This is a genomic window from Chryseobacterium sp. ON_d1, from assembly GCF_006829085.1.
Classification (GTDB): Bacteria; Bacteroidota; Bacteroidia; order Flavobacteriales; family Weeksellaceae; genus Chryseobacterium.
Map to the genome: position 1 here is coordinate 230685 of NZ_BJTC01000001.1, position 57671 is coordinate 288355.

At 37.9% G+C, this 57671-nt stretch carries 46 protein-coding genes and 1 tRNA gene (1 of these 47 only partly in view); 28 read left to right on the top strand and 19 right to left on the bottom strand.

The window, feature by feature from the left end:
- The 5 genes from CRS_RS00965 to CRS_RS00985 form a co-directional block, all read right to left on the bottom strand.
- On the bottom strand, positions 1 to 982 hold the 5' portion of the coding sequence (locus tag CRS_RS00965; protein ID WP_142722231.1) for a T9SS type A sorting domain-containing protein. 605 nt of this gene lie to the left of the window's left edge; only the first 982 of its 1587 coding nucleotides appear in the window; the start codon lies at positions 980 to 982; its stop codon lies beyond the left edge, outside the window.
- A gap of 525 nt (positions 983 to 1507) precedes the next feature.
- Positions 1508 to 2413, bottom strand: coding sequence for an AraC family transcriptional regulator (locus CRS_RS00970; RefSeq protein WP_142722232.1), 906 nt, complete (start codon positions 2411 to 2413; stop codon positions 1508 to 1510).
- A 99-nt stretch (positions 2414 to 2512) separates the two neighbouring features.
- A complete protein-coding gene (locus CRS_RS00975; protein ID WP_172616971.1) occupies positions 2513 to 3070 on the bottom strand; it encodes a TetR/AcrR family transcriptional regulator in 558 nt (185 codons plus the stop codon).
- A gap of 23 nt (positions 3071 to 3093) precedes the next feature.
- Complete coding sequence (locus CRS_RS00980; protein ID WP_142722234.1) at positions 3094 to 3351, bottom strand: hypothetical protein; 258 nt, start codon at positions 3349 to 3351, stop codon at positions 3094 to 3096.
- A complete protein-coding gene (locus CRS_RS00985) occupies positions 3329 to 3772 on the bottom strand; it encodes a polyketide cyclase (protein WP_142722235.1) in 444 nt (147 codons plus the stop codon). Before CRS_RS00985 ends, CRS_RS00980 begins: the two co-directional genes overlap by 23 nt.
- Positions 3773 to 4277: 505 nt before the next feature.
- Between CRS_RS00985 and CRS_RS00990 the strand changes: the two genes are divergently transcribed.
- The 15 genes from CRS_RS00990 to CRS_RS01060 all read left to right on the top strand — a co-directional run bounded on the left by CRS_RS00990 (position 4278) and on the right by CRS_RS01060 (position 20343).
- Entirely contained in the window at positions 4278 to 5318 is a 1041-nt protein-coding gene (locus tag CRS_RS00990; protein ID WP_142722236.1) for an efflux RND transporter periplasmic adaptor subunit, read from the top strand.
- An 18-nt stretch (positions 5319 to 5336) separates the two neighbouring features.
- Positions 5337 to 8474 (top strand): efflux RND transporter permease subunit, encoded by a 3138-nt coding sequence (locus CRS_RS00995; protein WP_172616972.1) that lies wholly within the window; start codon positions 5337 to 5339, stop codon positions 8472 to 8474.
- Positions 8475 to 8571: 97 nt separating this feature from the next.
- Positions 8572 to 9858 (top strand): TolC family protein, encoded by a 1287-nt coding sequence (locus CRS_RS01000; protein WP_172616973.1) that lies wholly within the window; start codon positions 8572 to 8574, stop codon positions 9856 to 9858.
- A 243-nt stretch (positions 9859 to 10101) separates the two neighbouring features.
- Complete coding sequence (locus CRS_RS01005; protein ID WP_142722238.1) at positions 10102 to 10668, top strand: Crp/Fnr family transcriptional regulator; 567 nt, start codon at positions 10102 to 10104, stop codon at positions 10666 to 10668.
- Between the two features lie 84 nt (positions 10669 to 10752).
- Positions 10753 to 12264 (top strand): FAD-dependent monooxygenase, encoded by a 1512-nt coding sequence (locus CRS_RS01010; RefSeq protein WP_142722239.1) that lies wholly within the window; start codon positions 10753 to 10755, stop codon positions 12262 to 12264.
- Positions 12261 to 12599 carry a hypothetical protein gene (locus tag CRS_RS01015; RefSeq protein ID WP_142722240.1) on the top strand — a complete coding sequence of 113 codons (339 nt, stop codon included), beginning with the start codon at positions 12261 to 12263 and terminating at the stop codon, positions 12597 to 12599. Before CRS_RS01010 ends, CRS_RS01015 begins: the two co-directional genes overlap by 4 nt.
- Complete coding sequence (locus CRS_RS01020; protein ID WP_142722241.1) at positions 12596 to 14503, top strand: acyl-CoA synthetase; 1908 nt, start codon at positions 12596 to 12598, stop codon at positions 14501 to 14503. Before CRS_RS01015 ends, CRS_RS01020 begins: the two co-directional genes overlap by 4 nt.
- Positions 14504 to 15466 carry a fumarylacetoacetate hydrolase family protein gene (locus CRS_RS01025; RefSeq protein WP_142722242.1) on the top strand — a complete coding sequence of 321 codons (963 nt, stop codon included), beginning with the start codon at positions 14504 to 14506 and terminating at the stop codon, positions 15464 to 15466. It begins immediately after the preceding gene.
- Positions 15456 to 15869, top strand: coding sequence for a VOC family protein (locus CRS_RS01030; RefSeq protein WP_142722243.1), 414 nt, complete (start codon positions 15456 to 15458; stop codon positions 15867 to 15869). Before CRS_RS01025 ends, CRS_RS01030 begins: the two co-directional genes overlap by 11 nt.
- A gap of 11 nt (positions 15870 to 15880) precedes the next feature.
- Positions 15881 to 16531 (top strand): VOC family protein, encoded by a 651-nt coding sequence (locus tag CRS_RS01035; protein ID WP_142722244.1) that lies wholly within the window; start codon positions 15881 to 15883, stop codon positions 16529 to 16531.
- A gap of 95 nt (positions 16532 to 16626) precedes the next feature.
- Positions 16627 to 16959: a hypothetical protein gene (locus tag CRS_RS01040; protein WP_142722245.1), complete on the top strand. Its 333-nt coding sequence runs from the start codon at positions 16627 to 16629 to the stop codon at positions 16957 to 16959.
- Between the two features lie 52 nt (positions 16960 to 17011).
- Positions 17012 to 17554, top strand: a complete 543-nt coding sequence (locus tag CRS_RS01045) for a hypothetical protein (protein WP_228451137.1) — start codon at positions 17012 to 17014, stop codon at positions 17552 to 17554.
- 203 nt (positions 17555 to 17757) lie between these two features.
- The gene (locus CRS_RS01050) at positions 17758 to 18321 is read left to right on the top strand and encodes a dihydrofolate reductase family protein (RefSeq protein ID WP_142722247.1); all 564 of its coding nucleotides are present in this window, start codon (positions 17758 to 17760) and stop codon (positions 18319 to 18321) included.
- Between the two features lie 15 nt (positions 18322 to 18336).
- Entirely contained in the window at positions 18337 to 18786 is a 450-nt protein-coding gene (locus tag CRS_RS01055) for a nuclear transport factor 2 family protein (protein WP_142722248.1), read from the top strand.
- 252 nt (positions 18787 to 19038) lie between these two features.
- Positions 19039 to 20343: a Dyp-type peroxidase gene (locus CRS_RS01060; RefSeq protein WP_228451138.1), complete on the top strand. Its 1305-nt coding sequence runs from the start codon at positions 19039 to 19041 to the stop codon at positions 20341 to 20343.
- 94 nt (positions 20344 to 20437) lie between these two features.
- Here the strand turns inward: CRS_RS01060 and CRS_RS01065 are convergent, their stop codons facing one another.
- Positions 20438 to 20884, bottom strand: coding sequence for an SRPBCC domain-containing protein (locus CRS_RS01065; RefSeq protein ID WP_228451139.1), 447 nt, complete (start codon positions 20882 to 20884; stop codon positions 20438 to 20440).
- A gap of 473 nt (positions 20885 to 21357) precedes the next feature.
- Here CRS_RS01065 and CRS_RS01070 point away from each other — a divergent pair.
- From CRS_RS01070 to CRS_RS01080, 3 genes are all read left to right on the top strand, one after another.
- Positions 21358 to 21430, top strand: a tRNA-Lys gene (locus tag CRS_RS01070).
- Between the two features lie 289 nt (positions 21431 to 21719).
- A complete protein-coding gene (locus tag CRS_RS01075; protein ID WP_142722251.1) occupies positions 21720 to 22898 on the top strand; it encodes an alpha/beta hydrolase-fold protein in 1179 nt (392 codons plus the stop codon).
- A gap of 564 nt (positions 22899 to 23462) precedes the next feature.
- Positions 23463 to 23897, top strand: a complete 435-nt coding sequence (locus tag CRS_RS01080) for a hypothetical protein (protein ID WP_142722252.1) — start codon at positions 23463 to 23465, stop codon at positions 23895 to 23897.
- A gap of 208 nt (positions 23898 to 24105) precedes the next feature.
- Here the strand turns inward: CRS_RS01080 and CRS_RS01085 are convergent, their stop codons facing one another.
- From CRS_RS01085 to CRS_RS01105, 5 genes are all read right to left on the bottom strand, one after another.
- Positions 24106 to 24813, bottom strand: a complete 708-nt coding sequence (locus CRS_RS01085; RefSeq protein ID WP_142722253.1) for an IclR family transcriptional regulator — start codon at positions 24811 to 24813, stop codon at positions 24106 to 24108.
- Between the two features lie 33 nt (positions 24814 to 24846).
- Positions 24847 to 25290: a DoxX family protein gene (locus CRS_RS01090; protein WP_142722254.1), complete on the bottom strand. Its 444-nt coding sequence runs from the start codon at positions 25288 to 25290 to the stop codon at positions 24847 to 24849.
- 84 nt (positions 25291 to 25374) lie between these two features.
- Positions 25375 to 26001, bottom strand: a complete 627-nt coding sequence (locus CRS_RS01095) for a type 1 glutamine amidotransferase domain-containing protein (protein ID WP_142722255.1) — start codon at positions 25999 to 26001, stop codon at positions 25375 to 25377.
- A gap of 240 nt (positions 26002 to 26241) precedes the next feature.
- Complete coding sequence (locus tag CRS_RS01100; protein WP_142722256.1) at positions 26242 to 32439, bottom strand: type I polyketide synthase; 6198 nt, start codon at positions 32437 to 32439, stop codon at positions 26242 to 26244.
- Positions 32440 to 32483: 44 nt separating this feature from the next.
- Complete coding sequence (locus CRS_RS01105; protein ID WP_142722257.1) at positions 32484 to 33650, bottom strand: SDR family oxidoreductase; 1167 nt, start codon at positions 33648 to 33650, stop codon at positions 32484 to 32486.
- Between the two features lie 838 nt (positions 33651 to 34488).
- Between CRS_RS01105 and CRS_RS01110 the strand changes: the two genes are divergently transcribed.
- From CRS_RS01110 to CRS_RS01125, 4 genes are all read left to right on the top strand, one after another.
- Positions 34489 to 36264 (top strand): hypothetical protein, encoded by a 1776-nt coding sequence (locus CRS_RS01110; protein ID WP_142722258.1) that lies wholly within the window; start codon positions 34489 to 34491, stop codon positions 36262 to 36264.
- 588 nt (positions 36265 to 36852) lie between these two features.
- Positions 36853 to 38346 carry a tetratricopeptide repeat protein gene (locus tag CRS_RS01115; RefSeq protein WP_142722259.1) on the top strand — a complete coding sequence of 498 codons (1494 nt, stop codon included), beginning with the start codon at positions 36853 to 36855 and terminating at the stop codon, positions 38344 to 38346.
- A gap of 148 nt (positions 38347 to 38494) precedes the next feature.
- On the top strand, positions 38495 to 39916 hold the full coding sequence (locus tag CRS_RS01120) for a hypothetical protein (RefSeq protein ID WP_142722260.1): 1422 nt from the start codon (positions 38495 to 38497) through the stop codon (positions 39914 to 39916).
- Positions 39917 to 40537: 621 nt separating this feature from the next.
- Positions 40538 to 43540, top strand: a complete 3003-nt coding sequence (locus CRS_RS01125) for a reprolysin-like metallopeptidase (RefSeq protein WP_172616974.1) — start codon at positions 40538 to 40540, stop codon at positions 43538 to 43540.
- 104 nt (positions 43541 to 43644) lie between these two features.
- Here CRS_RS01125 and CRS_RS01130 read toward each other — a convergent pair whose 3' ends face one another.
- The gene (locus CRS_RS01130) at positions 43645 to 44799 is read right to left on the bottom strand and encodes an NAD(P)/FAD-dependent oxidoreductase (RefSeq protein WP_142722262.1); all 1155 of its coding nucleotides are present in this window, start codon (positions 44797 to 44799) and stop codon (positions 43645 to 43647) included.
- A gap of 27 nt (positions 44800 to 44826) precedes the next feature.
- Positions 44827 to 45582, bottom strand: a complete 756-nt coding sequence (locus CRS_RS01135) for an AraC family transcriptional regulator (protein ID WP_142722263.1) — start codon at positions 45580 to 45582, stop codon at positions 44827 to 44829.
- Positions 45583 to 45727: 145 nt separating this feature from the next.
- Between CRS_RS01135 and CRS_RS01140 the strand changes: the two genes are divergently transcribed.
- On the top strand, positions 45728 to 46309 hold the full coding sequence (locus tag CRS_RS01140; RefSeq protein WP_142722264.1) for a Crp/Fnr family transcriptional regulator: 582 nt from the start codon (positions 45728 to 45730) through the stop codon (positions 46307 to 46309).
- 64 nt (positions 46310 to 46373) lie between these two features.
- Complete coding sequence (locus CRS_RS01145; RefSeq protein WP_142722265.1) at positions 46374 to 47309, top strand: ketopantoate reductase family protein; 936 nt, start codon at positions 46374 to 46376, stop codon at positions 47307 to 47309.
- 116 nt (positions 47310 to 47425) lie between these two features.
- Here CRS_RS01145 and CRS_RS01150 read toward each other — a convergent pair whose 3' ends face one another.
- From CRS_RS01150 to CRS_RS01170, 5 genes are all read right to left on the bottom strand, one after another.
- Positions 47426 to 48310: an alpha/beta fold hydrolase gene (locus tag CRS_RS01150; RefSeq protein ID WP_142722266.1), complete on the bottom strand. Its 885-nt coding sequence runs from the start codon at positions 48308 to 48310 to the stop codon at positions 47426 to 47428.
- Between the two features lie 91 nt (positions 48311 to 48401).
- On the bottom strand, positions 48402 to 48752 hold the full coding sequence (locus tag CRS_RS01155) for a 4Fe-4S dicluster domain-containing protein (RefSeq protein WP_142722267.1): 351 nt from the start codon (positions 48750 to 48752) through the stop codon (positions 48402 to 48404).
- 191 nt (positions 48753 to 48943) lie between these two features.
- Entirely contained in the window at positions 48944 to 49513 is a 570-nt protein-coding gene (locus tag CRS_RS01160; RefSeq protein WP_142722268.1) for an NADPH-dependent FMN reductase, read from the bottom strand.
- 3 nt (positions 49514 to 49516) lie between these two features.
- Positions 49517 to 50017 carry a DUF2480 family protein gene (locus CRS_RS01165; RefSeq protein ID WP_142722269.1) on the bottom strand — a complete coding sequence of 167 codons (501 nt, stop codon included), beginning with the start codon at positions 50015 to 50017 and terminating at the stop codon, positions 49517 to 49519.
- Between the two features lie 24 nt (positions 50018 to 50041).
- A complete protein-coding gene (locus tag CRS_RS01170; protein WP_142722270.1) occupies positions 50042 to 50668 on the bottom strand; it encodes a superoxide dismutase in 627 nt (208 codons plus the stop codon).
- 195 nt (positions 50669 to 50863) lie between these two features.
- On the opposite strand from CRS_RS01170, the gene CRS_RS01175 reads away from it, so the two are divergent.
- Together CRS_RS01175 and hxpB are read left to right on the top strand one after the other, a co-directional pair.
- Positions 50864 to 51484, top strand: coding sequence for a metalloregulator ArsR/SmtB family transcription factor (locus tag CRS_RS01175; RefSeq protein ID WP_142722271.1), 621 nt, complete (start codon positions 50864 to 50866; stop codon positions 51482 to 51484).
- A 38-nt stretch (positions 51485 to 51522) separates the two neighbouring features.
- On the top strand, positions 51523 to 52173 hold the full coding sequence (gene hxpB, locus CRS_RS01180; RefSeq protein WP_142722272.1) for a hexitol phosphatase HxpB: 651 nt from the start codon (positions 51523 to 51525) through the stop codon (positions 52171 to 52173).
- A gap of 107 nt (positions 52174 to 52280) precedes the next feature.
- Here the strand turns inward: hxpB and CRS_RS01185 are convergent, their stop codons facing one another.
- On the bottom strand, positions 52281 to 52907 hold the full coding sequence (locus CRS_RS01185) for an RNA polymerase sigma factor (protein WP_142722273.1): 627 nt from the start codon (positions 52905 to 52907) through the stop codon (positions 52281 to 52283).
- A 241-nt stretch (positions 52908 to 53148) separates the two neighbouring features.
- Here CRS_RS01185 and CRS_RS01190 point away from each other — a divergent pair, with 241 nt between their 5' ends.
- Both CRS_RS01190 and CRS_RS01195 read left to right on the top strand, forming a co-directional pair.
- Complete coding sequence (locus CRS_RS01190) at positions 53149 to 54108, top strand: FecR family protein (protein WP_228451140.1); 960 nt, start codon at positions 53149 to 53151, stop codon at positions 54106 to 54108.
- Between the two features lie 49 nt (positions 54109 to 54157).
- Complete coding sequence (locus tag CRS_RS01195) at positions 54158 to 57445, top strand: TonB-dependent receptor (RefSeq protein WP_142722274.1); 3288 nt, start codon at positions 54158 to 54160, stop codon at positions 57443 to 57445.
- Positions 57446 to 57671: the final 226 nt, after the last annotated feature.

Sequence of the window (57671 nt, forward strand, 5' to 3'; positions counted from 1 at the left end):
CTCTGTCATTTAAAGAAATTAACCATAGGTCCGTTCCCTCTTCTAATCCTACCGTTTTATTCCCTGATCTTTCTGATCTGGATTCTCCACCGATAATGAATCCGGTTGAGGTTAATGCAAGAGTTCTCAAATGATCATCACCTTTTCCTCCGAAGTTCTTTTCCCATTCCACTTTTCCGTTTTTATCCAGCTTTACGATCCAGTAATCGCCTTCGCCAAAGTTGTCGCTTTGTTTTTGTACCGTTGTCAGATGTCGGGTGTCGGATGTATTTTGAGGACTTTGTACAGCTGAACTTCTTGAATACATTCCTAGTAAAGCTCCTCCGTCTTTTGTTGGAATCATCTTCTCCACCTCATCCAATCCTTTTCCACCTAAAATAAGCTGTGAAAGTTCTTTTCCGTCTTTGTCCAGTTTTGTAATCAAGACATCCTTGGAGCCGTAGCCTTTTGAAGAACCCTGTATATTTCCGGCCACAAAGAATCCTAAATCTGTAGTCTGGATAACCGCTCTGGCTTCTTCATCAGAAGAGCTGCCTAAGGTTTTCTGCCATAATTCATCTCCAAACTCATTGATTCTAATGAGCCAGATATCAGATCCTCCTTTGGAATCCTCTTTTTTATCCAGCCCTTTGCCTGAATAAGAAGTGCCAGCCAAAAGAAATCCGCCATCCTGTGTGGTGACTGTAGCTGATAAATAATCATGATTTTGTCCTGAGAAATATTTTTCCCAGATTTCTTCTCCCTGCTGGTTCAGCTTGACCAGATGAAAATCATAACCGTTGTTCTGCTTACTTCCAGCCTCCAGCTTTCCGCTTCCTGACTGTATAGAACTTCCTGTAATTAGGTATTGCTGATCAATGGTTGTTGTAACCTGGCTCAGGAAATCCTGGGTGGAGGATTTGATGTCTTTCTGCCATACCACTTCCTGAGCAGACATATTAAAGACTATGCATAGAAATGCACTTCCGAAGAGTTTTTGCATGTGTTAGTAGTTTATATTTATCGGGATCGAAAATATTGGAATATTTTGTATTTTGTAATAACAGAATATTACATTAATAATAATAGATCCTTTAGTTGTGATAATTATGATCAAATACAACCACTTTTGAATAATATTTAAAGAAGAGACTTTTATTGAGTTGGAAAAGTGTTCTTTTTCATACATTAATATCTCTCCAAAAAAGCGTGTTTAGATAATTGGCTTATTTATAAATAGATGATTTTGAATGCGATATGCATCTTCAAGAGCACTTGGTTTTCGTAAATCTTGCAATAGCGAGTTCGAGTTTTGTGCCAGTGAGGTCACTAAAGAGGCAACTATAAATAATTGCCTCTTTTTACAGGTATAAAAACCTCTTATCAAATTCTTATAGTCTAATCTGTATTGTTTAATCTGTAAAATATTGGTCTGTTTGAAATAAATAGTGTAAAAATGATTACGTATAGAAAAAAAATATATTTATAAGACAGCTTTAGGAATTTAGATTAATTTCGGTAATGATTATCACTTCATTTTTGCCCTGAACATTTTGGGAGACATTTTCATTTTCTTTTTAAAGAATTTACCAAAGAAAGACTGGTCGCTGAAATTAAGTTCTTCTGCGATCTGGGTGATAGAAAGATTAGAATTCAAGAGGAGATCACGCGCTTCAATAATGACCGAATTGGTAATAATGGTACGGGTAGATTCACCAGAGGCTTCTTTTACGATTCGTGTCAGATAGCTAGGAGTCACAAACAGCTTCTCGGCATAAAACTCAACAGCTCTCTCTTTTTTGGAATGTTCGGAAAGCAGGATAAGAAACTGATTGATAAGATCCTTCTTTCTTGATGTTTTAGAATCAATGGTCCTCGTGTCATTGTAGCGGTATATTATCATCAGTTCAAGGAGCAGCGCATTAAAATAATGATTGATGATATCTTTTGAATAATAATTTTCCTGCTCATCCGCCAGACTGATCTTATCAAGCAGGAACCTTATGGTTTCCCTTTCATTAATGCCGGGATGCAAGATCGGGGTATTTCTTTCGGAAAAGAAGATGACCTCATTAATATAGTGCATATGGCGAATATTTTTTTGAACAAAAGAATCGCTGAAGACAATACCTCTTGCCCTGATGTAAGAATCTTTGTGGGCTGGATGAATAATTGAGTTGGGTGTAAAAATAACAATATCATCTTTTTTGACGATTATTTCTTCAAGATTAATCTGTATTTTACCTTCTCCTTCCACAACCAGCATAATGGCGCAATTATCTGTTCTGAAAGGATATTTGTAAGAATTTTCATCCAGGTCATGAGATTCCCGGATGATGAAAAAATCATTGTTGTTTTTTTGAAAATCACCATTTTTGTCAATCATTTTAAACAGATCGTGGAGATTATGAAAAACAATATCTTTATGAGTCATAGCTTTTAATATGAACGTTAGTAAAGTTAATAAATAAGCCAAAGGATTATGCTGTAAACTGGAAAATTCATCATATAGTTGATTTTCCCAATTTCATATTTACTTTAAAAATAAATTTATAATCTTTTCAGCTCGATGATGATAGAAAGATGATGACAATACAATATCTGATCTTTTCCTGAAAAAGTCAGCAGAGATATGGAAACCTGAAACCATGGAAACAAGATCGATAAGGAACAATAAGGGATTGTTGTAGCTTGTTCTTCCTTCACAGATACAAACTGAGATCTCGGGTATCATTTCAGTGAGTGGGAAAAATAACTTCTGCCCGAACTCTGAGTATTCATCACTCTGTGTAATAATATAAATATCCAGATAGGGATATTTTTTGCTTTTCTCAGTATTGAAATCAATATATCTTTCCAGTTTCTCCTTTAGAGAGAGCTCTTTAATATCATTCCAGGCGGGTGCGGGAAATTCATTGATGATCTCCCCAATGGCGATGTTAACAAGATTGGCTTTCGTACGGAAATAATAATGTATTGCTGTCCTGTCCATACCCGCGCTTTGTGCGATATGTTGTGTTGTGGCAGAGAACCTGCCTTTCACGAAAAGCAGATATTTGGCAATTTCCTTTATTTTTTCTTCAGTATTCAAAATTTTTGTTGGTGGAGTATTCATTATCTGGATATAATATGTTCTGACCTCATTTTCGAACTGTTTCTTTCCAAAATAGAGAATTCCGTTTCATACAATTCAAATACAGGTTTAAGCTCATTTTCCGAAAATAAAGTTTCAGAAGATACACTCAAAAGTCTGAAATTGTTGTCGAGATACTCACATTCACAGTTGGGAATTGTTTCCAGGATATCTTCCCTAAGCCAGAAAGCATCTATAATTTTTTTGAATTTTGTTTCAAAAAGTACATTGTTTTTCATTTCTATTTTTTATCTGTTCAACGATTATGGTAAGATCTTCGGGAGTATCGCTTACAATTTTTTTTACCACCAACAAATACCATAGTCCGGCCAAAAATCCCGAAACAGAAGTAATAATGGTTATTTTCAATCCATCTTTTGTTTCTTCCATTGTGTATTTTCTGTACAGTTTGGCTCCGGCAAGCCGGATTCGGAATGTGAAGTTTTCATAAGGTATAAATTCCTCAACAATACCTCTCGCTGTAAGAAAATTACGGTGTTTAAGTACAAATGAGCTTAGTTTGCCGACTTTAGTTTCCCTGTTTTCTGAGCGTTCAATGTTGAAATCCCATTTATTCCAGTGGTCAATATCTGTAATCAGTTCCCAAACTTCTTTTTTACCAATCAGATTACTGGTCACAGATACGGCCCGGCGTTTCATTTATTTCTTCCATATTGGTTAATAATGCAAATTTCCGTAGTGAAATGGTAATAAAAAAGGTCTGAATTCGGTGTAAACTGGTCAAAATCTGAACAAATAATGATATCTAGAATTATCCTTATATAAGAGATGAGATGCTTTTGCAACAGTTATTATTTTCAAAGGAGGGGCTTTAGCGCAATTTGTTTTTTAAATAGCAGCGGATGTGCTACCCTTACTACGATTTGTGGAAAGGAAGTAACATTATACGCAACCCTTGGAGTACTAAAAAACGCAGTCAGCAGATTTTACAAATGATAAAAATATGCAAAGGTCTTTGTATAGTGTAAAATGTTTTGTGTCAATAAGATCGGCATTATTAAGCTATTGTTTTATCTAGAATAATCGTTTCGTTTTAGACCAATATCAGACAAAAACAGACCTTTTATCTTGTATTTCCTTACCTCAAATTTGCAGGGTGAACCAATTTACAATTGAATTCTCTTTAACGGTAAAAATTTATTTTATGATAGTCAAAAGAACGAAAAGTCTTTTTTTATTAGGAAGCCTGCTGATGCTTTCATCATGTGGAGGAAAAGAACAAGCTACGGTCAAAGCAGACCCTATAAAGGTAGGTATACAAAAAATAGAGGTAGTTTCCCAACCTGAAACATTCTCTTACAGTGGAAATATTCTGGCAGACAACAGCGTGAACATTGGTTTCGGAGTTTCTGGTCGTGTTACCGCAGTATATGTTCAGGAGGGGCAGCGGGTCTCTAAAGGTCAGCTTTTAGCGGCCATTGAAACCAATACCTATCAGAACGCCCTGGCTGTTGCCGGCGCAGGGATGGATCAGGCCCAGGATAATTTCAACCGACTTAACCAGCTTTATCTTAAAAAAAGCTTACCGGAAAGGGATTATATCGCTGCAAAAGTAGCGTTGGCACAGTCTAAAGCCAATCGGGATATTGCCATGAAGAACCTGAGAGATACAAAGCTTTATGCATCGTTTTCAGGGATCGTCTCCCAAAAGCTTACCGAAGCCGGCGCTGCGGCAGCACCCGGAGTTCCGGCATTTACTATCGTAAGGACCGATAAAATATATGCGACTGCATCCATCACGGAGAATGAGATCAGCGCTTTGAAAATAGGAACTCCTGCAGAGGTTTCCATTCCAAGTCTCAACCGTACAATCCACGGAAATATTACGATTATCAATCCTCAGGCAGATGACAATTCCAGAACCTATACGGTAAAGATACGTCTCGACAATCCCAGAGGACAGATCCTTCCGGGGATGATCACAGATATCAACATCAATACAGGTAAAAGCAAAGATGCCATTATCCTTCCTGCTCAGGCAGTACTCAAAGACCCGGACGGTTCAAGCTATGTGTATACCGTAAAATCTGCTAAGAATGGTACCACTGCCTTTAAAAAGCGAGTAGAAATGCAAAATATGGCAGGTGCAAGCGATGTAGTTATTAAAAGCGGGTTGGCTCCCAATGATCAGGTAGTTATTTCCGGGCAGACACGGCTGGAAGATGGCCAGCCTGTTAAATTTTAATTCAAAAGAAATAAAAAAATGACGAAGAAAAAAGTGCATTTTCTGGAGGCTGCGATGAAATACAAGCAGGTAGTGATCGTGATGGTAGTCCTGTTGATGGTAATGGGGATCAATTCCCTGATGAATATGCCCCGAAGCGAAAATCCACGGATCGAGATTCCGACTGCTGCTGTATATGCATTTTATCCCGGAGCTGATGAGCACCAGGTAGAGGAGGAAGTGGCAAAAAAAATAGAACAGTATCTCTTCTCCTTTGAAGAGATCAAAAAGAAAAAAGTCAAAGCTGAAGTGAAAGAAGGACAGGTATTTTTCACTGTGGAAATGAATACTGATGTCAAAGACCGAAAGAAATTCTGGCACACGCTTCAGCTTGATATGGATGCGAATCTCCGTCCAAAGCTTCCTGCCGGAGTTGTCGGACCGTTTATCAACAGTAATTTTGCCAATGTAACGGCAATGATCATTTCTGTATCTTCCAAAGAAAGAACATATGCTGAGATCGAAAGATATGTTGATAAGCTGGAAGATGGTCTGAAGGTAATACCTACGGTTTCCAAGATCAACCGATCCGGAGGTCAGAAACAACAGATCTACATTAAGATCAATGACCAGAAACTACAGCAGTACGGTTTTGGAATTAATACACTGGTCAGCGCCATACAGCAACAGAATGTAACGGGATACAATGGGGAAATATCCGGAGGTTCCAATTCCATCATCCCGGTCTTTACCAACAGCCGATATAAAAATATATCCGATATTGCTGAGCAGATCGTCTACACCACGCCGGCAGGCGATGTTGTAAGGCTGAAAGATGTGGCTGACCTTGAAAGGCGTTTTGAAGAACCTTCTTCATTGGTAAGGGTAGGAGATGAAAAGGCCATGGTACTTACCGTTGACATGCAGCCTGGAAACAATATCGTAGCCTTCGGGAAGGAAGTGGAGAAAAAGATTGAATACATTCAGAAAGATTTCCCACCGGATATTCATATGAAGACGATTGTGAATCAGCCGGAAGCGGTTGGGGAAAGTATCAGTCATTTCATGGTGGAGTTTGCTATGGCAATAGGTTCTGTGGTGCTGGTGGTGATGTTACTGCTTCCTGTGCGGGTAGCCGGTGTGGCTTCTGCAGCAGCACCTATCTCTATCATCATTACGTTTGGGCTCATGCAGATCGTGGGGCTGGAGCTTCACCAGGTAACCCTTGCAGCCCTGATCATCGTCCTCGGAATGGTGGTGGATAATGCCATAGTGGTCGTCGATAACTATATCGAAAAGCTGGATGAAGGCATTACCCCATGGACAGCAGCATGGCAAGCTGCCCAGCAGCTGTCGCTCCCAATATTTACAGCAACAATGGCTATTATATTTGCATTTGCTCCATTAGCTTTATTTATGGATGGTATTGCAAAAGATTTTATGTTTTCACTCCCGATTACGGTAGCTATTGCATTGATTACCTCAATGCTGGTCGCGCTGTTCCTTACGCCATACACCTGTTATGTATTCATTAAAAAAGGATTGAAGCATAAAGTAAGTGACAGGCCTCCGAAAAAAAATATGCTGGACCATCTTCAGACCGTTTTTGATAATGGGGTTGGATTAGCATTTAAATGGCCTAAAACAACAATGTTTATTGGTGTGCTGTCTATTGTTAGTGCTCTCTTTATTGCTACCAAAGTAGATCCGGAGTTTTTCCCGCTCACTGAACGGAATCAGTTCAATATGGAAGTCTGGATGCCTAACGGAACTTCTTTGGAGAAAACGGAAGCTAAGGTAAAAGAACTTGAAAAGATCCTTAAAAAAGACAATCGGGTAGTGGATATCACCAGCTTTGTAGGAATGAGTTCACCGCGATTCCATACTTCCTATGCGCCGGAATCTCCAAAAAAATATTTTGCACAGGTTTTCATTACGACAATCAGTAACGATGCATCTAATGAAATGGTGAAAGAATATCTGGGAAAACTGAAGAACTTTATACCTGATGGCTACATTAAGTTGAAGCAGCTCAGCTTCCAGGAGGGTTCACCTATTGACATCCGTGTGGTAAGTGATAATGAAGCCGATCAGCGTAAAGTAGCCCTTGAGGTGAAAAAGATCCTTGAGAACACGCCGGGAACCAACAATGTGCGTCTTGGCAGTGAGTATGATTATATGGGCGTAAAGCTGAATGTGGATGATGTAAAGGCCAATCGTCTTGGCATTACCAATCAGGCCATCACCCAGACCCTTGGGGCCGGACTGAAAGGATATTCCGTTTCTACCTTATGGGAAGGAGACAAGCCTGTTGATATTTTTCTAAGATATGATTCTATCAGCAGAAAAGATATGAATGCCCTGGAAAATCTGCATATACAGTCATATTTCGGTGGAAAGATTCCGCTGAAGGAAGTAGCAACATTACAACCGGAATGGCATACGGGTGTTATTTTAAGGAGGAATGGTATCAAATACACCAGTGTATTGGCAGAAGCGCAGCTTGGCCCTAAGCCTTCAAAAATCCTCAAAGAGGCCCAGCCAAAAATTGAGGCACTTGCGCTCCCGGTAGGAACGACCATTCAATATGGAGGAGATGCGGAATCAACGTTGGAAAATACACCGGGAATGATGCTTTCACTTTCTGTGAGCCTTATCCTGATCTTCCTTACGCTGCTGTTTCAGTTCAAAAATCTGGGTAAAGCCCTCATCATCCTCTGTACTTTCCTTCTGAGCCTTTTCGGGGCCTTCTTCGGACTTTTCATTACCGGAAATCCATTGGGAATGACAGGTTTTATGGGAATCATCAGCTTGATAGGTATCGTGGTAAGAAACGGAATCATTCTGGTAGATTATGCCGATGAGCTTATCAGGGAACATGGATATAAACACAAGGCTGCGGCTATGGCGGCTGCCAAACGAAGAATGCGTCCTATATTCCTTACATCCGCTGCGGCGGCCGTAGGTGTAGTTCCGATGATCCTTGGTAAATCCCCGATGTGGGCACCGCTGGGAAGTGTGCTGGCTTTCGGGCTGATCTTCTCCATGATCTTTACTCTTTTCATTGTTCCGGTGATGTATTACAAGCTTTTAAAAGATCCGGTACCTAAAGATGAAACACCTGAAGATCAATCGGACGACGAGGTTATTTTATACAAACCCAAACCTCATCACTAATAATGATAATATCAATTTTTTAACCGGTTGCTCTGCGTTGATTCCTTGTTATAAACTCATTTGTTTAGTGTTGCAGGGCAACCTTTATGTAAAAAAAATGAAAATAATATACGATACAATATCAAAAATAGTCCTGGTGCTGTTGTTTACAGCGTCAATAGGTGCTCAGGCCCAGGAACGTATAGTTTCTGTGGAGGAAGTCAAAGATCTGGCATTAGAGAATAATAAAAAGATCAAAAAAGCACAACAGAATATAGAAGCTGCCAAGGCTGCCAGAACGGCTGCAGAAGCAGGTGGGAAACCTATCGTGGACGGAAGTGTGGGAGGATATTATTTCTCGAAACCGCTTTCGAACCTGATACCGGAAGTACTGGGGAGTGCCAATGTGAATGTTACCCAGGTTCTATATGCCGGAGGGAAGGTAGAAACCGGGAAAAAGCTTTCTTCAACAGCAGTAGATCTGCAGATGGCGCAGAAGGACCTTACCAAAGAAGAGGTAAAACTCTCTGTGGAAACCATGTACTGGCAGATTGTAAATGCCAAGGAGAAAATAGCGCTGGCAAAAGAATACATCAAACTTCTGAATCAGCTCCATACCAATGTAAAGAATTCTTTTGATGCAGGGCTGACGTATAAAAATGATCTGTTGAAAGTGGAAGTTCAGCAGAACGAGGCGCAGCTCAATCTGAAGCGTGCGGAAGATGGTCTTAGCATCGCCAAACTAAACCTTGCCCAGATTGCAGGACTTCCCAATTCCGATTTTGATGTGGAAGATGCTGTAAACGGCAGTTTCACTGGTGTTTTGGCCGACAGTCAGCTAAAACCGACGAACAGGCCAGAACTGTTTATTCTTGCCAAGGCAGTAGAAATAAATGAACTTCAGGAAAAACTGCTGGATGGAGACAGAAAACCTACGGTAGCTCTTTCGGGAATAGGCTTTTCCAGTTTTGGTAAAAATGTTAATCCTATCGATAGGAAAAATAATATGCAGGGATTTGTGGGAATGCTGTCTGTAAACATTCCGATTTATGACTGGGGAGCAAGAAAAGAAAAAGTAAAAGAACAGGAGTATAAAACCAATGCTCAAAAGCTTGAAATGGAAGAGACGAAGGAGCTTCTGGTGCTGGAATTACAGAATGCCGTGATGCAGCTCAACCAATCTGTTAAACGCATCGAGCTTGCTGAAAAATCTCTTGTTCAGGCCACGGAAAATCTCAGACTGAACCAGGACAGATATGACGCAGGAACCGTTGTAGCAGAAGAAGTATTGAAAGCCCAGGTTCTCTGGCAGGAAGCGAAATCGGAGATTCTTGATGCCAAGGCAGAATATAAGATCAATGAAGCTAAGTATAAAAAAGCTTCAGGGATCAATGGTGAGCATTAAGTGTTTTTAAAAAAAAGAGAGCCCTTTTCCTTTGCCATAAAAATAACATGTACCGCTGACATCACACAGAAGGGCGAAGCATTCAAAAAATGCTTCGCCCTTCTTTTTTTAGCTTTTTTTCTTATTTTAGCCAATAGAGGGGTGAGGTAGTCCGTTTGGTGGCATGCCCTGAAAAACAGCAGCCGGTTGATTTTGCCTGATTTTAAGGGAACGTCATTGGTTTTTGTAAATAAAATTTTTATTATGGAATTACTGGAATACTTACAAAAAGCAGCAGGTCTTTCAACCGAAAAGGCACAGATCGTTGAAGAGTTTTTTGAATATATAGAATTACCAAAAGGGTACCAGTTATTGAGTGAAGGTAAGCAGTCAAAGAAAATATTTTATGTTGAAAAAGGGATGATGCGTTTATATTACCTTAAAGACGGCAAGGATATTACACACGATTTTTTTGATGAAACTAAATTTTATGCTCCCATTGAAAACATATTTTTACATCAGCCATATCCATATTATCTTGAAATGTTGGAAAACGGAATAATCCGAACAGCGGATTTTATGAAAGTTGAAAAAATTATAGATACTGACACTACGCTGCAACGGTTTTCCAGACATGTTCTGGTTAGCACCATTAAACGTCTTGCCGAACAGCTTTATTCGATCCAGTTTCAATCGGCACAAGAACGTTACCAGCTATTAATCAAAAGGCATCCCAATATTCTTCTTCGTTCATCACTTGGACATATTGCATCCTATCTGGGGATTACCCAATCTACCTTAAGTGTAATCAGAGGGGAAAAGTCAAAATAGTTTTTTACGACGTCGTCATTTTTTTAGATATCGAAAAAATTCCCCCAAAAATGTTGCGCAACTTTGCTGTATAAAAGCAAGGTAATGCAAGAAGATAAAGTAAATGATTACAAAGCATATGATATCATAGTATGCGGTTTAGGCCCTGTTGGGTTGCTTACCTGCAACACATTAGGTTTGCGTGGATACCAGGTTTTAGGTGTTGACAGATTTGAAAAAGCGTTTAGTTTCCCGAGAGCCATTCATATGGATGAAGAAATTGTTCGTATAGTGCAGTCTGTAGGCTTACTTGATGAATTGCTGCCACAGTTGAAGCCTTCAGGCGGTTTAGAACTGACTGATGAAAAATTCAATGTGCTGTTTCGTGCTAAAAGCGTTTTTCCGGGAGGCTTTTCTTCTGATCATTTTTTATTTCTGCAACCCGAACTGGAAACTATTTTACGCAATGGTTGCAAACGCTTTCCCAATGTCAATCTTGTTTATAAGGACATTACTGATTTCGAACAAAGCAATGACGGGATAACCGTTTTTTCAAATACCGAAAGATTGGCATCTGCAAAATACATGATCGCTTGCGATGGTGCCAACAGTTTTACCCGAAATAAATTAGGTATTAACCGGGAAGATTTAAGATTTGATAAAGACATTTTGAAAATAGATGCGTTGGAAGTAGTCCCCACGCCGGATCAATATAATACTGTTCAAAAAATATGCAGCCATAAGAAACCCTGGGTAAGGATGAATGGTATAAGCAACCACAAGCGCTGGGAATTGAATTATACAAATGGTCTGAGCAAAGAAGAAATCCAGAAGCCCGAAAAAATCAAACAGCTTTTGTCTGAAATAGGTGCGGATACCGGCAACCTGCAAATCCAGCATGGGGTGTTATATTCTGTGAAAAGTGTTTTGGCAAAAGAGTGGCAGCGTGGAAACATCATTTTGGCTGGTGATGCTGCACACACCACACCGCCTTACACCGGGCAGGGTATGGCAGCAGGTTTCAGGGATGTAATGAACTTTACCTGGAAATTGGATGCTGTTCTCCAAAAGCAGTGGCCTGATTCCATCCTCAAAACCTATCAAACGGAACGATATCCACATGTAAAGTTTAATATCCGATTGGCAATTCTGGTAGGCTGGATCTTTACAACACGGCTTTGGATGGTGTTGAAAGTGCTGTCAAAAATCCCATTGATCAAAGGTTGGCTGCTCAATTTTCATTTGCCAAAAAATCCGCTGGGAAATGGGTTCTGGGGTACAGGAAAAGCGAAGCGTTATCTGTTTCCGCAAGTGAAAATTGACCCAAACAGATATTCCGATATGCTTTTATCGAATGAATGGACATTGGTATCAATCGGTAAAAGCAGAGCGCCACATATTGCTGGCCTCTGCGAAAAATTAAAATTGAAATATGTAGTATTTGACACCGAACCTTATGCTGAAGAGTTACGGAAATGGGCGGAAAGAAAAGCTTATTATTTCATTGTCCGTCCCGATCTGTATGTATTCTCATCAGGTAACAGTGCTGAAAAACTGTGCAGGGAATTTCAACTAAAAATGAAAAATATATCATCAGCACCAACAAAAAAGATATGATAACTTCAATCACATACAGCATTGCTTTCATTTTTGGTTTGGCAATGATCAGCAAATTGATGGGCAAATCAAAGCCGACTTTTCAAAAGGCAGGTTACAGTACAGCATCCATGTATATCGTCGCTGTTTTACAAGCCATTCTTACAGCAGGTTTATTTACGCAATACTACGCTTTGTGCTCGGCTATTGGTTTGTTGCTTATTATGGCAGGTGTCTTTTATACCTTAATCAAAATAAAAGAAACCTGGCAGAGCTATATATTGGCTGTTTTGGTCACGGTTTTATTGGTTGCATTAGTCAGCTTATCAGTAATTAAACAGATTAATAAAATATGAATATAGCAAACAGAAAAGATGTCCAGGATTTTGAGCAGAAGCCATTACCTGATTTGCCAGACAGCACTTACGAAGCGGTTGCCCTAAATGCTACGAAATATCCGAATCGTGTTGCATTAAAGTTTTTCCTGCAGGGCACTAAGTTCAAACATTCGGCAGAGTGGACATACAAAGAGATACTCAAAAAAATTAATGCCACAGCCAATATGTTCCGTGATTTAGGCATTCGAGATACCGATGTTGTTTCCTACATTTTACCTAATTCTCCCGAAACCGTTTTTACACTTTTTGGCGCAGAAACCGCAGGCATTGTGAATGCTGTAAATCCGTTGTTGCAACCCTCGCAAATGGCGGAGATTATGAATGCAGCAGGCACAAAAGTTTTGGTTACGCTGTCACCATTCCCTAAAACCGATATTTGGGAAAAAGTATCGGGCATTTTTGCTGATGTACCCACTTTACAGACAGTTATCACCGTAAATCTTGCCCGATATCTAGATTTCATTCCAAAAATAGCTGTACAGCTCACAGTCAAAAAGCCCAGAACATCGCATAACATCCGCCTTTTGGATTTTCACAAAACGGTAAGCCAGTATCCGGAAGATCATCTTTCTTTTCAGCGTACTTTTTCACCCGATACTATTGCTTCTTACTTTCATACAGGGGGTACAACAGGCAAACCGAAAATAGCACAGCACACCCACCGCAATGAAATTGCCAATGCATGGTCGCTTATGAATTGGGCTGATTTAACCGGCTACAAAACACTGCTTTGTGGTTTACCGTGGTTTCATGTTAATGGCGTTATTGTTACAGGCATCGCGCCGCTTTTAAGTGGTGGCTGCATTTTGTTGGCAACACCGTCAGGCTATCGGGGTGAAGGCGTTATCAAAAACTTTTGGAAAATTGTAGAGCATTACAAGATTTCCTTTTTCAGTTCCGTGCCTACTGTCCTGCAGATGATACTGGAGACACCAATGGAGAGGGAAGACATTCGCAGCCTGGAGTATGCTTTGTGCGGTGCGGCTCCTTTGCCGGTTAAATTGTTCAACGACTTTGAAGCAAGTACCGGAGTAAAGATCATAGAGGGCTACGGGTTCACAGAAGGTGCCTGTGCTAATTCTGCCAATCCTGCTTTCGGTAAGCGCAAAGTAGGGTCTATTGGTCTGGCGTTGCCACACCACCAAATGAAAATTGTGGTTTTGGAGGAAAAAACAGGACAATATATGCGTGATGCCGAAACAGATGAAATCGGGATCATTGTCTGCAAAGGCATCAACATTTTCCCCGGTTACAAAGAAGCCCGGCACAATGAAAATATATGGATTAATGACGGAAATGATGTTTGGTATAATACAGGTGACACAGGCAAACAAGACGCAGATGGCTATTTTTGGATAACAGGCCGTAAAAAAGAGCTGATCATTCGTGGCGGGCACAACATTGACCCAAAAGCCATTGAAGAGCCATTGTCGCAACATCCGGCTGTTGCAATGGCAGCAGCTATCGGCAGTCCCGATAAGCGGGTAGGCGAAATGCCTGTTGCCTTTGTGCAGCTCAAACCCAATCAGCAGGTTTCAGAAGAAGAACTGAGAACTTTTGTACAGGAAAACATTGCCGAAAAAGCAGCAATACCAAAAGAAATTTTTATTGTAGAAGTCATTCCGCTTACCGCGGTAGGTAAAATTTTCAAGCCCGGGCTTACACAAACTGAAATAAAAAGGGTGTTCAGCAATGAATTGAAATCTATCAGCGAAATCGAAAACTTTGAAATTAATGTAGACCAGACACCTCAATGGGGTATGGTGGCATACATTACCACAACAGGAAAAAATCCTGGTATCATTGCCGAAAAGGTAAAGGATGCATTAGGAAATTACACGGTTAAATATCAATTAAAGTAAATGGTTATGGGAATATCAATCGTAAAATACAAAAAAAATGGCAACACCCTGTGGGGGATTCTATCTGGCGAAAAAATTTCGCAACTTGTTCTTCAACCTCCTAATTTGATGGCAATCATAGAGGCACCACAGACTTATCTGATTGACAAAAATTTGGAAAAGGAAACATTTGATTTTCAACAAGTAGAAATCCTTGCGCCGGTTTCGGGTCCATTGCGGGTGCTGTGCCAGGGCGTAAATTATGCTTCTCACCGCAAAGAATCAGGCTTGAGCAGCCAATCAAGCGGCAATGTACTGTTTACAAAAGATTCAAGTTCCATTACCGGAGCTTTCAGCCCCGTGATCCGTCCCAAAGACTGCCAATGTCTGGATTATGAAGTAGAGCTGGGTTTAATCATCAGGAAAGATATTACTCAACCTGTAAAAATTACCGAAGCCAACTTACATGAGTACATTGCGGGCCTTGTGCTGGCCAATGATTTTTCAGCAAGAGACCTGCAATACAAAGATGATTATGCACAGTGGTATAAAGGCAAAAGTTGCCGGACCTTATTGCCTTTGGGGCCTGTTTTTTATCTGCTGGACAAAGAAGAGTTCAATTACCTGAACAATCTTACTATTCAGCTTTGGGTCAACGACCAGCTTCGGCAGGAAGCCAATACTTCTCAGCTTATTTTCAAACCCGCCGAAACGCTGACCGAAATTTCAGAATTTCAAGACTTGTCCGCAGGTGATCTGCTTTTGACAGGCACGCCGGGAGGAGTTGTGATAAAAGCTCCAGGCAAGTTTCTGCAGGGGATTGCAACGTGGCTGCTGAGCAATGAAAAAAAAGTAAATGTGCTCCGTAAAAAGAAAGCTGATTATCTGCAAGACAATGATATTGTAAAAACAAAGATCTATTCGGCTGATGGGAAAATTGATTTACGTACTCAACTCAACAAAATTATTTCTTATGGTTTCTAAATTACAGCACCATGTTTTTTATGTAGAAGATCTGAAGCGTTCAAAAGATTTCTACATGCAGTTATTCGACCTGCAGTTTTCAGCACTCAATCATCCTGACAGCAGTGCCGCAATGAAAATATCAAAACAGGAAATGCATTTCTTCAGTTTCGGGTTTTACCACCACGACATTTGCATGGTAAAGCACCATAAATTAAAAATGGATAACCATTCTATGTTACATTATTCAATGGTAGTGCAGGATAAAAACGGTTTTGGAAAAATAAAGCAACAGGCTGAAGCCATGAGCATTCCATTACGGGAAGGGAGGATGTTGAAATCGGCACAAATGCAGCCTGATTGGCTGGCGTTCTGTTTTCAGGATCCTGACAGACATTGGATAGAAATTTTATGGAAACCTTAAATACAAAGAAGATGAGACAAAATACATACATACCGCCCAATGTTATTTCACCATTTAAGCAAAAGATCTCGTTTTTGCTGCGCAAAAAATGGATAAGAGAATTAGTGTTGTTGCCAGGCACTGTTACCGGCAAAAGGTTTTCTAATAAAACCGCCGATTACGGAGTGTTTAAACCATCATTGATTTCGCATTTAGACCAGCTTTCAATATATGTGCAAAGTATTGAGGATAGCCGGAAATGGTATAGTGACCTTGTGGGATTAAGCACAAGCCGGATAACTGAAACAGAACCGCATCCATTCAAAGAAGGATATACTATCCGATGCTGTTATATGAGTGCTGACGAACATGAAGAATGCCTGGTGCTGATTGAGGAAAGGAATGGGCAGGGGGAAATTACCATTCCTTCTGGAATGAGCTTTTTTCATTTTGCGTTTGAAGTAAGTGGAAACCGCTTGGAAGATGTGAAAAATTTTGAAAAACAAGCCAGGGAAAAAGGGTATATACCTAATTACGGAACTGTAACCCACAACGATAAACCGCCCATGGGAGATGGTGAAACAGGGGGTAACACTGCTGTTTATTTCTATGATCCTGACTGGAATAATGTAGAGTTCTGCGGAACGATGGATACGATTGAGAATTATAAAAGGAAAAAATAATTTTCAGCCAAAAGTGTTTTTTTAGATATCTAAAAGAGATGCAGGAAATAAAGATTGATCTTTGTGTCATCAATTAACTTAAAAAAAAATAAAAAATGAAAAAACTTATTGTATTGGTATTCTCCATGTTTTTTGCCGCCCTATCTTTTGCCCAAACTGCAAAAGATGATTTTACAGGAAAATGGAAAACTGAAGATGGCGTTACCATCACTACTTCCAATAACAACGGAAAAATTTCAGGTTTGGATCCCAAAGGCCGTCCTACGCTCTATAATGTACGCTTTGAAAAAAAGGAATGGAAGGGAAATGTAGAAAATCATGAGACAGGACAGAAAGGAAACTGTGAAATTTATCTGGAAGGGAAAAAGCTGAAAGTTGTAGCACACAAAGGTATTTTTTCAAAAACCATGTATTGGGTAAAACAGTAAACACTAAAATCATTTATTTTAATTAAATTTATATATCTCTAATTCAATGGGTATGAACATCAAACAACTCACACAGGATGCAGCATTAAAGCTGAAATTGTATTTAGCTACACTTGGTGAACCCTTAGAAAAATCACACGACGTGATTACCGATGCCGATGCCGGGCTACGCAGTGGCAACCTTTCGGAATTGACTATTATCACTGACTTAAAACCCGAAGGAGCAAGAAACCTTAAGTTGATATTTGAAACATTAAAAGGCAATCTTACGGGAGCTAAAAAAGTGGGTACACTGCACGATATGCGTTTTGTATTTTTAGAAAATGACACCAAGCTGCTTTTCTGTACTTGCTATGACGGTGATTGGGATACCTATATCAATGACTTTGCCACCAAAATACCGGAGATGATGGATTTGATTTTTGGAAATATTGAAGGATGGCCCGGTATTAAGTCGCCCACAGTAAAAGAATTTATACTCAGCAAACAAATTACAGCTTCTGCCTGGTTTGTAAGTCACCCTAACCTTACCGTTGCCGATATTACAAGATTAGAAAAGATTGGTGACGGTCTGAATAAACTTTTGGAATTATAAGTTTCAAAAAAAATGCAATGAAGTCAGAATATATTTTGTTTTCGGAAGAAGCGCAGATTAATGGGAAAGAACGGAAAGAACCCAGAATGCTGAAAGAACTTTTTTTGGTAAAATTTTACATGCATTAAGCAATAGTGTCGCTTTGGGGTCAAATATTTAACATCAGTAACAAATCATAATCAACAATAAAAAAATAGAATTGTATGAGGAAAATAATTTCATTTATGCATATATCGCTTGACGGCTTTGTAGCAGGACCGAACGGAGAAATGAACTGGATTAACGTTGATGAAGAAATTTTTGATCATGTTGGCGAACGGATAAGCAAGACAGACACTGCATTGTATGGACGAGTTACTTATCAGATGATGGAGGCTTACTGGCCAAACGCAGGAGATAAGCCGAACGCATCCCAACACGACATCCACCACTCAAAGTGGTATAACAAGGCTCACAAAATTGTTTTATCAAAAACATTGAATGATGCAGGTTTGACAAATACAACGATTATCAGTGATGACCTTTCCAACGAAATCAATAAAATAAAGCAAGGGGCAGGGAGTGAGATCCTGATTTTCGGTAGCCCGACAGCAACACATTCACTTATTCAACAGAATTTAATTGACGGCTACTGGTTGTTTGTTAATCCAATTATTCTTGGACAGGGCATTCCATTGTTTATAGACATCAAAGACAAAATAAATTTAAAACTCCTGGCTACCCGGCAATTTACTTCCGGGGTAACCGAACTTAATTACACCCTTTAAAAGAAATAATCTAAGATGAAAAAGAAAATAGAACAAGCAGACAGAACCCATCCAGCTTTTAAAAATAAAAATGCTGATCCTTTTTACAACATCGTAATGGAAGGTTTGGCAGATGAAGTTGATGGAGAACATTTTTGGGATGCCGTTGCGGAAGATGCGGTGTTTGAATTTCTATACAATTTTGAAGGATTTCCCAACAGGCTTGAAGGGCGTAAAGTTTATATGGACTGGTTCAGTGGATATGGTAATGTCCTGCATTCTGCTGATGGTCTGCGCGTGTATAAATCTGCAAACCCAGCTAATGTAATTATTTTGGAGTATGCGGTACACGGTAATGTTCCTTCAACAAAAAAAGAATACCACAACCGCTTTTGTTCAATCATAACGATTAAAGACAGAAAAATAATTCATTGGCGTGATTATATGGACTCCCTTGCAGTAGTGCTTTCAAGTTCGCGTGATTAACAGCAAGCTGCCAAAGCACCATCTATAGCATTGTATTGGTGTCATGTCAGTGGACATTAAATGTAACTTCTTTATCCATCTTCGGTTCGGGCTGGACGCTATGAATTGAACAGTAAATAACAATTAACTTTTAAGCATCATTCTTGGCTGACATTCTTCAAATTCCGCAACATCATCAATGCTTCAACATTAATAATTAATAGTCTTATGTTCTTAAAAAAAATATTCAAACGGACTGCCGAAAAAATAGACTTGAAGGATATTCAAGCTATTATATTGCGTGACAGACCATTACCTTATCATGGTGTCAATGTTTTTTTGGAAATTCTGGATACTGTTTCCGCTAAGGCATTTTTGAAAGAAATAGTTCCTTATGTTACCAGTGCAAAAAATTGGTGGGATAATGATGATGCCTGGCTTGCAATTGCCTTTACCTATGAGGGATTAAAGAAGCTTGAACTTCCGCAGTCTACCATTGAAAGCTTTCCGGAAGCCTTTAAAAAAGGAATGGCTGCCCACAGCGAAAAACTGATGGATATTAATGAAAACGCTCCCGGAAAGTGGGATTCCGTTTTTAAAGCAGCTAATAACCATATTGCCGTTTCGATCGTTGCAAAGAATATGGATGACCTGAACTCCAAAAAAGCATTTGCTCTTCAGGTATTGGAAAAATACCCAGGTGTTAAATTGTGTTTTCAAGCCGATTTTGATACTCCTATAGAAGGTAATTTCAATCATTTTGGTTTTCGTGATGGGATCAGTAATCCTGAAATTGAAGGCAGCGGGGCAGAGCAATTAAATTCAAAAGAACGCCCCATAAAGGCGGGGGAATTTATTTTGGGATATACTAACGAAGCTGGCAATCATTATCCTATGCCACAACCCACTGAGTTAGCCAGTAATGGGACATTTGTCATTTTTAGAAAATATCACAGTCATGTTGCAGCTTTCAATAAATACCTCAGCGAACAGGCAAAATCGAAAGATGAGCAGGACCTGCTGGCTGCTAAAATGATAGGCAGGTGGCGGAGCGGAGCCCCATTAAATATGTGCCCGTTTAAAGATAATGCCGAATTAGGGGCTGATGCTACAAAAAATAATGATTTTGATTTCAGTAATGACCAAAATGGTAAGGTCGTACCTTACTCAAGCCACATGCGCCGCATGAATCCACGTAACAGTAAAATGTCAGTAATGTCAGATGTAAACCTGCACCGCATTATACGAAAAGGCGTAGGATATGGACCTGCACTACCCAATGGCAGTATTAAGGACGATGGCAAAGAGCGAGGGCTTTATTTTATAGCGTTTAGTGCAAAAGCTATGGAGACCCTTGAGTTTTTACAAAAAGAATGGGTGAACAACGGGAATTTTGTCAGCCTCAAAAATGAAAGAGATCCTATGATAGGACTCAACGAAGGCAAAGGAACTTTTACGATGCCCGACAATCCTTTACCAAAGCGCTTTATTGGAATGCCGACTTTCATTACATTAAAGGGAGGCATGTACCTTTTTATGCCAGGAATCAAAGCTGTAAAGTGGATCAGTGAAATATAGGAATTACGATTTTTTCACGTCTACAGGATTGGCATTAGTCTCCACTAACAGGGTGTAATAACCTGATATACAAAACATTTTTTGTCATCAGATATCAAATATGCCGGGGCATATTTTCAGCTATTTCTTTTATGGTGAAAATAGTGGTCCGCCAAAAAAATTCAAAGTGTTTTCTAATCGTTTCTGTTGGAAAGTTTTCAATGTTTACGGTCAGCTGTGTTTGTCTATCAACGGATGTCAGAATAAATTCAATAACAGTATAGTTTTGTTTTTTGTCTACAAGTTTCGACACAGAACTGAGATGGCTGAAGCTTAATCTTTTTTCTTTGTCATATTGAAGTATAATTCCTTTATTTTCAAAATTGACATGATGAAATCCACGAATTAAAATGGGTGAATTAACTTTCCAGTCGGTCTGCACTTCTATATTCATTTCAGGATCGCCTAACCATTCTGACATTAATCTAGTGTCGGTCAAAGTCGTCCACAGCTTTGAAGGGCTGGAATTGATTTTAACTGATATGGAAAGTTGGTCTGTCATTTTGTAATGTTTTATGATGTTGTTTTATTGTTGTGGGAGATCTTCCATTACAATAACCAATTTATTGGTATAACAAAGCTACATGAAATTTCTATACATGGCTAACCTGGAAATATCTTTTGTATCGGTATCCTGTAATAGTTTTGAAAATATTTTTTAGATGCCATCAATAGGTTTTTCCTTACATTTTAAAGAAAGACGTTCGTGCTGGTACTAACGGGTGTAAATAAAAAATAGATTATTACTGAATCATCCGTTTTTTGTTTGTGACCGGGATGCACTGCTCATTTTTACAGGAATTGAAACTCAAAAATTATAGCAGCTGAAACAGTACGGAAATTTTTTGTCTCTGATTTCGTAAAAGTTAGCATTATTAAGGTGGTGAAATGCCTTAAAAGTATTGTAAATAAAGAAAAAGTTTCTATCTTTGCAGTCCCTTAAACAAAGGGATTTACTTGAAAAAGTAAGCGGCCGACTCGGTAGCTCAGCTGGTAGAGCAATACACTTTTAATGTATGGGTCCTGGGTTCGAATCCCAGCCGGGTCACTTAAGGAGATAACTGTTAAAGTTGTCTCCTTTTTTATTTCTTAAAAGCCTGAACAGAATTTTCTAAAAAGATGTTGTGTAGAGCAAGCTGTTTATTTTCAAGTCGTATTATTATCCCTTTTTGGTTTTGATTGCTTTTTAAATGAAGCTAGGGTTTTATCTCTTATTGATCGTCGAAATATGGGGTTGTGCTGAAACGGTGAGAGGCAGAACGGGATATAAGTGGGTAAGTTTTTCTTTTTATATTTGCTATATTTTGAATACCAGTAAGATATAAGATATAAAGCCTATGATTATAAATAGAAAAACCTTAGCTTATCAACTTATTTTAATAATTGTGCTGGTGGTATCAAGCATAAGTTTAAGCTATTCTCAGGAGCCGCTTCCAGTTAGGAATCAGATTAGTAAAGTATTCCATTCAAAAGTTTTAAATGAGGAACGTCAGTTTTGGATTTATCTTCCGGAAGGTTATGATAGAGGAGAAAAGCTGTATCCGGTAATTTATCTTTTGGATCCCGACCAAAACTTTGCCTATGTTACCGAAATGGAAAGATTTCTTTCTGATCGATATCGTATGCCTAAATCTATTGTTGTAGGAATAGTTAATACGGATAGGGTGCGTGATTTTACTCCGGTCCACTCCATGACCTTTCATGGAAAGTTTGACAATAGTTTGCGTAATACTGGCGGCGCAGAAAAGTTTTTAAGTTTCTTGAAGCAGGAGGCTATTCCTTTCATTGAATCTAATTTCAGAACAGTACCTTATCGTACACTGGAAGGACATTCCCTTGGAGGCCTGTTTTCACTGTACTGTAAGAAAGAGAAGCCTGAGTTATTCCAATCATATATTATCATCAGCCCAGCCATTTATGACGGAAATACTGCAATTTTAAAGCAATTTCGCGGAGCATTACAAAAGAATGGGAATCATACTAGTTATTTATATCTTTCCATTGGTGACGAGCCTGATGGCCTTGCTCCTGTTAAAACATTGCATGAGAGCCTGAAAAAATATGCAGATAAGAACTTGATTTGGTATTTTAAACAATATTCTGGTGAGGATCATTTCTCCGTAGGGTATCAGAGTATGTACGATGGATTAAAATTTATATATTCAAAATGGTATCTGAATCCCCGGGATGCTTCAATGGTGAAATCATATGAGGATATCAGAAATCATTTTGATGCTCTTTCGCGACAATATGGTTATCAGATCATTCCAGATGAAGATCTCGTTAATGAGAGTGGATACCAAAGGCTAAATAACAACGATTTTGTTAATGCTATCGAAATTTTCGCAGAGAATGTAAAAAATAATCCAAAGTCTGCAAATGCTTACGACAGTCTTGGAGAAGCATTTATGAAAAATGGGAATAAACATAACGCGATTGAAAATTATGAGAAATCAATAAAGTTAGATCCGGACAATCAGAATGCAATGTATATTTTGCAGGAGCTTAAAAAATAGTTTTTAGGAGTTAAAAGACAACCTCATTTCTATTGAAAATGATCTGATCATAATAAAATATTTATTATGTTGCTGTCAGAGCAAGGTAAAGTATTTGATAAAAATTCAAGGAGTTCTTTTCTTTTCAAATAACAAATCATATGATTTTTCTTATTGGAGATTCAAGGTCTATCGTCCTGTCCACTATGAATGGTGATCTGTATGAAAACAGTAATCATTGGATTACTAAATCCACAATACCACTGAAGAGAAGTATTAAGAAGAGAAGTATTAATATGATGTTTAAATTACTTCTTGACATCTTTAATCCTAATAAATATCTGAATATATCAATAGTCCATAAAAAGTGGTTTTAATGAATAATAACTCTTGCTTTACCATGGATATTTAAACTGTTTAATCAACGAATGGTGTCTATTTTTGAAGTTTTTATTTCAATATGGATTATAAATCACATTTTTTGTGATATTTTTAATGCGTGAGAGGGCAGCCTGTACAAAAAATACTCCCAAACAAAGAACAGAGATCATAAATTTAATAGAACAAGAATCTAAAAGATAAATTATGAAAATACTTAATGGAATGATTTCTTTTTTATTATTTGCTTTTATCGGATGTACAAGTGTTACTACTTCTGAAAAGTATGGTATCGAGGCGGAAGTTGTTGATAATGTGAGATCTAAAGTGCTAATTGAAAAATTTAACGCATATGATAAAAATAAATCATTTTTGACTTTTACATCCGAATTCGATAATTTTATAACGGTTAAAAACGGAGATAGTTTGATTATTAATAAAAGGGGTAAAACCGCACCGATGCTTGGGTTTACAGCTGCCTGCATAATTGTAAACAATAAAGATGTTGTGATTACTATCGATAACAAACAAGATATAAAACTGAATAAGGAACAATTACCAAAATATAAGTTTATCTATATAGGAAAAGATAAAAAGCGCTATACAGTTGAATATACAAACTTAGCCAAGTCTTTTTTGTAATTATATTGGAGACCGATTGCTTATCATTGTACATACTCTCAAAAAATAGTAAAAGCAGTCTTTAAGAACTGCTTTTTGATGTTTATTAAATTTAAAAATGAGAAATGCAATCAAAGTAAAATCAGAGATGATATCTAATTTTATCTATGGTTACTAAACCTGAAATCCAGCTTATATAAGATTCTTTTTTTTGTAGGTAACGCTTGTTTTAAAACTCTATTTTAGATAAGTATGATTGAATAAGCCTGACAGCTTTGAACATTTCATGTTGATTGAATGTATCGGACGACCCTGATATACCAATGGCTGCGACCAGACGCATTCCTTCGAATATAGGAACAGCAATACAATTTTGTCCCTTTTTGAACTGCTCAGTTTCAATAGCAAAACCATTCTGCTGAATGAATGCTATTTTTTCATTTAATAACCTTAGATCTTCCTTTGAGCAGTTTTCTCCTGATACCATCTTTTTTAAATGCATAGAATACGTGATAAAAATATTTCCCAATGCAGAATTTTTGAGATGCGTATCTTTACCTGGCTCCAGAGAAATTTTAACATTACGATCAGGCTCACAGATAAGTTCGTGACATATTGAACTTCCTTTCTGAACTGTTAAATAAGAGGTCTCTCCCGTTTTTTCAGTTATTTTTTTCAGAATAGGGCGGAAATATTGCTTTAATTTAAAAACATCTGCAGATGGGGGGATTAGATTCTTAATATTAGAATTAATCCTATATCTTGGTGTTCCATCATTTTTTTCCATGTATCCCAGTTCAGTAAACGTTTTAAAAAAGCTATGAACCGTGTTTTTCTTCATATCCAATGAATTGGCTACATCCTGAAGACGAACATTATTTCCATTTTGAGCAACATATTCCAAGATTAATAACGCTTTTCTTACAGATTCTATCATTTTTTATTATTTACGTATTAAAATACCTAAGTATCATTTATCAATTACTTTCTTTATTTTTTTATGAGAGAGAAAAGATGGTAAACTATGTTTTCCAGATCCATACTCTATGAGGGTATACAACATAATAATATAATATACATTTATTTCATATCCATTGTTTGCCGCGGAAAAGCCATTCCCCAGGTGGGCTGTAAAAATAGCAGTCAGCATTACAAAAATTAAAATAATGGACGTACTTCTTGTAAATATACCTAATATAAGGAAAACTGACCCAATCAGCTCTATACATCCTGACAACCATGTATTAACAACTGGAAATGGAATGCCGATACTTTCAAACCACATAGCATTGGACGGAGCATCTAATATTTTCATAAAACCAGCATTATAGAAACCATATCCGACAATTAGCCTTATTAATAGTAATGAAACACCCTTCATCGTTTCTTTTATTTTAAAATTTTCTAGTATCATTTTTTATTTTTTAATCATTATTAATTTCGAATTCTGAATAACACATTATTATTACTGTTCCTATTAAACAGGTTACAGTGTTTGTCATTTATTTTCTAAAACTGAAATAATAGCTTCTGCTACAAGTCTTCCAGATGCCGGATTTTGTCCTGTGATCAGTTTTCCATCAATTACTATATGAGATTTCCAGGGAGCTGCAGAACTGTATTTAGCTCCTCTTTCTATTAACGCTGTCTCTAAAAAAAAGGGAGTGTCTGTCTGATAATCTTTTTCTTCCTGGTTGCTAAGACAAGTCAGGTATTTTCCTTTTATCAGATATTCGTTATTGCTTAACTTGATATTGAGCAAGCAAATGGGGCCGTTGCATATTAATCCAATTACAACTCCTTTTTCATACATATTGAGTAAAAAATTCTGCAGTTTCCTATTATTTATCATGTGAGCAAGCCCTCCCGGAATATAAACAGCACTATAATTTTCTACATTGATTTCTTCGAGAGAAAATGTTTTCTTATAATACCCTCCATTGAGAAAACTAATATCAAGCAGATCGTTTGTTCTACTGATTCTGGATAGACTTTGTTCCTGGCTTACCGCAAAGTCAACTGAATATTTATTTTTTATAAAAATAAAATAAGGACGAAATGTTTCAGTGAGAAAACTTCCTAAAGAATTGTTACAGGGAATAACAAATAAAATCTTTCTTTTCATAATACCATTACTTTTTTTGACAAATTTTAGTAATTGCAGGTTGTTTCTCAAGTATTTGGAAGTAAAGGCTTTAAAAGTTCTGAACAAAAGAACTTTTAAACAATTTCTGATATTATTCTGCAGATTGGCATTGAATACTGCAGATCAACCGGCAAATAAAAAATCTGGATTTTCACAATTATTGAAAATCCAGATTTAACTATTGATAGCAAGGTAATCCCAGTTACAGAACCTTCATGGTTATTTTAATGCAGATTTATGAATGAGGATCTTTGCTTTAGTAATCTGTGCCAGCTGGACAATAGTAGTCGCGCCAAGTATTTCCATAATGGATAAATTAATGCCCATTTTAGATTGAATGGCTACAACTAATTCAACTGACATTATAGAATCAAATCCAAGATCTGTTAATTTGGTATCGGGAGTTAAAACATCTTTATTCCCTCCGGTAATCTCAGCAATTAAATCCTTGATCCCTTCTATCATAGTATCATCCCATTTTGTCTCTTCCATGGTAAAAAGATGACGTACAAAAGGAGATGAAGATTCGTGCTGTTGTTTATCAAGCAAGCCGCTTAATCTTTTCCAGGAACCCGGAAGTGAGTCTGTCATTGTATTCCAGTCTACATCGATAATGCCAATATGATTCTGGAAATTCTTTAGGGCATCACCCATGATGTTGAGTCCGAATACCGGAGATATAAGTTTAAAACCAATATTATTCAAATGTGTCTGTGCCATTTTTGTTCTTGCTACCATACCTGTTTCGGCAATAGCCCCCCAGCTGATGCTGGTTGCCGGCAATCCCTGTCTTATCCTGTCTAATGCAAGTCCATCTAAAAAGGAGTTGGCTGTAACGTAAGCCAGCTGTCCCGGATTACCTGTGTAGCTTAATCCGGATGAATAGCATACAAAAAACTTTAACGGGATATCTTTGGTTTGCTCATGGAGGTATAATGCACCTTGTGCTTTAGGCAGAAATACCTTGTCAAAAACAGCTGGGGTAATTGTTTCCACAAGACAGTCTTCAAGTACAGCTGCTGCATGAATAATACCAATCAAATGCAGATCTTTCTCAGCAGAAAAACGTACAGCACTTTTAACAGAATATTCATCGGTAACATCTAATTGAAGTGGATAAACTCTACAGCCGTAGGATTCTATTTTTTCCTGGATCGTTTTTTCCTCATGAGCGATCTGGCCTTTTCTGCTCGCCAGAATCAGATGTTTCACCCCTTGTTCTGCAAACCATAGCGCAGTTCTCAGTCCAAAACCACTACAACCTCCGGTGATTAAAACACTTTCATCTTCCTTAAAGCTTAAGCTTTCTTTTACTTCAGGAACGGTTTCAAGTGTCTGGTCTGTAAAATCGATGACTGCTTTTCCGGAATAAGTCCCGGAAGCTAATTTTTTAAATGCTTCCCTGCTCTGTCCTGCCATAAAAACCTCATAGGGAAGTGGTGGCAATTGTTTTTCAGAATAAGCCTGAAGGAAGTTGTCAAAAGAATCCCGAAAACGAAGAGGTGATATGAGGAAACTTTTATCAAGATCGAAAGCAATAAACTGTATACTTTTGTTGAAGGGAAGAAGTGATAATTTATAATTGCTTGTAATGTCCTGTTTGCCTATTTCTATAAACCTTCCTGAAGTACGGATAAGACGTAAGCTTCTGTGTAAAGCAGGGCCAGCCAGTGAATTTAATACCATATCAACCCCTTCTCCATTAGTATCCCTTAATATTTCGTCATAAAAATTTAGTGATCTTGAATCATACAGGTGTTCAATGCCCATTTTTTTCAATAGCGCTCTTTTTTCATCAGTACCCGCAGTTGCAAATACTTTTGCCCCCTTACTTAATGCTATATTGCAAGCGGCCAATCCTACACCGCCTGCGGCTGCATGAATAAGGATACGTTCTCCTTTTTGTAAATGTCCGAGTTCAATCAATGTAATCCAGGCAGTAAGGTAAACCAGGAAAGTTGAACTTTCCTGAAAAGAAATGTGGTCAGGCAACTTGTGTACAAAATCACGGTGTACATTAATATGGGTTCTCAAACCATTACCGTTGAAATAAACTCTATCCCCAACTTTAAATTCGGTAACGGATGGATGTAACCGGGTGATAATACCAGCGCCTTCCATTCCAAAATGAGTTCCGAAGAGGGTATTTTCCAGCGCTGCTTCATTTAATAGTCCCATTGCCTTCATAGCGTCTTTAAAATTAAGGGAAGATGCAGCGACTTCGATTTGTACTTCGTGGATGCCGGGGTTTTCAATTTCTATGTTTCTGAAAACCAGACTGTCAATTTTGCCTTTTTGTAATATATCGAAACTGAACGCCTGACCGGGCTTCTTCTTTGCTGCGCTTTTGGCTCTTTGCGGAAAAGAAACATCATCCAAAACCAATTTACCCTGATTCCATCCGGACTGTGTATAAATCAGTTCTTCTTCTTCAAATGAACTTTGTAAAAGTGTCTGTAATTCATTTTCATTCAGCGGACTTTGTATATCGATTGTTTTTAATTGTATATCAGGAGTCTCAATAGCAACTACCCTGGCAAAACCGGCCAGTGCTGTGTGATGGGGATTTATTTTCTCCACTACAGGAACCGTTTCATCAGCAAGACCATATTGTACCAATAGCAATAAACGCTTCAGATGTTTCTTTACACCCTGATGTTGCAGTAATGTAATCAGTTGATGGTAATCAGCTGAGGAATCAGTTTCACTATTTTTTTCCCCGCCAGATGCCAGATATAATAGCTGAAATTCTTTATTTTCTATTGAATCTAATTCACTGATCGGGACAAACTCAACAGGAAATGCGGGAGGAAAAGAAAGACTGTTAAATACCGAATAATCACCGGTAGCCAATAAGGGGATATTCACAAAATCATTATTCCCACTAAGCTGATATGGAGCAAAACTATATTTGTAGATCCAGTTTTGCTGTTGGCTGATCTCACTGCTGACCTGAGCCTTTTTACAGAATAAGCCCTGAATGTCAGCCAATATGTTTCCGTTTTGGTCGAGCAGCTGTAAATTTCCTGAAAGATTATTTATATTTTCTTCAGTGATCTGTGCTATACAATAGACGGTAGAAGGCAAAGGAGCAAACACCTTAATGCTATCAATTTTAACGGGTAAATAGGTTTTACCTGGATGAGTATTGGCTGACAGTAATAAAAGAGACTGAAATGCTCCATCCAGAATCGTAGGATGTAAAATAGACTGTGTATCTGATGTTTCTGTTGTTGTATTGTGTAAAACAGAAAAAATCTCATTGCCATTAAAAAATGAATAAGATGAAATCGTTTGAAAAGCTGCCTGATAATTTAATCCAATCGATGCAAAATAATTATAAGCGTCAGTTTTACTGAAGACATCAGGAAATAGGAGTAATGCATAAATGTCTTTGGCAGGTAAAGGAACAAATTTGTCCGAAGCCCATGCAATCCCTTTTGAATGAACGGTCCAGTTATCATTGATTTTAGATGAAATAGAATAAGCACCGTCAGAATTTAGCGCTGTAAAAAGCTCTGGAAATTCTCCCTCTCTAAAAGATAAAGGCGAGATGAATTCTATAAATTCAATAATGAATGTTCCTGAGTTTGACTTAGTGGATAGTACAGATAATATACTTTCTATATAGCCGGCTCCCGGAAAAATAATGCTGTTTCCGATCTGGTGGTCTTTGAGGTAGGATAGTGCCGGCCTGTTGACCTGTGTTTTCCAACAAATATCGGGACCTTCCAGTTTTTCTTGCAAAAAAGGATTTGGATTATTCTCACCAGTTAAGTAATTACTGATTTCAGCAGCTTGTGTCCAGCAATATTCTTTATCCCAGGCATAAGCAGGTAATCTGATCACCTGAGCTTTAAGCCCGGAATTTAACTCTACTTTAATACCAGCACCTATCAGTCCTTCTATATTAGTATTGATGGAAGCATTTTCTTCTGTGTGACGTTTTAAGGTGTAAAAAGTATTTACCCTTGTCCCTTTATCTGCGGCAATTTCTCTGATAGAACCGCTTAACACCGGATGAGGGCCAATTTCCATAAAATTGGTATATCCTTGCTGAATAAGCTTTCCAAGAGCCTGACTGAAAAATACCTCATACCGTATATTCATCCACCAGTAATCAGTATTATGGATCACTGAGTCTACAAGTTCGGCAGTTACAGTGGAGTATAATGGGATTGTAGGTAAAGTGGGCTTTACAAAGGAAAATGCTTCCATAGATTCCTCTTTCAATTCTTCAGCCTGTGAAGAATGGTAAGCAACTTCTACCCGTACAAATTTTGAGAAAACACCATCAATGGTGAGCTTTCTGTCGAGTAGGCTTAAGTCATTTTCAGTGCCGGCAATCGTTAGAGACTGAGGAGAATTAATGGTTGCTATTTCCAGATCAGGAAATGACTGCAGATAATACGTAGCCTTCTCAAAGCTTAGTCCTACGGACAGCAAGGTACCTTTCCCTGCTATTTTTTGAAGGATTCTCCCTCTTTGATACACCATGCGGACTCCGTCTTCCAATGTTATCGCTTTAGCAACCACTGCAGCAGCAACTTCTCCTACGCTATGCCCAATTATTGCATCCGGATGAACTCCTTTCGATGCCAGCATCTCGCTTAACCCTATTTGTATAAAAAAATTAGCAGGTTGAGCCAAATTGTTTTTTGTAATCTGAGATAGGGCCTCTGGCTTTTGCATTTCAGCAAGCAGTGAATAACCGGCAACAGCACTGTAAAGAGCGTCACATTTGTCCAGAGTATCTCTAAATATAGTATTCTCATTGTACAGCTCTTTTCCCATATCATACCACTGGGGCCCCATGCCTGTAAATACCCATACCAATCTTTGGTCATTGGTTGCAGATGCTTTAGGGTATTCCTCTTTCTGTAATTTTAGTTCCAGAGCATATATTAATTCCTCCTGGGTTTCAGCTTCCAGTAACCAGGCAAACTCGTGTATGGTTTTTCTCCGGGTTAAGGTATATGCTAAATTACTTAAGGATATATCCTTCTTATCTTCAAGGAATTGTAACAAATTAGAGGCATTTTCTTTCAGTGATTTTAATGATTTTCCTGAAATAACAAATTGATATGGCTGAGGTTGTTCTTTAGGAACAGGAGCAGAGATGGGATCGAACCCTGATAAAATGGCGTGACCGTTTGTTCCTCCATAACCAAAAGAATTGACAGCAGCATAAGCAGGCCGCGTTTTTGAATACCAGCTGTCTCCTTGTAGCGGAATATTGATGTTGAGCTGCTCAAAAGGTATATTGGTGGCCAGGGGCCCAAGATTCATATGAGGTAAAATTTCTTTGTTTTTCAGTACCAATGCAGCTTTTATAATTCCGGCAATACCGGAAGCCGCTTCTGTATGTCCGATATTTATTTTTACAGAACCGACAGGCAGGGGCGCTGTTCTATCTTTGCCATATATACTGCCTAAAGCTCCCAGTTCAATTGGGTCACCTGCTTTTGTGCCGGTACCGTGAGCCTCTATATAATCAATGGAAGCTGGAGAGATATTACCTGCCTTAAGAGCGTCTTTAATAACATTGATTTGAGCTTCCTGATTGGGAAGGGAGATCCCTTCTGTTCTTCCGTCCTGGTTAATTGCAGTGCTTTCAATTACAGCATAAATAATATCATTGTCTTCTATAGCTTTATCCAGCTCTTTTAATACGATCATACCGGCACCTTCACCTCTTCCATACCCGTCAGCCTGTTCGAAAAAAGCCTTGGAGCGGCCATCTTTAGCCAGATATTTTCCTTTGCTCATCAATATGCTGGCCACAGGATTGATCATTATATTGACTCCTCCTGCAATGGCAAGTTCAGTTTCATTATTTTTAATAGCCTGACAAGCCAGATGAACAGCTACCATAGATGAAGAACAGGCTGTATCAACGCTAAAGGAAGGGCCCATCAGGTCGAAAGTGTGGGATAGCCTGTTAGAAAGTAAGGTAGCTGTACCGGCCGTAGGTGTATGCGTGTTGATGTATCTCAAGGTGTCACCTGAAGTCCGTAACAATAAATTGTCCAGCATAAATCCTCCAATAAAGACTCCGGTTTTTGTTTTTTTGAGCATATGAATATCAAGCCCAGCATCGTCAAATGCTTCATATGCTATTTCAAGCAAAAGTTTTTGCTGAGGATCAAGTGTCATACTTTCCCTGGCAGAAATGCCAAAAAAATTATAATCAAAGTCATAAATACTTTCTTTCAAAAATGCCCCCCGTTTGGTATACATTTTTCCCGGGGCATCTTCATTTTGATCATAGAATTTGTCCAAATTCCATCTGTCTGCCGGAACATCAGTTACAGCATCTTTACAGTTTTTCAACTGATTCCAGAAACTTTCAGCATTGTTCATATTTCCGGCATATCGGCAACCAATTCCAATAATGGCAATTTTTTTTTGTTTCATATCTTATTTTAAATGATTAGGGTAAGTTTCTTCTTTAAAATAGTCTAAAGTGATCTGAATTCATTTTCGTAAGCAAACGCATATAAATCCTTCAGCCCTTTTTCAACATCTATATCAGGAATATCTGTCATGATTTCTTTGAGTGTACTTGTATCAAACTGATGAACAGGTAAGGTTAAATAATAAGACAGTATGGGAGCCATTACTTCATAATACTGCTTTTCTGCTTCCGTCATCGTTTCCCATAAGGGAGGGTGTTCTGTCAACTCACATTTTACTCCTGTATAACTGCAGATGGATTGAAGTAAATAGGCAACAGAGACCTGACGCTGGCTCACTGCATTCAGTTGGTCAATGGCATCGTTTTCAAATGCACGGATTATTGTTTTGGCTACATAATCAACAGGGACAATATTCATAGTGCCTGTAGGATTTGATTCAATTCTGAATGTTTCCCCTCTGTGAATAATGTCTGTGGAAGAGCATGCTAACAGAAACTTACCTAATAAGTAAAATACATTAAACTCAGGGGTGTAATATAATGGCTCATCGAGCATGCGTCCGCATATAGTGGAAGGCCTTATGATCTGCCATTTCTTTTCTTGCTGCTGGCAATACTGTATAAGCTCCTGTTCCATTTTTATTTTGAACTCTTCATAAGGAATCCGGTGGGATAATATTGGCTTCAGTACCGGATGGTTATTGGCATCAAATGAAATATACTGATCATAGACCACAGGATCATAATGACCTATTGAGAAAGTGGTACTGATAAAAATAAACTTATATAGATTGGGAGAACACCATTCCAGTAAATGTTTGGAGGCTAAATAATTATTGACAAATATTTTTTCATGAGCGGTGGAAGTGTTGGATAAGTCGGTTTCTGCAGCGGCATGAATTACATAGAGATTGTCATAGCTCTCCAGGGTGGTGAAGTGTGTGTTATCCAGTGCCTCAATGTCTGATTCAATTGATATAACATACTGTAACAGCTCATTTTCAGTATAATTATTTAAATATGCTGGTCTGAAACGATGCCTCACAATAGATCGTAATCGTTCATACGCAGTCTGCCCTGCCTTGGGTCTTATAACAACAATCAGTGTTCCCTTTTTTTTATTATTTGCATATTCATGCAGGAGTTCATAGAAGATATGTCTTCCCAATATTCCCGTTATTCCGGTAAGTAAAATATTTGTTTTTTTCATAGGAAAAAGTTCTTCATTAAGAATTATCTCAATGATTAGTGAAAATGAATTCTGTTTGTGAATATTCGTAAAATTATAGGTTCATATTGGAAATGATGATGTATGAATCCCATAAGATCAAAACATATATTATATATGTCTTGTTTATATTTTTTGAATGTTTTTTACTGGTGTATGATAAAATTAACCAAAGCTCTTTTTTTAGTTAAAGCTTTTTGAGACTCTTTTTTGTACTGTTGTAATTGTGATTTAGAAAATTAATGAATGCAATGCCTTGTTAGATAGATATATAGTTCAGTTAAAATCTCAGGATATTGACTGGAAAACTGACGCTGAAAGATCTTAAAAGCACTCACGATCATCTTTGTGAACAGAAAAAGAGCTGATTCTCAATTTTAATTACACTGTAATATGTCTCTAATTAAACTTTAATTTTGCTCTTAACTGTTACTAATATTTGAGTAATAGTTTTGCACTATGAAATAAAAGGAGTTTTAAGAATTCTTTTTATCTACAATTAATCCATGGATTTTGAAATAAAACGAATTGGATTGACAAGTCTACAGAAGATCCGGAATAGATAAAGTCTTCATCAGGCGTTCTTGCGAACCTGTAGTACTTGAAAGAGCAGATAAATACTCAACAGTTTCAGACCCAGGACCTTTATATCAGAGATCCCGTATCCTGTACAGAAATTTAAAAAAATGTAACCTTACTATACTGTTGTTATCATTTTTAGAGAATTTCTCGACTTGCCTTTTAAACCATTTATCTAAAAAACTGACAATATGAAAAGATGGCCATCCTTTCTTCAGTATCACTATTAAAATAAGCGATTATGCACAAGAGTATCAGTACAAAATTATTTTTATTACTTATAACAACGTATAGCTCATTCCTTTTGTCACAGGTAGGAATAAATACGCAATCACCCAACAAAATGTCGACATTGGATATTGTCTCGAAAAATAACGATACCGGAATACTGATTCCAAGATTAACAGAGAACCAGAGAAATAAGATGTCTCCCGGAATCAAGGAAAATAGTTTATTAATATTTAATACGGATGAAAACTGTTACAATTACTGGAACAGTACAGAAAATGAATGGAAAAGCCTTTGTGGCAAACAGGGGAAAGCTGTTTTCACAATGGATTGTACACAGATAGAAATTAAAGGTAAATATACTACCGGTAAAGAACTTACTTCTTCTGATTTTCTCCGGATGAAAATAACTGTTACGAAACCAGGGTATTATCATATAACAGCTAAAACTGCCAATAGTAATGGGTACAGCTTCCAGGTGGAAGGAGAGGTATTGGAGGCAGGAACCTTCACCATAGAGGTTCCAGGCTATGGAACTCCAATCAATGCAACCCCTTCAGGAGGAGCTGGGGATCAGATTTTAATTTATAATTATGAACAACTACTTTGTGATACCTTAAAAATTTCAGTTGAAGATTCCACCATTATTCCTGAATTTACGATCAATTGCTCAAGCACAATAGTCAATGGTCAGTATATTGCTGGTAAAGAGCTTACAGCAGGAAATACCATCGCTTTAAATATAACATCACCTGCGGCGGCGGCAGGGGCTCTTTATGAAATTTCTACATCTGCAGTAAATGGCTATTCCTTTAGTGCCAAAGGAGTATTGTCCGGAGGAGTACAACAGGTTACTTTAATAGGAACAGGAAAACCTGTTATGAATGGAAATGATGCATTTGTATTGACAACCAATATTTCGTTGGGAAAAGTCAGCTGCAGTAACAGTCCTATTCATATAAAAGTTGCCGCAAGGAAAATGAAAATTATCGGACTTTCTGATAATTACAATAATTTATATAACATTGCAAGAACTGATAACCTTCTTAATAAAGTTTTGGGCGGCAGTAATTATTTTGGTAACAATCAGTCAGCAACATATCCTATCAATGGCTTTGAATTTTTACTACTTACCAGTTTAGGCGCTTCACAACAGTCACAGTTTACAACATTCAATCCTGATATTGTATTGGTTCAGTTTAATTATATAGCATACACCAGTGAGGAAAGGCAGTTTTTAGCAGATTATGTAGCGAAGGGGGGAGTGCTTATTTATTCCTCAGATGGAGATGCAGCTGCTTCACCAAGGAACAGAGCAGCCAGAGATTTGGCGCGATTAATTTTTAACGATAATCTGATGGAGGTTACTGATAATGATAACAGCATCGTTATTGATAGAATTCAGGATACGAACAATATGATCACCAATGGTCCATTTATGAATCTCACAGGGAAAGCCCTGGGAAGAGATTCCGGCTGGAATTTCAGATTTACAATCGCGGGATTCCCATTTGATAAAGCGAATGTTATTGCATATGATGGTGTGGATGATAGCAGCATTAGAGCATTTGTTGGTAAAGATAATGGTTTTGCTTTTTTTGGTGATGGAGGTCCTTTTGTTGCTAACGAAGGAGTTCAGCCCTACAACTGGCCTGCCAAATTTAGGACGACTAATGGAGTTACTGTTGCCATTCCGAATACTTACGGACAGGTGATAACATATAACTCACACCTTTTTCTCAATTTAATGGCATGGGCAATCAACTATGCTCAGAAGAAAAGGCCTTAAAGTCATTTTTTTGAATTTGAGAAAAGGTAAAATTTAGTTTTACCTTATACTTTATGTAATAAAATTAATCTGCTATACAGAATTTGTGAAATCTTATTAGTATGACTGCAGATAAAAACACATAATAGATTATAAAAAATGAATTTTGTAGTAAAAATTCATGGGAAAGGGCAAATCATTTTATGATTTGTCCTTTTTGTATTTGGATTAATTTATTAGAATTCCTTTGAAACCCATCTTAAAACTTATAATCCGGAAAATGTTGAACTTTACCCATTGCCTAATTCCTGATTGTATTTGTAACAAATTCTATTTCAGACAGTCTTATTATATATACAACAACTTTTTTATAGCAGAACTTCCTGCACAAACAGCCTGAAAACTTTAAAAAACTGATTGTATAAAGAAAAAATAAAATCCTTATCTGAATATTACATTTTTGCAAAATATGCATCTTATTTCATGATAAGCATGATAAATTATGTATATTTATAACACATATTAGGGAAAAATATTAAAATAGCAGTAGAAAATTATCAACATATTTAATTAAATATGCGTAGGTAGATATAGGGAAAAGCAGTGCTGATGGGAAAAATTATATTGATCATTTTTAAGAATACAAACACACCGTTGACCAGCATAAAGAAAATGATATCCTCTGTAATCTCCATAGGGTTATGTTGGAGCATGCTTTCATGCGGACCTGATTTCAGGGATAAAGAAAGAGCAGATTTTGACGTTTCTTTATTGACCCAAAGTTCACAGTTGCAGCTTTCCGGTGAATATGAAGCGCTTATCCGGCTCAATATAGAATATCTGAAAAAAGCTGCCAGGATGAAATATACAGCAGGAAAAGGTCTATGCTATCTGAATATGGCTGACGTAAATATTTCGGCAGGCAATTATGAAAAAGCCCGTTTTTTCTTTAATAAAGCAGAGAAAGATCTGGTAAAGTCAGGAAATATGTTTCATAAAGCGACATTCTATGACGATTATAGCCTGTATTATTCTCATCTTAAAATAAATGATAAGGCGATAGAATGTAATGATAAAGCATTTTATTACTTAAAACAGGCCAAAAAGACAACACTGACTCAAAAACTCCTTCCAAGACTTTATATCAATAAAGGGATTTATTATGCCTGGAAAGGGTGGTCTGGAACTTCTTTAAAATGTTTCATCAAAGCAAATTTACTTGAAAATTCTGCCTACAGCAACTGCATGGTGGCACAATACTATCTGTTTATCCACAAACCTGATTCTGCTGGAATATATATCGCCAGATCAGATGAAAAAATGCTGAGCCAGAAAACGACCGACGTAGAATCACTGTGGGTGTATTATACAATGGGCTATTATTACAATGAAATAAATAATAGTGAACAGGCTGAGAAGTGCCTTAAAAAAGCTCTGGAAATTAATATTAGGACAAGGCGTACCTATTCTTCACATATAAAAGAAGTTTACAAAGCACTTGCTGATCTGTATAAGAAAAAGAATGACGGAGGTAAGGCTTATTTCTATCTTAAAAAATATATGGAAGAAGAGGGAAGATTTGATGCGGCAAGATTTGCTGCTATGAATAAAGCTACCGAGGATTTTATTTCAGAAGTGAAGCAGGAATCAGACTGGCATAAAAATGATCTTCCATTATTTATCGCTCTGTCAATTACTGTGCTTACTGTTTCAGGAGTATATGTCCGGAAAGTAATCCATGTACAGAGACAGAAAAAGAACCGCTTAAAAAAACAGACAGAAGATCTAAAAAACCATGTACATACAAAACAGCGGGAAGAAGTCATTCAACTTGCCAGAAGCAATGATTCTGCCTTTTTATTGAAGTTCAAAGAGTTATATCCTGATTTTGTAAAAGTACTTCTAGATATCAACCCTGATCTTGAAAATTCAGAACTGAGCTTCTGTGCTATGCTGAAACTGCGGTTTTCAGCCAAGGAAATTGCAGATTTTACTTTTGTACAGCACAGATCTGTTCAGCAGAAAAAATACAGAATCAGGAAGCGACTGAATATTCCCGGAGAAACAGATATTTATGAGTTTTTTGAAAATCTGCCCCAATAAAGAGAATCATCACAATAAAAGCTGTCAAATCCTGTTTTATGGAAAGGTTATTGCTGATCTCATAAACCAGCCAATGAAAAGTTTGCATTAAACCTGAAATATCACCCTAAAATAAGTATAAAAAAATCCAGCTTAAATAGAGAAACATATGATCCGTATTTTTCTTTCTGTTTTACTTATCATTTTAATGTCGTGTCATTCCAGTTCCAGGAAAGAGACTGAAAAGAATTTTGATATTTCCCTGCTGAAAAAGAACGAAAAATTCAGGCTTGCCGGAGAATATGATTCTTTGATTAACCTCAATAAAAGCTATTATAAAAAGGCTGATAAGATGAATTATTCAGATGGAAAAGCCCTTTGCTATATTAATCTGGCAGAGCTTAATATTTCACTGGAAAACTATCAGAAATCCCAGGTCCTTTTTGATAATGCCAAAGATATCCTTGACGATTCTGAAGATCCCATACATAAAGCCAGGTTTTATAATGTTTATGCGCGTTTCAATTTTGAGCTCCGAAGAGTAGATAAAGCTTTTGAATATAACAATGAGGCGATGCGTTCCATACAAAAGGTCAGTTCTTCTGAGCTTAAAAATGACCTTCTTTTCAGTATATATTTCAGGCAGGCAATTTATTTTGTCAGGAAAAAAGAATATGAAAAAGCGCTGTTTTTTTTTAACAAAGCAAACAAGCTGGATAATACGGGCTTAATGGATTGTGCCATAAGTGATTATATTTATATGCATAAAAATAAAGACTCAGCGTATAAATATGTAACTCTGGCATATAATAAAGCGAACAGAAGTGGTAAGGCAGATGGAATTGCATTATATGCCAATACAATTATGGGAGAATATTATATAACCTATAAACAATATGATAAGGCTGAGGAGGCGCTGAAGAAAGCATTGGAAATCAATGAAAAAACCAAACGTATCTATGCCTATTATGGTAAGTATATTTATAATGACCTCAGGACGTTATATGAGCGTACAGGAGATAAAGAAAAGGCTTATTTTTATTTGAAAGCCTATACTGATGCTTATTATAAAACCAATACATCTTTGCTGGCAACAATTAATCAGGATATGGAATCCTTTATTGAAGAAACCCGGAAGGATGCTGATCATCATAAAGGCAGGATATACTGGATAATTTCCCTGTCATTTACAGGACTTTGTCTGCTGGGAGGATATGCCTGGAGAATTATCAGGGTACTGAGAAAAAGAAAAAAAGTTCTTGCCATGGAAGCTGAAAGCCTTAAAATAAGAATGAATGATAACAAGCAGGAAGAGATTATAGAGCTTGGTAAGAAAAATGATCCTGAATTTCTGAATCGTTTTAAGGAAGTTTATCCTGATTTTATAGAGCAGCTTTTAACCATTAATCCTGCACTTGAAAGTTCCGAACTGATTTTTTGTGCAATGCTGAAACTCCATTTTACTTCCAAAGAAATTGCAAGTTATACTTTGGTGCAACACAGAACTGTTCAGCAGAAAAAATACAGGCTCAGGAAAAAATTAAATATTCCGGGAGAAACAGATCTTTATTATTTTTTCGATACCTTATAATAATTCAAAAAAAAACTGTCTGATTCATCACATCAGACAGCACTCGAAATATTCTCTTTTCACCACTTGTATTTTTTTTGTGGTCTCAGCGTCAAATATGAAAAATTTTAACGTAAACATAAAAAATCACGGTACTACACGGATACTACACCGGGTATTTTAAGGTTTAAATACTTGATAGTTAGTGTTTTGTGTTTTTGGCTGTTTTTTACATTTTATTGTTGAAAAAGTAGAGTAATTTTCTTAATCCTAACATTTTTTATCCCGTATTTTAATCATTGCCATTTAGAAGTATTTTCTTATGTGATTTTTTTACCTCCTTTTTCAATGCTTAAAAAGGAGCATTAACTTGAGCTGGTTCTACAATTGAGAGCAATAAAAATTTATTTATAATTTATTGAAAATCAATATTTTGAAGCAGTGCTGTATCCGTGTAGTATCTTCTTTTTTTGTTTTTTATGAGAAATAAATAAGCTTTGTAGTGAGTTTTGTTGCGGATTTAATATGATATCTTCTTTTTTGTTGAATTTGTAGCAAAAGTTTCTTTTCGTCTTTACTATACTGGTTGTTTTTTTGATGGAAAGCTTAAACATACTATCCAAAATAATTTTAAATATACCTATGAAAAAAAGAATTTTATTCGTTTGTGCGTTAGCATCATGCTTTACGGTTTTCAATGCTCAGAGATGGGAAACGGTCTCTAAAAAAACTTCACAGATCCGAAATGGGGTAGAAGTTCAGTATTCCTACAGAGTAGACCTGAAGTCCCTTAGAGAAATGCTTAAAAATGCAGAAGAAACAGGGAAAAATGCAAGACCGGTTATTATTTCTTTACCCACTGTAGAAGGAAAGATTGAAAAATTTGCCGTATATAGCAATCCGGTAATTGAGAAATCCCTGGCAGACAAATATCAGTTAGGGTCTTATGTGGGAATTGGAGTGGATGATTCTTCCAAGTATTTAAGATTCAGTACTTCTCCTGCTGATATGCAGTCTATGATCATCAAAGATGGTGTTTTTCAGTTTATAGAACCTATAAGTGCTGATAGACAGACCTATGGAGTTTTCTATAAAACAAAGAATGACGGAGAGCATGGATTTAAATGTGATACAGGGGAACATGATTTTAAGGATATTAATAAGCTGGTAGCGAATGGTAAAAAAATGCTTTCCGGAGTCGGAATTACCAGCAGACCTACCAATACAAAATACAGAGATTTCAGAATGGCATTATCCGTTACCGGGGAATACAGCCAGTATCAGCTGACAGCTGCAGGAACTCCGGCCAATGCCAGTGACGATGTTAAGAAAGGTGTTGTTCTGGCCGCCATGAATAATACCATGACCCGTATCAACGGAGTTTTTGAGCGTGACTTTGGAGCTCATCTGACCGTTCAGAATCTTCCTCAGATCATCTATCTTGATCCGGCAACAGATCCTTACACAGGTAATTTAAACCTTCAATTACAGCAAACCCTTACTTCTGCCGTAGGAAATGCCAATTATGATATCGGACATGTTCTTAATCAGAATGCGGAAAGGAGCGGTAATGCCGGAGGAATTGGAATTGTCTGCACAGATCCGGCCAATAATACAGATATACAAAAAGGTTCTGCCTATACACAGGGACCTGTACCTACAGGTGAAGTGTTTGATTTTACAGCAGCCCATGAGATGGGACATCAGCTGGGAGCCAATCATACATTCTCAAATACTTCTGTCACAGATGCCAATAAGGGAGCCAATGTGGAACCCGGAGGAGGAACAACCATTATGGGATATGCAGGGATTACCTATGATAATGTACAGGCCAACGCAGATGGATATTTTCATTATAAATCAATTGATCAGGTTTTGACCAACTTAGAAAACAAGCTTAATTGCGGAGTATCCCAGGATATCAATAATAATACAGCTCCGGCGATCAATCCGCTGTCAGCATACAATATCCCTAAAGGAACCGCTTATTATCTTGAAGCTTCTGCTACGGATGCTGAAAATGATCCTGTGAATTATACCTGGGAACAGAATGACAGTACAGATGAATTTTCTACGATTTCCGGAGACAGCGGATGGGGATACAATCCAAAAGGAGCCTTAGCCAGATCTGTTCCCGGAACACCCAATGGCAGAAGATATTTTCCGAAGCTGGAGAGCGTGATGAATGGAGTACTCACAGATAAACAGGGCTGGGAAACGGTATCATATATCCCCAGAACATTAAATTATGCTGTAACGGCTAGAGATCAGAATGCTCAACGTCCGATGGTTTCCAGCTCAACTACTACAGTGACAGTCGGAAACGACGGTCCGTTCAAATTCAATGGGCTTACTGCAGCTTCAGTACTGTATAATGATGCGGTAAATACAATCTATTGGGATGTTGCCAATACGAATGCTGCCCCTTATAATGTAGCCAGCGTAAAAATTGATTATACTTCTGATAACGGCGCTAACTGGACAAATCTTGTGGCAGCAACTCCTAATACAGGAAGCTATAGTATACAAATGCCCGGTAATATAAACGGAGCTGTAAAATTAAGAATCTCAGCTGTAGGTAACATTTTCTATGCCGTCTCTCCTGCCATTACTGTGGGTACTGCACCCGCGTCTTCTGCTTCAGCACCTACAGGGCTATCCACTATAGATACTGAAGTTTTTAAGACAACAGCAAGGGTTTCATGGAACAGTGTTCCTGGAGCTGCCTATTCTGTTAATTACAGAAAAGCAGGGACTGCAAACTGGTCTAATGCTGTTAGTCAGGCAAATTCTGTAGTCCTGGATAATTTAGAAGACGAAACAAACTATGAAGTACAGGTTGCAGCAGTAGTAAATTCTGTTGCAGGAGCATTTTCTAATAATTATACATTTAAAACAAAAGGATTAAAAACTGGGATCGATTACTGTTTTTTAAATTCGGGTTCGCCTTATGTAGGAGCGATCTTAAAGCTTACGGTGGCTAATATTGATTACAGTGATCTTACCGCTAGATCTTATAAGGATTTGAGTGAAGATGCTACTAAAATTATTAATTTGACACAGGGAAGCACCTACACTGTTGCCCCTAGAGTAGGAAACCTGCTGCAAAACGGACTTCCGGTTAATCTGTCTGCATGGATCGATTATAACAGGAATGGAGTATTTGAAGCTACCGAAAGAGTGGGACAGACTTCCGCAACAATAAATGCAGGAAATGCGGGATTGAGCAGTTTTAATTTTACAGTGCCGGCAACTGCCTATTCAGGAGATAAAACATTAAGGATGAGAGTGGTTTGTAAATTTGCAACCAGTTCTCTGAACAGTGTGTGTGGTGAACTGGCAAGCCAGGCTGGCGGTATTATGGACCTTCCGGTGAAGATTACTGCCAATACCCTTGCCGTGAGAGAAACAGCAGACACAAAATCATCAGAAATATCTGTTTACCCTAACCCTGCAGACACATTTGTAGAAGTGAAAAACTTTAAAGGTAAAGGAGATTACAAAATTTACAGCGCAGACGGAAGACTTGTCCAGGAGGGTAGAGTTGAAGAAAAAATCAATGTTGCTTCCCTGGTAAAAGGTGTCTATGTGATCACCATAAAAGATGATAAAAACACGTATAATACCAAACTGATCAAAAAATAAAATATAAATGAATCTCCGCATCAGGATCTAAAACGGGGAGAAATAAATTATTTCAGGAGGGAAAAGGCTGTCTTCGCTAGAAGGCAGCCTTTGTTATGATGAATTTAATGGCCATTAAAAAAATCAAGCATGGTTGTTAATGAGTTTTCAGAATGCATCCGCTCTCCATTCTCAAGGGATTCCTGTGTGGCAATGGCAGCTCTCTTGCGCATCTTTTGTTCATAATCTGCAATGGCTTCCTGTAAAGTTTCATAGTTTTTATCCGTTAAATGTTCGCTCAACTCCAGAGCATCAAGCATAGCCATATTAGCCCCTTCTCCTGCAAACGGAGGCATTACATGGGCTGCATCACCAATCAGAGTCAGATTGGATTGAGTTTCCCAGGTCTGATCAAAAGGCATATAGTAAATCAGGCGTGGAATAAAAGGAGTGACTGCATTTTCAAATAATTCCTCCCAGACAGGGCTCCATTCAGAATATTCTGTTTTAAACCATGCCAGCATCTGGAGATTATCAGAAAAATCAAGACCGCTGCTGGCAGGCCAGTTTTCATCGGCTTTAAAGCTTGCATAAAATCCAAGATCTCCATTACCTTTCTGACCAAGCAAAATATTTTGGGTATTTCCGAAGGCCATTATTTTTCCGCCTTTGACCAGAGCATCAATCTGAGGAGCATTTTCTTTTGAAACATTTCCTTCCAGCATGATCACTCCTGAATACACAGGTTGAATATCTGTAAGATAAGGCCGGATTTTAGAATTGGCTCCGTCTCCGGCAATGACAAGGTCGGCATACGCAGTAGTTCCATTTTTGAAATGCAGCAACCAGCCTTCGTTTTGACGTTCCATAGAGAGAAAGTGACTGTCCCAGATCACTGTTTCAGGTTGCAGGGAGTCCAGCAGCATGTTTCTTAAGGGGCCACGGTCTATTTCCGGACGGAAATGCTCATGTCCAAAATCTTCTGCCGGTTTTGTTTCATGATCATTAAAGAATATTTGAGCCTTCTCATTCATGATCAGTGTTCTGTCTGCTCCGGGACGGAATGTTTTCTTGAATATTTCCAATAATTCGGCCTTACGGATGGCTGCCAGTCCTGAGTCTTCATGCATGTCGAGAGGAGAGCCCTGAACCCTTGCATATTTATTAAGATCTCTTTCATATACTTTTACGTCAGCTCCTTTCAGCTGTAAAAGTCTTGCCAGTGTAAGTCCTGCGGGGCCTCCACCAACGATTGCTATTGATTTATTGTCTATCAGCATTGTTAATTTAAATTTTACAATGCAAATTTATTTTCCTTTCAATACGGATAATAGTATAAATCGGTCGTTTTTATTCCTTGATAATTCTTTTGGGGCAACTCCGGAAAATTTCTTTACCTCTTTGATGAAATGATTCTGGTCGGTGTAGTTGAGTTCAGGGAAAAGTCTTCCCTGTGCGATATGCTCCAATGATGTTCTGAAACGTAAAATAGTAGAGTAGGCTTTTAACGATAATCCTAGCTGTCTGGTACAGTAACGGTTGATCTGTCTGCTGCTCCAGCCTGTTTTATCAGAAAGATCCTGCACGTTTATTTCACCTTTTGAGACATAGACCATTTCAAAAAGTCTACGTTTTCTTTCATCTACTTTCGCAGGAAGCAGTTCTTTTATTTTTTGGGTTGCTTTGGTACAGCAATGACTGAAATTCTTTATATCCTCAGCTTTAAAATCCCAGAAATCAGGAGAAAGTTCTTTTCCAATATTTAATAAATCAGCGATACTGGTATTCAAAATATATTCAACTGCAAGAGGCTTAAAACTTACCACAAAAGCAATTGTACGAGGGGCAATATACCTTTGTTCAGGATAAGTTTCTAAGCCAAGAAGGGTAACATGAAAAGGTTCCGAAGCTGATTGTGAAAAAAAGAGATCAATTCTTCCGTCAGGAATAATAACCACTTCTTTAGTTTCATCCGAAAGGTTCTGAAATGTTCCCAGATTTTCCACAAAATCAGCGATTTCTTTGTCGGGTTCGATGAAGTTATAATAGAAGTCGTTATCCATATTAAACATGATCTTTTTTAAAAAAGAAAATTACAAAATTACCCTCTGACTTATAAAAAAAAATTAAAGGTTTACTGCAATGGCTTATAAATGCTATTTTTGTTCTGACAGATTTTAAAAGTAAATAGGCGACAGCCTTTATTCTATGGACAAAACATCACTTAATACATATTTTCATTCTTTATTCACTATCAGAAAAGAAATCGTTGAAAATATCACAGAAAAATTCAGCCGTTTTGAACTAAAAGCAAATACCGTTCTGCTGGATAAAAATGTGATCAGTACCCAGACTTATTTTCTGGAAAAAGGGTATGTCCGCTCCTATATTCTGAACGAAGATAATGAGGAAATTACAACGAATATCTATACAGCTCCCTGCTTTGTTAATGATTTTCTGTCTTTTTTCAGACAACAGCCTACTAAAGAAATTTATCAGACCGTGACGGATTGTGTTTTCTGGGAAACCGGACTGGAGAATGTACAGCATAATTTCCATAATATTCCTGAATTCAGAGAGTTTAGCAGGCTTCTTTTTGTCCTCAATTATTATCATATCCATAACAGGCTGATAGAAATGGCAAGTCAGAAGGCCTCCACTAGATATTCCAACCTGATGAAAAAAGATCCCGATATTTTCCAGCATGTTCCTTTGAAGGTCATAGCTTCTTATCTGGGAGTTAAGGACAGTTCATTAAGCCGGATCAGAAGAGATATTCATAAGCTGTAATTTCTTTTCATTTGTCAAGTGATACTTCCGCTGTTATCACTGATATTTGTTGAAAAATAATTTCATGAACAAAAAGCATATTGTTGTTGTAGGTTTGGGTGGCGTAGGCGGATATTTTGGTTTTAAAATAAACCAGACCAATGAAATTTCAGGAAAATATAATATTTCCTTTGTTGCCCGTGGAGAAACTTATGAAAAAGTAAAACAAAACGGACTGACGTTGTTATCTCCTGAGCATTCCAATCCGAAGACTCACCCCGATGCTATATTGCAGAACATCAGTGATATCAAAAATCCTGACCTGGTGTTGATCTGTGTGAAGGAATATGATCTTGAAAATGTCTGCAGGCAGTTGTTGCCGGTCATCAGTGAAGAAACCATATTGCTTCCCATGATGAACGGAGCAGATATCTACGACAGGATACGTACTGTAATTCCGGACCATACCGTTCTTCCAACCTGTGTTTACGTGGCTTCCCATATTAAGGAAAGAGGAACTGTAGAGCATAAAGGAAACCCGGGAAAAATTATTGTGGGAAGGGATCCTGAACATTTTTCTGTCCCTGTGGAATGGATTTCGGAACTCTTGAATGAAAGTAAAATAGAGTTTGATTTTAAAGATAATTCATTAAAAGATATCTGGACAAAATTCATATTCATTGCAAGTTTTGGACTGGTTACAGCTCGACATAATTCTTCAATGGGAGCTGTATGTACTGATGAACAGCAGAAGAAGGAAGCTGCCGGAATTATGAAAGAAATAAAACTGATTGCTGTTAAAAAAGGTATTGATCTTCAGGATGATATTATGGAGAAGACATTCGAAAAAGCCTCTACCTTTCCTTTTGACACTCCAACTTCTCTCCAGCTTGATATCAATTCAGGAAAAAAAGAAAATGAACTGGAGCTGTTTGCCGGTGCTGTGCTGAAATATGGTTCTGAAACAGGTATTGATACTCCTTTCACTCAGAAAATCTACACTGAGATTAAAGCCAAATAAGTTTTGGCTAAAGCCGAAAGAAAAAGAAATATAAGAAGGCGGGTTAAAACCCGCCTCTTTTGAAATTAAATATAAAATATTGAAATTTTTGACAATTTCAGAGTTTAATCATACTATCAGAACTCCCGGTCCCGGTCTGTAATAATTCTGAATTTTGTTTTAAAAAAAGTATCTGCTTCAGTATTAAATTCATCAGTGTACACCACTAAAGTACTGTGCCCTGAGTTGGGTAATATCCATAAATTAGCTTTAGGAATGTTCCGGAAAATTTCCAGGGTATGTTCAGGTCTGATCACATCATAATCTCCTCCGATAACAAGGACGGGGGCTTTAATGCTGTGGAGTGCCATGGGATCTATATTCGGTTGCTCACTTAATAATCTTTTATATTTTAGGACCATATAATCCAGATCCGTTTTATCTTTCTTCTGGGCAAACAGTTCTTTAAATTTTAAGTAATTACTGCTTACTCTTTTGAATACATCAGCTTGTACCGCGGTGGAATCCGGCCTTAAGTTCGCTCCTGTAATGATCAGTTTTTTTACCTTTTCAGGGTGCCTCATGCTCAGCAAAAGCCCATTGATGGCACCATCACTCCAGCCTATGACAAATGCTGAATCAATTTTCATTTTCTGAAGCAGCGCAGCGTAATCATCCGACATCATTTCATAGGTAAGTGCATCTCCTTTATCAACAGACTTTCCATGTGCTCTGCTGTCAGCGACAATCACCTTATATTTTTTGGAAAAATAAGGGATCTGTTTAGAAAAATCAACAATGGATCCTCCGTTTCCGTGGATGAGAAGCAAAGGCTGTCCCTGGCCATAGGTCTCGCAATACATTTTGATTCCATTGACATCATAATATTTACCGGCTTTTGAATTATTTCCATATGAGGAACTTTCTAAAAGCCGGGTGTATTCTTTTTTGATCTTTGGAACCTCCGTCTGAGCGGATATTAAAGCCGGCAGTAAGGCAAGAAAAAATAATATCGGTTTCATAGTAATAGGGGCGTTGTTTAAGTGACTGATATTCTGTTTCTCAATAAGTAGAAACTGCTGGCTTCCTGTTACAAAAATATTGGGACAATCTTCAGGCGCTGTGCATGAATTTCTGCCGCTCCAATAATACTTCTTCCGTTTCACGATGATCAGGATCATCCACACAGCAGTCTACAGGGCATACCGCCTTGCATTGTGGCTCTTCATGAAAGCCTTTACATTCAGTACATTTTCCGGAAACGATATAATAGACTTCATCCGAAACTGCTTCGTTATATGCATCAGCATCAGCTTCTGTACCATCCGGGAATTTGATATGTCCTGAAAGCTTTGTCTTATCTTTCCAGCGCCAGTCAATGGCTCCTTCATAAATGGCTGAATTGGGGCACTCAGGTTCACAGGCTCCACAATTGATACAGGCATCTGTTATTTTTATAGCCATATCACGAGATTTTAGGGGTTTAAAAAAGGGATTTCTTCAGAATGAACGGGTCGGAAATCCCTTCAACTTAATTACAGCAGTTCAACACTGTTCTTTTGAAATAGCAGCATAAAGTGTGCTAGGTTTTATTTTTTAAATCATTAATTTCCAATAAAATACTGTCTGCCTGACTATAAGATGAATCAGGCGCCTTAATCTGTAGATTTATTGAGATTTTCTATTTTTTTAGAGGTTGCAATGCTGATAAGCTGATCAAACTTACCGGAATATAATGCTGAAATTTCGGTTGGATGATCAGCGGTAAATAATGATGATCTGACAACAGGTACACTGAATGGTATTGGCCAGGCACGCAATGACTTGGCAATAGCATCCATGGTATTGATTCCCTGCATAGCCTGAAGACCGTCGGCCCAGCATACCAACCCTACCATTTTATCAGTAAGATAAGGTTCATACCTGTTGGCAGTCACTTCAAGCCAATCCAGACAGTTTTTCATCACTCCCGGAATACTCCCATGATAAAGAGGAGCCAGCCATATATGCAGATCGGCATCAGTAAACATCTGGACCATGCGTTCTACTGCCAAAGGAGTTTTGGTAAGGGTGACATCGAATAAAGGGATTCCTGAATCTGCAAGGGTAAAGATATCAGTCTGAAACCCCAACATTTTCAGCCGCTCCGAAAAATAATCCGAAATCAGTCCTGAAGTGGATAAAGCTCTTCTTTCCAATGATCCGTTGAATATAATTGCTTTCATTTTTTATTGTTTAAAAATTACTTTAGGTAATCCTATTTCACCATACATCAATGTTTTAACCAAAGGTTTCAGAAGTCCGGCGGCTAGTAAATACAGTGAAGGATCATAATTGGCATTGGCCCGGACAACAACTTTCTGATTTCTATACTGTTTCAGATCGGCATAGATGAGACGGCGTTTCCAGAGATCGAGCAGAATGGTTTCTGCATTGTTTAAATCTACATAAGAAGCGTATGGAGAAAGTTTTTCCATGATCATCATGTATGCCCAGGGTGGGATGATAGCATCCGTAGAGCAGATAATTCCTACTGCTTTTTCATCATAGACAGAAAAATCCACCGCAGCAATGGATTCTTTAAATTCTTTCTCCTTGACAATCATTCCCATGAAAAGATGATCTTTAATATCCAGTACTACAATTTCCGTGGTCGGTTTGTAATCTGCAAGGTCAAGAGCAATAATGCCTGAAGCCTTTGCTTTATTGATAAAAATTTCCTCAGTCATAGCTTATTTATAAATCCATGTTAATTATCTTATTTTTGATAATGCCTCTTCATATTTTTTTTCAACAGCAGACCAGTTCAGTACAGACCAGAAGGCATCCAGATAATCTGCACGTTTATTCTGATAATTCAGATAATAAGCATGTTCCCATACATCTATTCCTAGAATTGGAAAACCTCTGTTCATTGAAAGGATGTCCATCATCGGGTTATCCTGGTTAGAGGTCGAACTGACTGCCAGAGATCCGTTGAATTTTACACAGAGCCAAACCCATCCTGAACCAAACTGAGCCAAACCCGTTTTTTTCATTTCTGCTTTGAGGTTTTCAATGCTTCCAAAAGTGGCTGTTATATCGTCATGAAGTATACCTGTGGGATTCAGTTTAGGCTGTGGAGACAGAGTTTCCCAGAATAAAGAGTGGTTATAGTGCCCACCTCCGTTATTTCTTACAGAAGGACTGTATTCACTTACCCTTTGCAGCAACGAATCAAGATCAGCATTAGTTTCATTGCTTTGTTCCAAAGCTGTATTCAGATTATCTACATAAGCCTGGTGATGCTTCTGGTGATGAATGGTCATTGTTTCTTTATCTATAAAAGGAACCAGGGCATCATAAGCATAAGGTAACTGTGGTAATGTAAATGGTTGCATCGTATTTATTTTTTTTGATTAATGTATCACAAAGGTAAAAATATATTTAAATAAAACAACTATTATGTTGTTTTATTCATTAGGTGAATGATGAAGGTAATATCTTGTGAATGTATTGTTTAAGTTTTGTATTTTAAGATTATAGAAAATGACTATCTTTGTTGTTGGAAAATAAAACAACCTAAATATTGTCAAATGAAGAAGCCGGCTGCAGATCGAATTCTGATGTTCTTAAAGATGAGAGGGGAAGCTACTTCGCTTCTTATCGCAGAAGAATTATCGATCACCAAAGAAGGAGCAAGAAAACACCTGCTGAATCTTGCCGGAGACGGATTGATCAGGTCTTCCGTAAAGAGTGAGGGTGTAGGACGCCCGTCTACTTATTATACCCTAACTGAAAAAGGATGGGCTCAGTTTCCTGATACCCATGCAGATGTAACGGTTCAGCTTCTGAAATCTGTGAAAAATCTTTTAGGGGAAAATGCTTTGGATTTACTGATCAGTGACAGAGAAAAAAATACTCACGAGCGATATGAAAAAGTTTTATCCAGGACAAAAACTCTTGAGCAGCGTCTGGACTCTCTTGCAAAAGTCCGCAGTGAAGAAGGTTATATGGCAGAATGGAAAAAAGAGGGCAAGGAGTATTTTCTGATTGAAAACCATTGCCCGATATGCGCTGCTGCTGCAGAATGCCAGGGTTTCTGCCGTGCCGAGCTGTCTAATTTCCAATCCCTGATAGGAAAAGATTACAAAGTCGAAAGAATAGACCATATCATTTCCGGGGGACAGCGCTGTGTTTATAAAATCAATCAATGATTACCATTTATAACTTATCATAATTTATCATACAGAAAATGGCTTTGAAAGCAGTAATATTTGACATGGACGGTGTGCTGATAGATTCAGAAAAATTTTGGACTCAGGCAGAACTGGACGTCTTTTCATCCTATGGTGTGCAGGTTACAGAAGATCTTGCGGCACAGACTAAATATATGACGACTCAGGAAGTAACAGAATTCTGGTATGAAAGATTTCCATGGGAAAATTTTGATGCATCCGATTTGGAAAATAAAGTGGTGACAAGAGTCATTGAAATGATACAAAACCAGGATTGTACAATGTCTGGTGTAGAGGAATTTATCAAAAATCTTAAAAATAAAGACTACAAAATAGGATTGGCGACAAACGCTCCTTTACGTGTGGCCCATGCCGTTCTTGAAAAGCTTCAGGTTTATGATCTGTTTGATACGATCCATTCTTCAGAATTTGAAACTCAGGGAAAACCTCATCCTGCCGTTTACCTTACTTCTGCAAAAAACCTTGGTGTTTTTCCCGAACATTGCATTGCCATTGAAGACAGTCATTCAGGGTTGAAAGCAGCCAAAGCAGCAGGAATGCAAACCATTATTTTTACCAATAATAATGAAAGCATAGACTCAGATCTTGCCGACTTTAAAATACTGGACTTTAACAGGACTTTACCTGCGGTGTTTAGTGGAGAATAAAAGGTGGGTGGTGAATGGTGAAAAGTGAATCCGCTTCGCTGTGAATTTTATTGGGTATTATAAAAACTGACGATGGACTGCGCAGCCAATTGACGATACCCCGCACCTCAATACCTCGTCAAAATCTCCATCAGAAACAGGATAGAAACCAGTTTTTTAGATGACTGATACTCAGGATTCAGCTGTTCGCGGATTTCTCCCAAAGCTTTGCTTAATTTATTACTTACCGTCTTGTTGCTGATTCCCAAAGCTTCTGCAGTTTCATTCACTGACATATTTTTTCGGATTCTCAAATCGTAGACCTGCTGTTCCGTTGAAGGAAGCTGGGAAACTACTTCATCAATCATAGATAACAAAGCAGAAATCTCGTTTTCTTCAAGGATTTCAAAATAATCCGTGTCTGCCGTATCAATTTCATGTGGAATATCAAACTCGTCAATGCTCAATATGGGAGGGGCTTTTTTATGGCTGTTATAAAAATCAATAATACGATAGTGAAGATGGCGGAGAAGGTAGCCTTTTGCACTTTCAGAATCGTCAGTCTGTATGGTATCGGTATGCTCAAGAAGCTTCACCCACAGGTTCTGGAGGATTTCTTCAGTGATTTCTTTATCCCGGGTCCGAACAAAAACAAAGCTATATAGACTATCCCAATATCGGTCATACAGCAGCATAAATGCAGGACGGTCGCCTGATTTTATTTTCTTTAATAATGTATAGTCTGTTGGGCTCATATTCTGTTACAAAATTACCTAAAGGAAAATTAACTTTTTGTGAACTTTGGGGATGTTAAGATTAAATATTTCTGAAAAAAGAGGCATAAATGAGATGTTAATGTTGAGTAAATGTGAAAAAGAGCGAAAATTATTAACAATTGGGTTGTAATGTGAATATAACATTAAGAATGTCCCGGGGAAGTTTTTCATTTTCACTGTCTTATAGATAGAAGTATCTGTGAATACGATGAAAGACTCTATGAAAAAACGTTTGACCTATAAAAATATTGAATCCTTTGTTTTCAGACTTTGGGAACGGGAAGTTTCGGAAGATCCGGTTTCTGAAAAAGAAAATGAACTTTTAAAACAATGGAAAATTCATGCTGAAAAAGAGCTGGATGCTGTTCATAGGAAAGCATCCAGAGAAAGGGTTTTATCCGGATTGGAATATTATTTTTCTCCAACAGATATTATTTCGGTTTCATCTGCAAAAAACTTAAAAACACATCTATTATATAAAATTGCTGCGGTTATTATTCTGCTTTTATCATTAGGTGGAATTTTCACCTATACCATGTTCATCAGGCCTGATGTGTATCTGGCCAAATCGGGAAACCGTATCGTTCATCTTGAAGATGGATCTGTCGTTACCCTTTTACCGGGAGCTGAACTAACCGTAGCGAAATCATTTCCTGCAGACACCAGAGTGGTGGATTTAAAAGGAGATGCCATATTCTCCGTGGCAAAATCCAAAGTTCATCCTTTCATTGTTCATGCGGATGGCTTCAGTACCAAAGTATTGGGAACAGTATTTAAAATTTCCCAATCTGGCAAGAAAAAAGCGGTTGATCTTTATGAAGGGAAGGTGGCTGTATCTTCTCCGGGAGTTCCGGTTTCTTTCCTTACACCCAATCAGAAATGGACCAATTTCGGGATTGCCCATACGACAGCCGTTATTTCATTGACACCAGTAAAAAAATCAATAGACAAAGTATCTGCAATATTGTCTTTAAGCTTTAATGATGTTCCTTTAAAAGAAGTAGCGGCAGTTCTGGAGAGCAGTTATAATACCAAAGTATTGTATCCTAAGGAAGCTGAAGACAAAAAGATCACGGCAGACTTTACCGGAGGAACAGTCGGTGAAAATATTGAATCACTGGCCTTCATCCTTGGACTGGAAGTACAGAAAAAAGAAAACACCTATATCCTGAAGAAATAATTTACTATTAAAAAAATTAAATAATCATAATCAAGAGAACACTTTAAGTATGAAAAGTTTGAAATGTGGGATTACCATAGCAGCCTTATTTTTTACTGTAGCCGCAGAAGCTCAGGAGCTGATTCAGAAAGTGACATTTTCTGTACCAGCCAACAGACCGTTGATTGAAGTTTTGGAAGAATTTGCAGGAAAAACGGGGATGAGACTGGCTTATTCCAAAGTAGACATTAAAGAGCTGAGGGTAAAAGGGGTGAAATGTGAAAATACTTCTGTTAATAACTGTCTGAAGGATATTACCAATGGCCTTCCGGTTGTATACCGTCTGCATGGTGATCTTATTTCGATAAAATATGAAAGTTCTAATATTTCTGTACCGGGAAACGGACGTATTTCCGGTAAAATAGTAGATGAGGTAGGGAATCCCATTACCGGAGCTGAGGTTAGTATCGCTCAGAAAACAGCTGTAACAGATAATAACGGTGATTTTACGATAGATCTTCCCTCAGGAATTTATAGCCTGACGATAAAAGCTACCAAATACAATACGCTGAGAGTTCAAAAATTATCGGTTATCAATAACGAAACCAATTCTGTTTCATTTGCTTTAAACAAAGCGTCTGATAAAATTACAGACATCAAAGAAGTTGTGATTACCGCAGCCCGCAGAGCAGATACCCAGGCAGGTCTTCTTGCCCAGCAGAAGAAAGCGGCTCAGATGAGCGATGGTATCTCAGCGGAACAGATTTCCAAAGCTCCGGATAGCGATGTGGGAGGAACTCTGAAAAGGGTAACAGGAATTACTACTATTGATAATAAATATGTGGTCGTAAGATCTATGGGAGAACGCTGGAATACCGCAGCCATGGATGGAATAAACCTGCCAAGTACGGAAGCCTACAATCAGAACTTTTCATTTGATATCATTCCCACCGCTATGGTGGAAAGCGTGGTGGTAAGTAAATCCGCAACACCTGATATGAATGCCAGCTTCGCAGGAGGGTATGTGGAAGTGAGAACTAAGGATATTCCCAACGAAAATTTTACAACGGTAACAATGGGAACTTCTTATAATGACCAGTCAGCTTTCAAAGAATTTCTGACCCGTAAGCGCGGAAAGTACGATTATTTTGGGTATGATGACGGGACAAGGGATTTTCCTAAAGGGCTTGAGCCGATGAACTGGACAGATCCCAGGTTTTTTGAACAGTCCAGACAGTTTACGAATGACAATTTCAGCACCTATAAAACCAGAGGTGATATGGGATCTAATATACAGTTGGCATTAGGAAGGACCTACGCTCTTAAAAACAATAATAAATGGGGATTTGCCGGAGCATTTGTCATCAGAAATGAACAGAATAAACTGGACATTGACCACACCGGGAGAGGAAACTGGCTGGATACAACGGGAATGCCTGATGGAAACGGACAGATTCCATTCTATAATTTCAAAAACAGCGGAGCTTCCTACAACTATAATTCTACGCTGGCAGGGATGTTGAATTTTGGATTTCAATTTGGAAAAAACAGAATCTCATTCCGTAATTCCTATACCCATATTTTTGACAATACCCTCACAAGAGTAACCGGATGGAATGAATACTCAACTGGCAGTGGGATGGCAGCCAATGCAGAATTAGCCTATAATTACTTTTATAATGGAATTATCCCCAATAATGATCCGGCACAGATCAAAAACTTAGACAGACCTTATACCGATAATACCAATTACCCGATTTTTCAGACCCTTTTACAAAATAAACTGGAAGGAAGCCATAAAATAGGAAATACAGAGATCAGCTGGTTTGCAGCCCGCACAGGAGTGGCTTCCGATACCAAAGATTATACCCAGTATATTACCAGGTATGATTTTATAGGAAATGAAATTCTGACTTTTCATAAAATCTACAATTCCGGAGCAGATTTTTACAGAGGATATATTGAAAACAAAGAAACGGATTACAATTATGGCGCTTCTGTCAAGTGGGATATGGACGCAGGAAGTTTTAAAAATACCATTAAAGCCGGGTATGCCGGAGCCATAAAAAACAATACCAACCAACAGCAGAAGTTTTTTCTTCGTGTTGACGAAAACCGGGACGTTCCGAACAGCGAGAAGAACTATTTGACGATGTATGGTTCTCTTGCTGAATGGTTTAATGGCTCCCATTATGTTCCGGGTGGTATTGGTTGGGAAACCCGAGGACTGTATAAAAATGATAAGTATGAAGGAAAAGTTAATCAGCATGCCGTCTTTGTGATGCTTGATAACCGTTGGAAAAAACTAAGGTTAGTCTGGGGACTTCGTGCAGAATATTTTAAGTATGATATGATTTCCCAGCAGCTGGATCCTTCCGATTCCAAATACATTATGAGAGCAGCTATAGATGATCAACCATGGCAATGGATGCCTTCTGCAAATTTTACATACAGCCCTACCAATAAAATTAATCTGAGGCTTGCCTACAACAAATCTGTCATCCGTCCTCAATTCAATGAAAGAACAGGTTTGCCATACTTTGACCCTATTGCCAATGGATTGATTTATAATACAGAACTGAGCTCATCAGTCATCAATAATTATGATTTCAAGTTTGAATGGTTTCCCGGATTGGGTGAGATATTTTCAGCAGGACTGTATTACAAAAACATTGACAGACCTATTGAACGTGAAGGTCATATTTCCAGTGAAGGAAACCTTTTTCTCTACAACGGTAATTCAAAAAATGCCAGGCTGATAGGAGTAGAGGCAGAGGTAAGAAAAAGTTTAGGCTTTATAGCAGACGGAACTTTTCTGGAAAAGCTTTTCATAAGCGGAAACTTTACGTATAACCATACCAAAGTAGTAGCATTTAAAGACCTGTATAAAACCGGTGATAATGATGAAACCTATGAAGTGAAAAGGCCCCTTTACGGACAGACTCCTTATGCTTACAACCTTGGACTTATCTATGATGGAAGCCGGTTAGGTATGAGCTTTTTATATAACGCAAAAGGAGATCAGTACATCACCGTTGGGTATGCCTACAAAGGAGAGGAAATCCAGCGTCCTTATGCAGTGGCAGACGCTCAGATCTCTTATAAATTCCTTCGCAACAGAAATTTTGAAGTGAAATTTAATGTAAGAAATCTCTTCAACAGAGTGAAAGAATATTATAATAATTTCAACTCTTACCTGGCCGCAAAAGACGGAGGAGGAAGTAATGTAGGTACAGAAAGAGAAGCGTGGGACCTTCTTCCGGGAGCAACAGACAGGTATGATAAAAATATAGATAAAATTATGTTTCGGGCTTATAGCGGAAGAATGTTCAGCCTGAGTGTCAATTATACTTTTTGAAAGAAGTATAGCAACAATATAGAAAGATATCTTCATTATAGAAGCGTACAGGTTTCGGGTACCTGATCAAAAACTGAAAAATACTGATGATGCGCACACCAGTACAGTTCTGAATAAACCGGACGTTAACCGCTTTTCCCAGGCATTAACGGATTTAATGGGGCTCCCGCAATGCAGTTCCTCCTGCAGCGATGGGATGAACACCAAAAAACAAATCGAAGGAATA

Bases quoted from the DNA above. Each gene is read 5' to 3' on its own strand.
- CRS_RS01160 (WP_142722268.1), bottom strand. From the start codon at position 49,513: ATGAAAGCAATTATATTCAACGGATCATTGGAAAGAAGAGCTTTATCC.
- CRS_RS01195 (WP_142722274.1), top strand. From the start codon at position 54,158: ATGAAAAGTTTGAAATGTGGGATTACCATAGCAGCCTTATTTTTTACT.
- CRS_RS01155 (WP_142722267.1), bottom strand. From the start codon at position 48,752: ATGGCTATAAAAATAACAGATGCCTGTATCAATTGTGGAGCCTGTGAA.
- CRS_RS01110 (WP_142722258.1), top strand. From the start codon at position 34,489: ATGCACAAGAGTATCAGTACAAAATTATTTTTATTACTTATAACAACG.
- CRS_RS01065 (WP_228451139.1), bottom strand. From the start codon at position 20,884: ATGACAGACCAACTTTCCATATCAGTTAAAATCAATTCCAGCCCTTCA.
- CRS_RS00970 (WP_142722232.1), bottom strand. From the start codon at position 2,413: ATGACTCATAAAGATATTGTTTTTCATAATCTCCACGATCTGTTTAAA.
- CRS_RS01040 (WP_142722245.1), top strand. From the start codon at position 16,627: ATGAAAAAACTTATTGTATTGGTATTCTCCATGTTTTTTGCCGCCCTA.
- CRS_RS01175 (WP_142722271.1), top strand. From the start codon at position 50,864: ATGAAGAAGCCGGCTGCAGATCGAATTCTGATGTTCTTAAAGATGAGA.
- CRS_RS01010 (WP_142722239.1), top strand. From the start codon at position 10,753: ATGCAAGAAGATAAAGTAAATGATTACAAAGCATATGATATCATAGTA.
- CRS_RS01080 (WP_142722252.1), top strand. From the start codon at position 23,463: ATGAAAATACTTAATGGAATGATTTCTTTTTTATTATTTGCTTTTATC.
- CRS_RS01135 (WP_142722263.1), bottom strand. From the start codon at position 45,582: ATGGATAACGACTTCTATTATAACTTCATCGAACCCGACAAAGAAATC.
- CRS_RS01100 (WP_142722256.1), bottom strand. From the start codon at position 32,439: ATGAAACAAAAAAAAATTGCCATTATTGGAATTGGTTGCCGATATGCC.
- CRS_RS01045 (WP_228451137.1), top strand. From the start codon at position 17,012: ATGAACATCAAACAACTCACACAGGATGCAGCATTAAAGCTGAAATTG.
- CRS_RS01115 (WP_142722259.1), top strand. From the start codon at position 36,853: ATGGGAAAAATTATATTGATCATTTTTAAGAATACAAACACACCGTTG.
- CRS_RS01020 (WP_142722241.1), top strand. From the start codon at position 12,596: ATGAATATAGCAAACAGAAAAGATGTCCAGGATTTTGAGCAGAAGCCA.
- CRS_RS01030 (WP_142722243.1), top strand. From the start codon at position 15,456: ATGGTTTCTAAATTACAGCACCATGTTTTTTATGTAGAAGATCTGAAG.
- CRS_RS01120 (WP_142722260.1), top strand. From the start codon at position 38,495: ATGATCCGTATTTTTCTTTCTGTTTTACTTATCATTTTAATGTCGTGT.
- CRS_RS01090 (WP_142722254.1), bottom strand. From the start codon at position 25,290: ATGATACTAGAAAATTTTAAAATAAAAGAAACGATGAAGGGTGTTTCA.
- CRS_RS00990 (WP_142722236.1), top strand. From the start codon at position 4,278: ATGATAGTCAAAAGAACGAAAAGTCTTTTTTTATTAGGAAGCCTGCTG.
- CRS_RS00985 (WP_142722235.1), bottom strand. From the start codon at position 3,772: ATGAAACGCCGGGCCGTATCTGTGACCAGTAATCTGATTGGTAAAAAA.
- CRS_RS01075 (WP_142722251.1), top strand. From the start codon at position 21,720: ATGATTATAAATAGAAAAACCTTAGCTTATCAACTTATTTTAATAATT.
- CRS_RS01170 (WP_142722270.1), bottom strand. From the start codon at position 50,668: ATGCAACCATTTACATTACCACAGTTACCTTATGCTTATGATGCCCTG.
- CRS_RS01105 (WP_142722257.1), bottom strand. From the start codon at position 33,650: ATGAAAAAAACAAATATTTTACTTACCGGAATAACGGGAATATTGGGA.
- hxpB (WP_142722272.1), top strand. From the start codon at position 51,523: ATGGCTTTGAAAGCAGTAATATTTGACATGGACGGTGTGCTGATAGAT.
- CRS_RS01165 (WP_142722269.1), bottom strand. From the start codon at position 50,017: ATGACTGAGGAAATTTTTATCAATAAAGCAAAGGCTTCAGGCATTATT.
- CRS_RS01025 (WP_142722242.1), top strand. From the start codon at position 14,504: ATGGTTATGGGAATATCAATCGTAAAATACAAAAAAAATGGCAACACC.
- CRS_RS01035 (WP_142722244.1), top strand. From the start codon at position 15,881: ATGAGACAAAATACATACATACCGCCCAATGTTATTTCACCATTTAAG.
- CRS_RS01055 (WP_142722248.1), top strand. From the start codon at position 18,337: ATGAAAAAGAAAATAGAACAAGCAGACAGAACCCATCCAGCTTTTAAA.
- CRS_RS01000 (WP_172616973.1), top strand. From the start codon at position 8,572: ATGAAAATAATATACGATACAATATCAAAAATAGTCCTGGTGCTGTTG.
- CRS_RS01015 (WP_142722240.1), top strand. From the start codon at position 12,261: ATGATAACTTCAATCACATACAGCATTGCTTTCATTTTTGGTTTGGCA.
- CRS_RS00995 (WP_172616972.1), top strand. From the start codon at position 5,337: ATGACGAAGAAAAAAGTGCATTTTCTGGAGGCTGCGATGAAATACAAG.
- CRS_RS01190 (WP_228451140.1), top strand. From the start codon at position 53,149: ATGAAAAAACGTTTGACCTATAAAAATATTGAATCCTTTGTTTTCAGA.
- CRS_RS01130 (WP_142722262.1), bottom strand. From the start codon at position 44,799: ATGCTGATAGACAATAAATCAATAGCAATCGTTGGTGGAGGCCCCGCA.
- CRS_RS01085 (WP_142722253.1), bottom strand. From the start codon at position 24,813: ATGATAGAATCTGTAAGAAAAGCGTTATTAATCTTGGAATATGTTGCT.
- CRS_RS01125 (WP_172616974.1), top strand. From the start codon at position 40,538: ATGAAAAAAAGAATTTTATTCGTTTGTGCGTTAGCATCATGCTTTACG.
- CRS_RS01150 (WP_142722266.1), bottom strand. From the start codon at position 48,310: ATGAAACCGATATTATTTTTTCTTGCCTTACTGCCGGCTTTAATATCC.
- CRS_RS01050 (WP_142722247.1), top strand. From the start codon at position 17,758: ATGAGGAAAATAATTTCATTTATGCATATATCGCTTGACGGCTTTGTA.
- CRS_RS01005 (WP_142722238.1), top strand. From the start codon at position 10,102: ATGGAATTACTGGAATACTTACAAAAAGCAGCAGGTCTTTCAACCGAA.
- CRS_RS00980 (WP_142722234.1), bottom strand. From the start codon at position 3,351: ATGAAAAACAATGTACTTTTTGAAACAAAATTCAAAAAAATTATAGAT.
- CRS_RS01145 (WP_142722265.1), top strand. From the start codon at position 46,374: ATGAACAAAAAGCATATTGTTGTTGTAGGTTTGGGTGGCGTAGGCGGA.
- CRS_RS01140 (WP_142722264.1), top strand. From the start codon at position 45,728: ATGGACAAAACATCACTTAATACATATTTTCATTCTTTATTCACTATC.
- CRS_RS01095 (WP_142722255.1), bottom strand. From the start codon at position 26,001: ATGAAAAGAAAGATTTTATTTGTTATTCCCTGTAACAATTCTTTAGGA.
- CRS_RS01185 (WP_142722273.1), bottom strand. From the start codon at position 52,907: ATGAGCCCAACAGACTATACATTATTAAAGAAAATAAAATCAGGCGAC.